General features: G+C 37.0%; 57 protein-coding genes, 1 rRNA gene, 1 pseudogene and 2 other annotated features. All 59 genes and pseudogenes read left to right on the forward strand.

All coding sequences use genetic code 11. From position 1 onward, the window contains the following. Nucleotides 1-115 precede the first annotated feature (115 nt). Nucleotides 116-231: ribosomal RNA gene (gene rrf, locus ACFWM3_RS19780) — 5S ribosomal RNA — on the forward strand. A gap of 400 nt (nt 232-631) precedes the next feature. Further along, entirely contained in the window at nt 632-1,093 is a 462-nt protein-coding gene (locus ACFWM3_RS19785) for a CtsR family transcriptional regulator (protein ID WP_056467317.1), read from the forward strand. Nucleotides 1,094-1,112: 19 nt separating this feature from the next. Next, on the forward strand, nt 1,113-1,661 hold the full coding sequence (gene mcsA / locus ACFWM3_RS19790) for a protein-arginine kinase activator protein McsA (protein WP_056467320.1): 549 nt from the start codon (nt 1,113-1,115) through the stop codon (nt 1,659-1,661). A 5-nt stretch (nt 1,662-1,666) separates the two neighbouring features. Continuing rightward, nucleotides 1,667-2,734: a protein-arginine kinase McsB gene (gene mcsB, locus ACFWM3_RS19795; protein ID WP_056467323.1), complete on the forward strand. Its 1,068-nt coding sequence runs from the start codon at nt 1,667-1,669 to the stop codon at nt 2,732-2,734. Between the two features lie 20 nt (nt 2,735-2,754). Continuing rightward, a complete protein-coding gene (clpC, locus tag ACFWM3_RS19800) occupies nt 2,755-5,196 on the forward strand; it encodes an ATP-dependent protease ATP-binding subunit ClpC (RefSeq protein ID WP_335486015.1) in 2,442 nt (813 codons plus the stop codon). Nucleotides 5,197-5,375: 179 nt separating this feature from the next. Continuing rightward, nucleotides 5,376-6,755, forward strand: coding sequence for a DNA repair protein RadA (radA, locus tag ACFWM3_RS19805; protein ID WP_056467330.1), 1,380 nt, complete (start codon nt 5,376-5,378; stop codon nt 6,753-6,755). Between the two features lie 2 nt (nt 6,756-6,757). Beyond that, entirely contained in the window at nt 6,758-7,831 is a 1,074-nt protein-coding gene (disA, locus tag ACFWM3_RS19810) for a DNA integrity scanning diadenylate cyclase DisA (RefSeq protein WP_056467333.1), read from the forward strand. 50 nt (nt 7,832-7,881) lie between these two features. Further along, entirely contained in the window at nt 7,882-8,952 is a 1,071-nt protein-coding gene (locus ACFWM3_RS19815) for a PIN/TRAM domain-containing protein (protein WP_056467336.1), read from the forward strand. Nucleotides 8,953-8,972: 20 nt separating this feature from the next. Next, on the forward strand, nt 8,973-9,659 hold the full coding sequence (ispD, locus tag ACFWM3_RS19820) for a 2-C-methyl-D-erythritol 4-phosphate cytidylyltransferase (RefSeq protein WP_056467339.1): 687 nt from the start codon (nt 8,973-8,975) through the stop codon (nt 9,657-9,659). A gap of 11 nt (nt 9,660-9,670) precedes the next feature. Next, nucleotides 9,671-10,150 (forward strand): 2-C-methyl-D-erythritol 2,4-cyclodiphosphate synthase, encoded by a 480-nt coding sequence (gene ispF, locus ACFWM3_RS19825; RefSeq protein WP_056467343.1) that lies wholly within the window; start codon nt 9,671-9,673, stop codon nt 10,148-10,150. Between the two features lie 42 nt (nt 10,151-10,192). Continuing rightward, nucleotides 10,193-11,653 carry a glutamate--tRNA ligase gene (gene gltX, locus ACFWM3_RS19830; protein ID WP_390312671.1) on the forward strand — a complete coding sequence of 487 codons (1,461 nt, stop codon included), beginning with the start codon at nt 10,193-10,195 and terminating at the stop codon, nt 11,651-11,653. Nucleotides 11,654-11,695: 42 nt separating this feature from the next. Beyond that, nucleotides 11,696-11,914: a binding site (T-box leader), on the forward strand. Between the two features lie 82 nt (nt 11,915-11,996). Beyond that, entirely contained in the window at nt 11,997-12,635 is a 639-nt protein-coding gene (cysE, locus tag ACFWM3_RS19835) for a serine O-acetyltransferase (protein ID WP_056467349.1), read from the forward strand. A 4-nt stretch (nt 12,636-12,639) separates the two neighbouring features. Continuing rightward, nucleotides 12,640-14,040 (forward strand): cysteine--tRNA ligase, encoded by a 1,401-nt coding sequence (gene cysS, locus ACFWM3_RS19840; protein WP_390312674.1) that lies wholly within the window; start codon nt 12,640-12,642, stop codon nt 14,038-14,040. 4 nt (nt 14,041-14,044) lie between these two features. Continuing rightward, nucleotides 14,045-14,461, forward strand: coding sequence for a Mini-ribonuclease 3 (locus ACFWM3_RS19845; RefSeq protein WP_056467355.1), 417 nt, complete (start codon nt 14,045-14,047; stop codon nt 14,459-14,461). Nucleotide 14,462: 1 nt separating this feature from the next. After that, the gene (gene rlmB, locus ACFWM3_RS19850; protein ID WP_056467358.1) at nt 14,463-15,206 is read left to right on the forward strand and encodes a 23S rRNA (guanosine(2251)-2'-O)-methyltransferase RlmB; all 744 of its coding nucleotides are present in this window, start codon (nt 14,463-14,465) and stop codon (nt 15,204-15,206) included. Nucleotides 15,207-15,240: 34 nt separating this feature from the next. After that, the gene (locus ACFWM3_RS19855; protein ID WP_390312709.1) at nt 15,241-15,720 is read left to right on the forward strand and encodes an NYN domain-containing protein; all 480 of its coding nucleotides are present in this window, start codon (nt 15,241-15,243) and stop codon (nt 15,718-15,720) included. Nucleotides 15,721-15,785: 65 nt separating this feature from the next. Beyond that, nucleotides 15,786-16,436: an RNA polymerase sporulation sigma factor SigH gene (gene sigH, locus ACFWM3_RS19860; RefSeq protein ID WP_390312676.1), complete on the forward strand. Its 651-nt coding sequence runs from the start codon at nt 15,786-15,788 to the stop codon at nt 16,434-16,436. 134 nt (nt 16,437-16,570) lie between these two features. After that, nucleotides 16,571-16,717: a 50S ribosomal protein L33 gene (rpmG, locus tag ACFWM3_RS19865; RefSeq protein ID WP_082459366.1), complete on the forward strand. Its 147-nt coding sequence runs from the start codon at nt 16,571-16,573 to the stop codon at nt 16,715-16,717. A 112-nt stretch (nt 16,718-16,829) separates the two neighbouring features. Further along, nucleotides 16,830-17,027, forward strand: coding sequence for a preprotein translocase subunit SecE (secE, locus tag ACFWM3_RS19870; protein ID WP_235832964.1), 198 nt, complete (start codon nt 16,830-16,832; stop codon nt 17,025-17,027). A 113-nt stretch (nt 17,028-17,140) separates the two neighbouring features. Further along, entirely contained in the window at nt 17,141-17,674 is a 534-nt protein-coding gene (gene nusG, locus ACFWM3_RS19875; protein WP_056467370.1) for a transcription termination/antitermination protein NusG, read from the forward strand. Nucleotides 17,675-17,843: 169 nt separating this feature from the next. Then, the gene (rplK, locus tag ACFWM3_RS19880) at nt 17,844-18,269 is read left to right on the forward strand and encodes a 50S ribosomal protein L11 (protein WP_056467373.1); all 426 of its coding nucleotides are present in this window, start codon (nt 17,844-17,846) and stop codon (nt 18,267-18,269) included. Nucleotides 18,270-18,384: 115 nt separating this feature from the next. Further along, the gene (rplA, locus tag ACFWM3_RS19885; protein WP_056467376.1) at nt 18,385-19,074 is read left to right on the forward strand and encodes a 50S ribosomal protein L1; all 690 of its coding nucleotides are present in this window, start codon (nt 18,385-18,387) and stop codon (nt 19,072-19,074) included. Nucleotides 19,075-19,128: 54 nt separating this feature from the next. Further along, nucleotides 19,129-19,264 (forward strand) — a sequence feature (ribosomal protein L10 leader region). A 43-nt stretch (nt 19,265-19,307) separates the two neighbouring features. Then, nucleotides 19,308-19,808, forward strand: coding sequence for a 50S ribosomal protein L10 (rplJ, locus tag ACFWM3_RS19890; RefSeq protein WP_056467377.1), 501 nt, complete (start codon nt 19,308-19,310; stop codon nt 19,806-19,808). 56 nt (nt 19,809-19,864) lie between these two features. Next, nucleotides 19,865-20,224, forward strand: coding sequence for a 50S ribosomal protein L7/L12 (rplL, locus tag ACFWM3_RS19895; RefSeq protein ID WP_056467380.1), 360 nt, complete (start codon nt 19,865-19,867; stop codon nt 20,222-20,224). Nucleotides 20,225-20,332: 108 nt separating this feature from the next. Next, nucleotides 20,333-20,932: a class I SAM-dependent methyltransferase gene (locus ACFWM3_RS19900; protein WP_390312680.1), complete on the forward strand. Its 600-nt coding sequence runs from the start codon at nt 20,333-20,335 to the stop codon at nt 20,930-20,932. 245 nt (nt 20,933-21,177) lie between these two features. Next, nucleotides 21,178-24,708: a DNA-directed RNA polymerase subunit beta gene (gene rpoB / locus ACFWM3_RS19905; RefSeq protein WP_056467386.1), complete on the forward strand. Its 3,531-nt coding sequence runs from the start codon at nt 21,178-21,180 to the stop codon at nt 24,706-24,708. Nucleotides 24,709-24,754: 46 nt separating this feature from the next. Then, nucleotides 24,755-28,363 (forward strand): DNA-directed RNA polymerase subunit beta', encoded by a 3,609-nt coding sequence (rpoC, locus tag ACFWM3_RS19910; RefSeq protein ID WP_056467390.1) that lies wholly within the window; start codon nt 24,755-24,757, stop codon nt 28,361-28,363. Nucleotides 28,364-28,609: 246 nt separating this feature from the next. Next, on the forward strand, nt 28,610-29,032 hold the full coding sequence (gene rpsL, locus ACFWM3_RS19915; protein WP_056467392.1) for a 30S ribosomal protein S12: 423 nt from the start codon (nt 28,610-28,612) through the stop codon (nt 29,030-29,032). 32 nt (nt 29,033-29,064) lie between these two features. Then, nucleotides 29,065-29,535: a 30S ribosomal protein S7 gene (gene rpsG, locus ACFWM3_RS19920; protein WP_056467395.1), complete on the forward strand. Its 471-nt coding sequence runs from the start codon at nt 29,065-29,067 to the stop codon at nt 29,533-29,535. Nucleotides 29,536-29,770: 235 nt separating this feature from the next. Next, nucleotides 29,771-31,849 (forward strand): elongation factor G, encoded by a 2,079-nt coding sequence (gene fusA, locus ACFWM3_RS19925; protein ID WP_056467398.1) that lies wholly within the window; start codon nt 29,771-29,773, stop codon nt 31,847-31,849. Between the two features lie 130 nt (nt 31,850-31,979). Further along, entirely contained in the window at nt 31,980-33,167 is a 1,188-nt protein-coding gene (gene tuf, locus ACFWM3_RS19930) for an elongation factor Tu (protein ID WP_097978201.1), read from the forward strand. 337 nt (nt 33,168-33,504) lie between these two features. Continuing rightward, nucleotides 33,505-33,813 (forward strand): 30S ribosomal protein S10, encoded by a 309-nt coding sequence (rpsJ, locus tag ACFWM3_RS19935; protein ID WP_056467407.1) that lies wholly within the window; start codon nt 33,505-33,507, stop codon nt 33,811-33,813. Between the two features lie 34 nt (nt 33,814-33,847). Beyond that, entirely contained in the window at nt 33,848-34,477 is a 630-nt protein-coding gene (gene rplC, locus ACFWM3_RS19940; RefSeq protein ID WP_056467410.1) for a 50S ribosomal protein L3, read from the forward strand. 27 nt (nt 34,478-34,504) lie between these two features. Then, complete coding sequence (rplD, locus tag ACFWM3_RS19945) at nt 34,505-35,128, forward strand: 50S ribosomal protein L4 (RefSeq protein ID WP_056467413.1); 624 nt, start codon at nt 34,505-34,507, stop codon at nt 35,126-35,128. Continuing rightward, nucleotides 35,128-35,418 carry a 50S ribosomal protein L23 gene (gene rplW / locus ACFWM3_RS19950; RefSeq protein WP_056467416.1) on the forward strand — a complete coding sequence of 97 codons (291 nt, stop codon included), beginning with the start codon at nt 35,128-35,130 and terminating at the stop codon, nt 35,416-35,418. The genes rplD and rplW overlap by 1 nt, the downstream gene beginning before the upstream one ends. Nucleotides 35,419-35,449: 31 nt before the next feature. Beyond that, entirely contained in the window at nt 35,450-36,280 is an 831-nt protein-coding gene (gene rplB, locus ACFWM3_RS19955; RefSeq protein ID WP_056467419.1) for a 50S ribosomal protein L2, read from the forward strand. Nucleotides 36,281-36,337: 57 nt separating this feature from the next. Continuing rightward, complete coding sequence (gene rpsS / locus ACFWM3_RS19960) at nt 36,338-36,616, forward strand: 30S ribosomal protein S19 (RefSeq protein ID WP_056467422.1); 279 nt, start codon at nt 36,338-36,340, stop codon at nt 36,614-36,616. 17 nt (nt 36,617-36,633) lie between these two features. Then, nucleotides 36,634-36,975: a 50S ribosomal protein L22 gene (gene rplV, locus ACFWM3_RS19965; protein ID WP_056467425.1), complete on the forward strand. Its 342-nt coding sequence runs from the start codon at nt 36,634-36,636 to the stop codon at nt 36,973-36,975. A gap of 3 nt (nt 36,976-36,978) precedes the next feature. Beyond that, on the forward strand, nt 36,979-37,638 hold the full coding sequence (gene rpsC, locus ACFWM3_RS19970) for a 30S ribosomal protein S3 (protein WP_056467428.1): 660 nt from the start codon (nt 36,979-36,981) through the stop codon (nt 37,636-37,638). 2 nt (nt 37,639-37,640) lie between these two features. Beyond that, complete coding sequence (gene rplP, locus ACFWM3_RS19975) at nt 37,641-38,075, forward strand: 50S ribosomal protein L16 (RefSeq protein ID WP_390312684.1); 435 nt, start codon at nt 37,641-37,643, stop codon at nt 38,073-38,075. Next, nucleotides 38,065-38,265 carry a 50S ribosomal protein L29 gene (gene rpmC / locus ACFWM3_RS19980; RefSeq protein ID WP_056467434.1) on the forward strand — a complete coding sequence of 67 codons (201 nt, stop codon included), beginning with the start codon at nt 38,065-38,067 and terminating at the stop codon, nt 38,263-38,265. Before rplP ends, rpmC begins: the two co-directional genes overlap by 11 nt. A gap of 21 nt (nt 38,266-38,286) precedes the next feature. Continuing rightward, nucleotides 38,287-38,550 (forward strand): 30S ribosomal protein S17, encoded by a 264-nt coding sequence (gene rpsQ, locus ACFWM3_RS19985; protein ID WP_098862514.1) that lies wholly within the window; start codon nt 38,287-38,289, stop codon nt 38,548-38,550. Nucleotides 38,551-38,596: 46 nt separating this feature from the next. Next, on the forward strand, nt 38,597-38,965 hold the full coding sequence (rplN, locus tag ACFWM3_RS19990; RefSeq protein WP_056467440.1) for a 50S ribosomal protein L14: 369 nt from the start codon (nt 38,597-38,599) through the stop codon (nt 38,963-38,965). 56 nt (nt 38,966-39,021) lie between these two features. Then, a complete protein-coding gene (rplX, locus tag ACFWM3_RS19995) occupies nt 39,022-39,333 on the forward strand; it encodes a 50S ribosomal protein L24 (RefSeq protein ID WP_056467443.1) in 312 nt (103 codons plus the stop codon). 28 nt (nt 39,334-39,361) lie between these two features. Continuing rightward, nucleotides 39,362-39,901, forward strand: a complete 540-nt coding sequence (gene rplE, locus ACFWM3_RS20000; RefSeq protein WP_056467447.1) for a 50S ribosomal protein L5 — start codon at nt 39,362-39,364, stop codon at nt 39,899-39,901. A gap of 34 nt (nt 39,902-39,935) precedes the next feature. Then, nucleotides 39,936-40,121 (forward strand): type Z 30S ribosomal protein S14, encoded by a 186-nt coding sequence (locus ACFWM3_RS20005; protein ID WP_056467450.1) that lies wholly within the window; start codon nt 39,936-39,938, stop codon nt 40,119-40,121. 33 nt (nt 40,122-40,154) lie between these two features. Further along, a complete protein-coding gene (gene rpsH, locus ACFWM3_RS20010; RefSeq protein WP_056467453.1) occupies nt 40,155-40,553 on the forward strand; it encodes a 30S ribosomal protein S8 in 399 nt (132 codons plus the stop codon). A gap of 30 nt (nt 40,554-40,583) precedes the next feature. Continuing rightward, nucleotides 40,584-41,120 carry a 50S ribosomal protein L6 gene (gene rplF, locus ACFWM3_RS20015; protein ID WP_056467456.1) on the forward strand — a complete coding sequence of 179 codons (537 nt, stop codon included), beginning with the start codon at nt 40,584-40,586 and terminating at the stop codon, nt 41,118-41,120. A 33-nt stretch (nt 41,121-41,153) separates the two neighbouring features. Beyond that, complete coding sequence (rplR, locus tag ACFWM3_RS20020) at nt 41,154-41,516, forward strand: 50S ribosomal protein L18 (protein ID WP_056467459.1); 363 nt, start codon at nt 41,154-41,156, stop codon at nt 41,514-41,516. Nucleotides 41,517-41,536: 20 nt separating this feature from the next. Further along, nucleotides 41,537-42,037 carry a 30S ribosomal protein S5 gene (rpsE, locus tag ACFWM3_RS20025; protein WP_056467462.1) on the forward strand — a complete coding sequence of 167 codons (501 nt, stop codon included), beginning with the start codon at nt 41,537-41,539 and terminating at the stop codon, nt 42,035-42,037. 15 nt (nt 42,038-42,052) lie between these two features. Further along, nucleotides 42,053-42,235 (forward strand): 50S ribosomal protein L30, encoded by a 183-nt coding sequence (gene rpmD, locus ACFWM3_RS20030; protein ID WP_056467464.1) that lies wholly within the window; start codon nt 42,053-42,055, stop codon nt 42,233-42,235. Nucleotides 42,236-42,265: 30 nt separating this feature from the next. Next, nucleotides 42,266-42,706: a 50S ribosomal protein L15 gene (gene rplO, locus ACFWM3_RS20035; RefSeq protein ID WP_056467467.1), complete on the forward strand. Its 441-nt coding sequence runs from the start codon at nt 42,266-42,268 to the stop codon at nt 42,704-42,706. A gap of 1 nt (nt 42,707) precedes the next feature. Next, nucleotides 42,708-44,012 (forward strand): preprotein translocase subunit SecY, encoded by a 1,305-nt coding sequence (secY, locus tag ACFWM3_RS20040; RefSeq protein WP_056467470.1) that lies wholly within the window; start codon nt 42,708-42,710, stop codon nt 44,010-44,012. A gap of 49 nt (nt 44,013-44,061) precedes the next feature. Then, nucleotides 44,062-44,712 (forward strand): adenylate kinase, encoded by a 651-nt coding sequence (locus ACFWM3_RS20045; protein WP_129692074.1) that lies wholly within the window; start codon nt 44,062-44,064, stop codon nt 44,710-44,712. 227 nt (nt 44,713-44,939) lie between these two features. After that, nucleotides 44,940-45,158 (forward strand): translation initiation factor IF-1, encoded by a 219-nt coding sequence (infA, locus tag ACFWM3_RS20050; protein WP_056467475.1) that lies wholly within the window; start codon nt 44,940-44,942, stop codon nt 45,156-45,158. Between the two features lie 38 nt (nt 45,159-45,196). Beyond that, a complete protein-coding gene (gene rpmJ, locus ACFWM3_RS20055; protein WP_000868344.1) occupies nt 45,197-45,310 on the forward strand; it encodes a 50S ribosomal protein L36 in 114 nt (37 codons plus the stop codon). 21 nt (nt 45,311-45,331) lie between these two features. Beyond that, on the forward strand, nt 45,332-45,697 hold the full coding sequence (gene rpsM, locus ACFWM3_RS20060) for a 30S ribosomal protein S13 (RefSeq protein WP_056467478.1): 366 nt from the start codon (nt 45,332-45,334) through the stop codon (nt 45,695-45,697). A 29-nt stretch (nt 45,698-45,726) separates the two neighbouring features. Further along, entirely contained in the window at nt 45,727-46,116 is a 390-nt protein-coding gene (rpsK, locus tag ACFWM3_RS20065) for a 30S ribosomal protein S11 (protein ID WP_056467481.1), read from the forward strand. Nucleotides 46,117-46,282: 166 nt separating this feature from the next. Next, nucleotides 46,283-46,404, forward strand: a pseudogene (locus tag ACFWM3_RS20070) (DNA-directed RNA polymerase subunit alpha); the annotation flags it as partial.

The following is a 46,404-nucleotide window of genomic DNA, read 5'->3' on the forward strand; positions in this document are numbered from 1 at the left end:
AGGTGGAAGCGTGGTGACACGTGGAGCTGACTGATACTAATCGGTCGAGGACTTAACTAACAAGTTTGATAATGACATTATCTAGTTTTGAGGGTACGAAGTACAACTCTATAAATCAGGTGATTATGGCAAAGAGGTCACACCCGTTCCCATACCGAACACGGCAGTTAAGCTCTTTTGCGTCGATGGTAGTTGGGGGTTTCCCCCTGTGAGAGTAGAACGTCGCCTGGTAACCGAAAACATCAGCTTTTAGGCTGATGTTTTTTTTGTTATCTTAAAATGCTCAAAGGATCAAACGAAATAGTTCAAGTTAATAATTTTTTTAATAAAAGTATAAAGGAAAAAAAAGCTTCTTAAAAGAATTGTATAACATATATATTTATATACTGATAAAGAAAAATCGCCAATTGACGAGCCTTTAGGCAAAGATAGCACTTATACTTAATACCCAAAACTGGAAAATATGTCAATTTTTCTCCTAGGCTACCAATTTATACTTTCTTAATGTACAAAAAAAGATTAAGAGCTGTATCGTTTGGAAAAAATGGTAAAGAGATAATAGTTGAAATTTTTCATGAAAGGAATATAATAATAGTCAAAGATAGTCAAAGTCAGTAAAGGTGGTAAATAGATGAAGAATATATCAGATATTATTGAACAATATCTAATGCACTACTTTGACATATCCGATAAAGATTATGTCGAGATAAAAAGAAGTGAAATAGCAAATAAATTTGATTGTGTACCTTCTCAAATAAATTATGTAATAAATACTAGATTTACACTAGAAAGAGGATATGTAGTAGAAAGTAAACGCGGCGGTGGAGGGTATATTCGAATTATTAAAGTGCAATTTCATGATAAAGCGAGCGTAATTGATCAAATATTAAGTAGCTTTACTAATAATATTGCACAGTCTAGCTCGGAGGACTATATTCGTCTACTACTTGAAAAGAGTGTAATTACAGGGCGAGAAGCAAAAATGATGTTAAGTGTATTAGATCGTTCAGTAATAATGGTTAATTTACCTTATCGAGACGAGTTAAGAGCAAGAATGTTCAAGGCAATGCTAAGAAGTTTAAAGTATAAATAGAATATGGAGGTTGCCCATTATGATTTGTCAAGAATGTCAAGAGCGTCCGGCAACATTACACTATTCTAAAATTATTAATGGTGAGAAAACAGATATTCACTTATGTGAGAAATGCGCAAATGAATCGAACAATAAATATATTTTTTCTGAAATAGGTGGTTATTCTGTAAATGATTTGTTAGCTGGATTGTTTAAAGGTAATACTGGTATTTATGAAATGAAGAAAAATAAATTTCATCAAGATTCCCATATTGAATGTCCTAGATGTAAGATGACTTTTCAAAAGTTTACTAAAATTGGTCGTTTAGGTTGTTCAACTTGTTATGAAACATTTATGGATCAGATGAAACCAATTGTTAAAAGAATTCATAGCGGTAATGTATCTCATACAGGGAAAATACCTCAAAAGATTAATGGTGAGATCTCCTTAAAAAGAAAGCTACAAGACTTGAAATCTCAAATGAAAAATTTTATTGAAAAGGAAGATTTTGAGCAAGCAATTAAAATTCGGGATGAAATTCGTGAAATTGAAAAAGATTTACAAGCCCTTCAAAAGGAGGTGGAGTAAGTTACATGTCTATTAATCGAATTATAAATGAAGCCATCAGTCCTTGGATGAAACAAGAAGGTCCGGACGATGATATCGTTTTAAGTAGTCGTATTAGGCTCGCTAGAAATTTTAGTGCATATTTGTATCCAACTTTACTTAGTCAAGACAAGGCTAAAGAAATTTGTCATTTAGTTAAACATTATTTTGAAGGTAGTACAGCTTTACCAAACGGACCTTTTGAATATATTGAAATTAATAAGTTAGAACCAGTAGAGAAAAGAGTATTAATTGAAAAACACTTAATAAGTCCTAATTTAGTTCAAGAGTCGGTACATGGTGCATGTATATTATCTCAGGACGAACAAATTAGCATTATGATTAATGAAGAAGACCATTTAAGAATTCAAGCTCTATTTCCAGGTTTACAACTTAGAGAGGCACTTACTCAAGCGAATCATATTGATAATTATATAGAGAGTCAGCTTGAATATGCTTTTGATGAAACAATTGGTTATTTAACCAGCTGTCCTACTAATGTTGGTACCGGATTAAGGGCCTCAGTGATGATGCATCTTCCAGCACTGGTCATCACGAAACAATTTGACCGCCTCATTCCTACTATTAATCAACTTGGTTTAGTAGTAAGAGGAATTTATGGCGAAGGTAGCGAAGCATTAGGTAATATCTTTCAGATTTCGAATCAAATAACACTAGGGAAATCGGAAGAAGAAATTATAGAAGATTTAACCACAATTGTACAACAACTGATCAAACACGAGAAATCAGCAAGGGATGCACTTGCAAGAACTTCTTTAATTCTTTTAGAAGATCGAGTTTTTCGTTCTCTAGGTACATTGAAATACGGAAGAATAATAGAAACAAAGGAAAGTGCTAAGTGTTTATCAGATGTACAATTAGGGATTGATTTAGGTTTAATTGATGGTTTATCTAAAAACTTTTTACATGAATTAATGATATTAACTCAACCAGGTATTTTACAACAGCATGTAGGTGATCAGCTTACTCCCGAAGAAAGGGATATTAAAAGAGCGTCACTAATACGCGAAAGACTATCTAACAAAAATAACTAATTATATGGGAGGAACCAATTATGATGTTTGGTCGATTTACAGAACGTGCTCAAAAAGTATTAGCTCTTTCTCAAGAAGAGGCAATCCGAATTGGACACTCAAATATAGGTACAGAACATATTTTACTAGGACTTGTTCGAGAGGGAGAAGGCATTGCTGCTAAGGCATTACTTGCACTTGGATTAAGCCCAGAGAAAGTTCAACAAGAAGTGGAAACATTAATAGGACGTGGTCAAGGAGTTGCTCAAACTGTACACTACACTCCTAGAGCTAAAAAAGTGATTGAATTATCAATGGATGAGGCTCGCAAATTAGGGCATTCATATGTAGGAACAGAGCACATCCTTTTAGGACTAATTCGAGAAGGTGAAGGTGTAGCAGCAAGAGTATTAAATAATCTTGGTGTTAGCTTAAATAAAGCTCGTCAACAAGTTCTCCAATTATTAGGTAGCAATGAAAGCTCGTCTAATCATCAAAATGGCTCTGCTAATCAAGCAAACACACCGACATTAGACAGCTTAGCTCGTGATTTAACAGTATCGGCTAGAGAGGGTCGCTTAGATCCTGTAATCGGACGTGGTAAAGAAATTCAGCGAGTAATTGAAGTGTTAAGCCGACGAACTAAGAATAATCCAGTATTAATTGGTGAGCCTGGTGTAGGTAAAACGGCTATTGCAGAAGGGTTAGCTCAACAAATTGTTAATAATGAAGTACCAGAGATTTTAAGAGATAAACGAGTAATGACACTTGATATGGGTACTGTTGTAGCTGGAACTAAGTACCGTGGTGAATTTGAAGATCGTCTGAAAAAGGTAATGGACGAAATTCGTCAAGCTGGTAATATTATTCTTTTCATTGATGAACTTCATACACTAATCGGTGCAGGTGGAGCGGAAGGTGCAATTGATGCATCTAACATCTTAAAGCCATCATTAGCACGTGGTGAGCTACAATGTATCGGTGCAACAACAATTGATGAATACCGTAAATATATCGAAAAAGATGCTGCGTTAGAGCGTCGATTCCAACCAATTCAAGTTGATCAGCCGAGTGTAGAGGAGTCAATTCAAATTCTTCAAGGCTTACGTGACCGTTATGAGGCACATCATAGAGTATCAATTTCTGACCAGTCAATTATTGAGGCTGTAAAACTATCTGATCGATACATTACAGACCGTTTCTTACCGGATAAAGCAATCGATGTTATTGACGAGGCAGGTTCTAAAGTACGACTACGTAGCTTTACTACACCGCCAAATTTAAAAGAATTAGAATTAAAATTAGAGGAAGTTCGTAAAGAGAAAGATGCAGCTGTTCAAAGTCAAGAATTTGAAAAAGCAGCATCATTAAGAGACTCAGAACAAAGATTACGTGAACAATTAGAAGATACGAAACGCCAATGGAAAGAGAAACAAGGTAAAGAAAATTCTGAAGTAACTGTAGAGGATATAGCGAATGTTGTATCATCATGGACGAATATTCCAGTTACAAAACTTGCTCAAACAGAGGCAGATAAATTGTTAAATATGGAAAGTGTTCTTCATAAACGAGTAATTGGTCAAGAAGAAGCAGTAGTAGCAGTTTCTAAAGCTGTACGACGTGCAAGAGCTGGATTAAAAGATCCAAAACGCCCAATTGGTTCATTTATTTTCTTAGGTCCTACAGGGGTAGGTAAAACAGAGTTGGCTCGAGCATTAGCTGAAACAATTTTCGGCGATGAAGATGCGATGATTCGTATTGATATGTCAGAGTATATGGAAAAACACGCAACATCTCGTTTAGTAGGGGCACCTCCAGGTTATGTAGGATATGATGAAGGTGGTCAATTAACTGAGAAAGTTAGACGTAAACCTTACTCAGTAATTCTATTAGATGAAATTGAGAAAGCTCATCCAGATGTATTTAATATCCTACTTCAAGTATTAGAAGACGGTCGATTAACTGATTCAAAAGGCCGCACAGTTGACTTTAGAAACACACTTGTTATCATGACATCCAACGTTGGAGCAAGTGCTTTAAAAACAAATAAGTATGTTGGATTTAATATTAACGATGGCGAAAAAGATTACAAAGATATGAAAGGAAAAGTATTAGAGGAACTGAAAAAAGCATTCCGTCCTGAATTCCTAAACCGTATCGATGAAACAATCGTTTTCCATTCATTAGAGAAGAAACATATTAAAGAAATTGTTCACTTAATGGTTAATAGCTTAACTAAGCGTTTAAAAGAACAAGAAATTGAACTAGAATTATCAGATGCAGCAATTGATAAAATTTCAGATGAAGGATTCGATGCTGAGTATGGTGCTCGTCCATTAAGAAGAGCAATTCAAAAACAAGTAGAGGATCGTTTATCCGAAGAATTATTAAAAGGTAATGTTGAAAAAGGCCGAAAAGTTATTCTTGATGTAAAGGATAATGAATATTTGATAATATCGGCAGCTGAAACTGTAAATCAATAAACAATTACAAAGTTCATACCTTTTATGAAGGATAATTGAACAAATTAATTGTAAAGTTATCTAATTTGTGAAAAAGGGCGTGAAGCCCTTTTTCTTATATCAAAAAAGCGTTAGGATAGACTTAGAATACATACTCTATTAATATAGAAAATCATAGTAACAAAAGAGGTACTATACATATGGCTAAAAAAAGTAAAACTAAATTCGTTTGTCAATCTTGTGGATATGAGTCAGTTAAGTGGATTGGAAAGTGTCCTGCATGTAACGAGTGGAATACAATGGTTGAGTTCATAGAACAGCCTGCTAGTTCAAGAAGGCTAACATTTAATACAAATGCTTCAGCAGAAGGAACGAAACCAATTTCAATCATGGAAGTGGAAATAGGTACTGAAACTCGTATCGAAACTTCCTTCGATGAGTTTAATCGGGTTTTAGGTGGCGGAATCGTTTTAGGTTCATTAGTATTAATTGGTGGTGACCCGGGGATAGGTAAGTCGACGATGCTCTTACAGGTTTCCTCACAATTGGCTAAAAAAGATCATAAAGTTTTATATGTTTCAGGTGAAGAATCTCAAAAGCAAATAAAATTAAGAGCAGAACGACTAGGTGTCGCTACACAAAACTTATATGTTCTATCCGAGACAGATTTGTCTTATATTGCTCGGTATATGGATGAGATGTCTCCTGATTTTGTTGTAATTGATTCAATTCAAACAATCTATTTACAAGAAGTAACATCTGCTCCTGGTAGTGTTTCTCAAGTTCGAGAGTGTACTTCAGAATTAATGAAAATCGCGAAGACAAAAGGCATCCCAATCTTTATAGTAGGGCATGTAACAAAAGAGGGATCAATTGCTGGCCCACGTTTACTGGAACATATGGTAGATGCAGTGTTATATTTTGAGGGTGAAAGACATCATACATATCGAATATTAAGGGCAGTTAAAAATCGTTTTGGATCTACTAATGAAACAGGTATTTTTGAGATGAAAGAGTTGGGATTAGTGGAAGTGCTGAACCCATCAGAAATATTCTTAGAAGAGCGACCTTTTGGAGTAGCAGGTTCAACTGTTGTTGCTTCTATGGAAGGTACTAGACCTGTACTTGTTGAATTACAAGCACTTGTCTCTCCAACGAGCTTTGGAAATGCAAGGCGAATGGCAACAGGTATTGATCACAATAGGGTATCATTAATTATGGCTGTATTAGAAAAGAGAATGGGCCTTTTATTACAAAATCAAGATGCTTATTTAAAGGTTGCCGGAGGACTGAAGTTAGATGAGCCAGCTGTAGACTTAGCTGTTGCAGTAAGTATAGCATCAAGCTTTCAAGATAAACCTACTAATCCAACAGATGTAGTAATTGGCGAGATCGGTTTAACAGGAGAAGTTCGTAGGGTATCTAGAATAGAGCAAAGAGTACAAGAAGCAGCTAAACTTGGATTTAAAAGAGCAATAATTCCATCAAAAAATATTGGAGGATGGAGTTTTCCTGAAGGAATGGAAATAATAGGTATTAATACAGTACATGAAGCATTAAAATACGTGTTAGGAGGGTAGAGATGGAGGATCAAAAACAAAAAGCTAAATCAATGTTGCCAGTTTTAGAAATGATCGCTCCAGGTACACCATTGCGTGATGGCATTGATAATGTACTTAGAGCACAGACTGGTGGATTAATTGTACTTGGCTTTAATGATGAAACAAAAGAAATGGTCGATGGCGGTTTTCATATTAATGACCCTTTCTCTCCAGCTAGCTTATATGAATTAGCAAAAATGGATGGAGCTCTCATTTTAAATGAAACAGGTTCAAAAATCCTGTTGGCAAATGCACAATTGATACCAGATCAATCAATCTTTACAAAAGAAACTGGGATGCGTCACCGAACAGCAGAACGAGTATCAAGACAAACAGGAAACTTAGTAATTGCTATATCACAAAGACGTAATGTAATTACCTTATATAAAGGTAATTTACGCTATACACTGCGAGATATTGGCGTAATTTTAACAAAGGCTAATCAAGCGATTCAGACTCTTGAAAAATACAAAATTGTTTGGAATCAAGGGATTACTTCACTTAGTATTTTAGAATTTGAAGAGCTGGTTACATTATTTGAAGTTGTAAATGTTTTACATAGCGTTGAAATGGTTCTTCGAATTAAAAATGAAATTAATAACTATGTAATTGAGCTTGGTGATGAAGGAAGACTGATTGAATTACAGTTAATTGAGATCATTTCGGACCTTGAGGAGGAGGCATTACTTTTAATAAAGGATTATCATTATAATAAGGAACAAGATCCTAAAAGTATTTTGCAAAAACTTCAAGAACTAGCAAATGAAGAATTGTTAGAGGATCATGCCATCATTAAATTGCTAGGTTATCCGAATAACACTAATCTAGAAGAAATGGTAGAGCCTAGAGGGTATCGTATGTTGATGAAAATTTCTAGACTACCGCCGTTAGTTATTGAAAATTTAACACAAAGATTTAAGCACCTTAAAGGTATATACAAAGCTACTCTTGCTGAGTTAGATGATGTTGATGGAATCGGTGAAATTCGTGCGAAAAAAATCAAAGAAGGATTAAAACGAATTCAGGAGCAACTGTATATCAATAGACATAACTAAGTTATTTCGTCTAAGATAGAGTTAATTATTTATTTAAAGGAGGTGGCGAATTGATAAAGAGGATCGTTCAAGTTATTTATATTTTTGTCGGAAGTACTTTAGGTTTAGTACTTTTTCCACTATTAGATAAACTGTTGAAAACAGAGTTACCTAATATATTGCATAATTCTTATGTGCAAGCTTTAAGTGGGGCAGTGATCTTTTTTATTTTATCGCTTTGGTTAGTTGATCCAACAGTAACGTTTATCAAGTATATTGAGGAGAAATTATTAAAAGCTCCTATTTCAATGATTTTGTTTGGTAGTTTAGGACTTGTTTTTGGACTTATTCTGGCATTTCTTATTTCATTGCCAATTGACTCAATTAGATTACAGTATGTTTCATCAATTATTCAAATAGTAGTTACGATTTTATTAGGATATTTAGGTTTTCAAGTTGGGATTAAAAAGAGAGAAGAATTATTGAGTTTATTTACTTTATCTTCAAAGGCTAAGAAAAAGGCTGCTGAAGAGCAAGATACACCATTCGATATTCCAGTTAAAATTTTAGATACTAGTGTAATCATTGATGGTCGTATTGCTGATATTTGTCAAACTGGATTCATAGAAGGAACAATTGTGATTCCACAATTTGTATTAGCAGAATTACAATATATAGCTGATTCCTCGGATACGTTAAAACGAAATAGAGGACGAAGAGGATTAGATATTCTTAATAGAATCCAAAAAGAGCTAGCTATGAAAGTTGAAATCTACGAAGGGGATTTTGAAGATGTTCCCGAAGTAGATGCAAAATTAGTAAAGCTTACTAAATTAAAAAATGGTATTTTAGTGACAAATGACTTTAATTTAAACAAAGTAAGTGAACTTCAGCAAATTAAAGTTTGGAATATTAACGATCTAGCAAATGCAATAAAACCTGTAGTATTACCAGGGGAAGTATTAACTGCTTTTGTAGTTAAAGAAGGTAAAGAAAAATTACAAGGTGTTGCATATTTAGACGATGGTACAATGATCGTTGTAGAAGACGGTAAAGAATCAATTGGTAAACGAGTGGATACAGTCGTTACGAGCGTACTACAAACTTCTGCAGGTCGCATGATTTTTGCAAAAGTAAAGTAAGTTAGAGAGGTATACGTAAAATGCAATATAAGGTCATCATCCCAGCAGCGGGTTCTGGCTCACGAATGGGTGCAGGCTATAATAAATTATTTCTAAAAATAATTAGCTCGCCAATTATTGAATTAACTTTAAAAGTATTTGGCGAAGATCAGCGTTGCAATGAGATTATCTTACCGATTAAAGAATCTGAAAAACAGTTCTTTGAAACTTTAAATTTGCCAAGCAGTATACAAAATAAAATAACCTATGTAAAAGGTGGAGCAGAGAGGCAAGAAAGTGTCTATAATGGTTTAGCTTCAATTAAGGATACTGAAAGTTTTATTTTAGTACACGATGGGGCGAGACCTTTTGTAACAAATGCAGTGATTGAGCGGATTCTTGAAAAAATGAATGAACATGAGGCAGTCATCTGTGCAGTTCCAATGAAAGATACAATAAAAAAAGTTGTTGATCAAGAAGTCGTTGAAACAATCGATCGTTCTACACTTTGGGGAGTACAGACTCCCCAAGCTTTTACATACAAATGCTTAATAGAAGCGCATCAAAAAGCAATTGAAAATGGTTATTTGGGAACTGATGATGCAAGCTTAGTTGAATGGAACGGAAGTAAAGTTTTTGTAGTAAATGGAGATTATAACAATATTAAAGTAACAACGAAAGAAGATATGTTTTTTGCTGAAACAATCTATGAACAATATAGAGGTTAGAAGGTGTTTACATGTTTAGAATTGGACAAGGGTTTGATGTTCACGCTTTTGCAGAAAATCGCCCATTAATTATTGGTGGAATTGAGATCCCATACGAATTAGGTTTATTAGGTCATTCTGATGCCGATGTTCTTCTTCATACAATATCGGATGCATTGCTTGGGGCTATTGGTGAAGGAGATATAGGTAGACATTTCCCAGATACGGATCCAGCTTTTAAAGATGCTGATTCAGCCAAACTACTTCAGCACGTATTTCATATTGTTAAGGATAAAGGTTATGAGTTAGTTAATGCAGATTGTACGATTATTGCTCAAGCGCCTAAAATGGCACCGTATATCCAATTAATGAGAGAGAGAATTGCAGAACTGCTTGAAACGACATCTGATTGTATTAATGTAAAAGCAACAACAACTGAAAAATTAGGTTTTACAGGAAGAAAAGAAGGAATTGCATCGCAAGCGGTTGTATTGTTACAAAAGAAGGCTTAAACTAATAAAGTATATTAATTATTCAGTGGAGAGTGTCTATAAATGTCAAATAGAGTAAGAGTTCGTTATGCACCTAGTCCGACAGGTCATTTACATATTGGAAATGCACGTACAGCATTATACGTATACTTATTTGCTAAGCATTTTAATGGTGATATGGTATTACGTATTGAAGATACAGATATAGAACGTAATGTTGAAGGTGGCGAAGAAAGCCAAGCGAAATTTTTACACTGGTTAGGTATTGATTGGGATGAAGGTCCGGATAAAGATGGCGAGTACGGTCCTTATCGTCAGCTAGAAAGACTAGACTTATACAAACAATATGCTAATGAATTAATTGAGAATGGTCATGCATATAAGTGCTATTGTACAGAGGAAGAGCTTGCAGCGGAACGTGAAGCACAATTAGCTGCTGGTCATCCAACTACACGTTATAGCGGAAAATGCCGTCATTTAACAGCTGAAGAAAGAGCTGTAAAAGAAGCAGCAGGTGCAGAGCACACTATTCGTTTTGCAGTACCAGCAAACGATACGTATGAGTGGGAAGATATCGTTCGTGGTAATATTAAATTTGAATCAAAAGATATCGGTGACTGGGTTCTTGTTAAAAAGAACGGAATCGCTACTTATAACTACGCGGTAGTAGTTGATGATGCATTAATGAAAATTAGTCACGTACTGCGTGGAGAAGAGCATATTTCAAATACGCCTAAACAATTAATGGTATATCGTGCATTAAATTGGGTTGCTCCAGATTTTGGTCATATGGCAGTAATTGTGAACGAAAACCGTAAAAAGCTTTCAAAACGTGACGAATCTGTATTACAATTTATTGAACAATATCAAAATCTTGGTTACTTACCAGAAGCATTATTTAACTTTATTGCTCTTCTTGGTTGGTCACCAGTTGGTGAAGAAGAAATTTTCAGCAAGGATGAATTTATTAAAATTTTCGATCCAAGCCGTTTAAGTTCTGCTCCAGCTATGTTTGATAAGCAAAAATTAACTTGGATTAACAATCGTTATATTAAAGAGCAACCATTAGAAAAAGTGGTGGAAATTTCATTACCACATCTAATTAAAGCTGGTTTTGTAAATGAGGAACGTACTGCAGATGAAAACCTATGGGTTACAAATCTAGTAGCTTTATATCAAGACCAAATGAGCTTTGGTGCTGAAATTGTAGAATTATCAAGCTTATTCTTTAAAGACGTGTTAACATTCGGTGAAGAAGAGCAAGCTGTTATTTCTGAAGAGCAAGTGAAGGAAGTACTTTCAGCATTAGTTGAAGAACTTAAAGCTTCTGAAGAATTTACAGTTGATTCGATTAAAGCTTCAATGAAATCAGTTCAAAAGTCAACTGGACAAAAAGGCAAAAAATTATTTATGCCAATTCGTGTTGCAACAACTGGTCAATGTCATGGTCCAGAATTACCAGCAGCGATGACTTTATTAGGAAAAGAAAAAGTTATTGCTCGTTTACAACAAATTATTGGTTAACATTTTGATTAATTTGTAATATATATAAGTAATATTTATATAGGTAAAATGTTGATAGGGAAAAGTAAATGGTTACTCGTTACCCAGAGAGAATCACATTGGTGAAAGTGATTTTAACAGTAGTCATGGAAGTGCCCCCTTGAGTCCTTAGCCGAAAAACACGTTTTAGTAGGCTAGGGCGGTGGAAACCGTTACATTACATGAGTTGAGATAATTTATTTTATCTAAACAGAGTGGAACCGCGCATAAAGCGTCTCTGTGTATTTTAAGTACACAGGGACGCTTTTTATATTTTAGAGAGAAAAAATAAAATTCTTAATAAATTCTTTAAGGGGAAATGAAGATGCTAAAGTACATGAAGGAAGATGTTGCGACGATATTTGAACGCGATCCAGCCGCTACTAGCTATTTAGAAGTTATTCTTACGTATGCTGGTTTACATGCATTATGGCTTTATCGATTTGCTCATTATTTCTATCGGAAAAAATGGCACTTTATTGCAAGGAGTATTTCACAGTTTGCTCGTTTTTTAACAGGAATCGAGATTCACCCAGGGGCGACAATTGGTAGACGATTTTTTATCGATCATGGAGCTGGAGTTGTAATTGGAGAAACATGTGAAATAGGCGATGATGTTACGATTTATCAAGGAGTAACATTAGGCGGAACCGGGAAGGAAAAAGGTAAGCGTCATCCAACCTTATTGAGTGGGGTACTGGTAGCTACGGGTGCAAAAGTTCTAGGGTCAATCACAATCGGAGAAAATGCAAAAATCGGTGCAAATTCAGTTGTACTAAAGGATGTTCCAAATAATACTACGGTTGTTGGTATACCTGGTAAGATAGTTGTTCAAGATGGAATTAGAGTAAATAATCAATTTGATCACTGTGATCTACCTGACCCAGTAGCAGATCGATTACTGCAACTAGAAGCGGAATTAGAAGAGCTAAGAGGTTTAATGAGAATATCTGAAAGGAAGTAAAACTATGGCAATTCAAATTTATAATACATTAACAAGGAATAAAGAAGATTTTAAGCCTATAGAAGAAGGTAAGGTCAAAATGTATGTATGTGGACCTACTGTATATAACTATATTCACATTGGTAATGCAAGACCTGCTATTGTTTTTGATACAGTAAGACGTTATTTTGAATATCGTGGATATGAAGTAAACTTTGTTTCAAACTTCACTGATGTTGATGATAAGTTAATTAAAGCAGCTAATGAATTAGGTTCAGATGTCCCAACTATAGCAGATCGTTTTATTAATGCATATTTTGAAGATGTTCAAGCGCTCGGTTGCAAAACAGCAACGAATCATCCTCGTGTAATGGATAATATGGATATTATTATTGAGTTTATCGATGAGCTTGTAAAAAAAGGCTATGCATATGAATCTGAAGGTGACGTATACTTCAAAACAAAAGAATTTAACGGTTACGGTAAACTTTCACACCAATCAATTGAAGACCTTCGAATTGGTGAAAGAATTGAAATTGGTGAAAAGAAAGAAGATCCATTAGACTTCGCTCTATGGAAAGCAGCTAAACCAGGTGAAATATTCTGGGAAAGTCCATGGGGAAAAGGTAGACCAGGATGGCATATTGAGTGCTCAGCAATGGCAAAGAAATATCTTGGCGAAACAATTGATATTCATGCAGGTGGTCAAGACTTATCATTCCCACACCATGAGAATGAGATCGCTCAGTCAGAAGCCTTAAGCGGGAAAACTTTTTCAAATTATTGGATGCATAATGGATATATCAATATCGACAACGAAAAAATGTCTAAGTCATTAGGTAACTTTGTCTTAGTACATGACATTATTAAGATCGTTGATCCTATGTTATTACGTTTCTTTATGTTATCAGTGCATTATCGTCACCCAATTAACTATAGCGAGGAACTTTTACAAGAAGCTAAAAATGGTTTTGAACGTATTAAAACGGCTTACCAAAATAGTAAGCACCGTATAGAAAGTAGTACTAATTTAACAGAAGATGACAATAAGTGGTTAAAAGAAATAGCAGATGAAAAAGCCGTCTTCACAAAAGTAATGGATGATGACTTTAATACGGCTAATGCGATTTCAGTTTTATATCAATTAGCTAAATTGGCAAATCAATATTTACTAGAGACACATACTTCTACGAATGTATTAAATCAATTAGTAGCAACTTTTGATGAATTATCAAGTGTACTAGGCATTACACTAGTTAGTGAAGAAGCACTGTTAGATGATGAAATCGAAGCATTAATTCAAAAACGTACAGATGCACGTAAAAATCGTGATTTTGCATTAGCGGACCAAATTCGTGACCAATTAAAAGAAATGAATATAATCATTGAAGATACTCCGCAAGGTATTCGCTGGAAAAGAGGATAACTTCATGATTGAAAGTAACCAAAAAATTGATGTTAAACAACTAAACAGTTTAGCACTTGCTTATATAGGTGATGCTGTATATGAAATTTATGTACGTCATCACCTCCTTGAAAAAGGAACTGTGAGACCTAATCAACTTCACCGAGCAGCAACAAGATTTGTTTCTGCTAAAGGACAAGCTAAAGTAATTAGAGAAATGCTTTCTACTGAGATATTGTCAGATGAAGAAGTTGCAGTTGTTAAAAGAGGCCGTAATGCAAAATCAGGAACCGTGCCAAAAAATACTGATGTACAAACATATCGATACGCAACCGCAATGGAAGCGTTAATTGGATACCATTATTTATTAAAAAATGAAGATAGACTCAATATAATTGTACGTTTTGCGATTCAGTTTATTGAGAATGATAAAGGAGCATAATATGTCTGAGGAATTTATTATTGGACGTAATCCAGTTATGGAAGCAATACGTTCAGGTCGTGATATAAATAAAATATGGGTTAGCGAAGGGGCAAATAAAGGTCAAATTCATAAACTTTTAGAATTAGCTAACCAAAACAAAGTGATTGTTCAAACAGCACCAAACAAGAAATTAGATGGAATGGTTAAAGGAAACCATCAAGGTGTAGTAGCGCAAGTAGCTGCATATGAATATGTGGAACTTGATGATTTATTTGAAGTTGCTAGTAGTCGAGATGAACAACCGTTTTTCTTAATTCTTGATGAAATTGAAGATCCTCATAATTTAGGCTCAATTATGCGAACTGCAGATGCAGTTGGTGCTCATGGAATCATTATTCCAAAGAGAAGAGCGGTAGGGTTAACATCAGCGGTTGCTAAAGCTTCTACTGGAGCAATTGAATATATTCCAGTAGCTCGAGTAACGAACTTAGCAAGAACTATAGATGAATTAAAAGAAAGAGGAGTTTGGATTTTTGGTACAGATGCAAAAGGTGCTGATGACTATCGAAACATGGATGGCCAAATTTCCCTTGGTTTAATTATTGGTAGCGAAGGTAAAGGCATGAGCAGGATCTTAAAGGAAAAATGTGATTTCCTAATTAAGTTACCAATGGTCGGTAAAGTTACATCGTTAAATGCGTCTGTTGCGGCTAGTTTATTAATGTATGAAATACATCGTAAGAGACACCCGCTTGGATCATAAAAAGAAAGAGATTCTTATTGTAGATGGTTATAACATGATTGGAGCTTGGCCGAATCTTAGAAAACTTCGAGAAATTGACTTTGATAAATCACGTGATTATCTAATTACTCAGCTTGCTGAGTATAAGGCATACACAGGGATGTCTATAATTGTTGTATTTGATGCTCATTTTGTAAATGGCATCGAAAAGGTCGACAAGAATTCAAAGGTCGAAGTGATCTTTACTCGAAAAAACCAGACGGCTGATGAAAAAATTGAAAAACTTGCAATTGAGCTTCGTCATGTTAACCATCATATTTATGTTGCGACTTCTGACTTTACTGAGCAATGGCAAATATTTGGACAAGGTGCACTTCGTATACCTGCAATGGAACTATATCGATCGGTTACTCAAAATAAAAAAATGATAAGTAGTCGAATTAGTGAAATACCTGATCAAAGACTGACAATTAGTAAGACTTTAAATTCGAAACAAACAGAAATTTTAGAAAAATGGCGAAGAGGGGAACGATGACTTATTGTTTCCTTCTTCTTTGTGCTGTATAATTTAATTAAATTGTTTGGTCGGAGGTGCTAATTTTGAACGTTGAACAGGAATTGAAGCTAATGATAGAGTATGGCCCTTTAGAAGATGAGGTAATTCTCGAATATGTTCGAGATGGTGATCAAGAGGCACTAACATTTTTAATTCAAAAGTACCGAAATTTCGTTAAAGCAAAATCTAGGTCTTATTTCCTAATAGGAGCTGACCGTGAAGACATCATTCAAGAAGGTATGATTGGATTATACAAAGCAATTCGTGATTACAAAGAAGACAAACTTTCGTCTTTCAAGGCGTTTGCAGAATTATGCATTACAAGACAAATTATTACAGCAATTAAAACAGCAACTAGACAAAAGCACATCCCATTAAATTCTTATGTTTCATTGGACAAGCCTATTTATGATGAGGAATCTGATCGTACATTACTGGATGTTTTAACAGAAACAAAAAACATGGATCCAGAGGAACTTGTTATCAATCAAGAAGAAAATGTGGACATAGAGCTAAAAATGTCTGAATTATTAAGCGATTTAGAAAGAAAAGTATTATCACTCTATTTAGATGGTCGATCATACCAAGAAATATCAGAAGAGTTAAATAGACATGTGAAATCGATTGATAATGCTTTACAAAGAGTGAAAAGAAAGCTTGAAAGATATATGGAAATAAGAGAACTGTCAGTTTAATCAGATCAAAGAAACTCCCTTGTAGTTCGTGATAATGTATAGAAGTACAAGGGTAAACAAATGAGTTTGACAGTTTATAATTCGCATGGTACATTCTAAATGGATAATTATAGATGATATAGGTTGGTGTCACCATGAGAAAAAAAGTTGTTCTGTCGTGCGCTAATTGCAATAATAGAAATTACTCCACGATGAAGAATTCCTCTTCTGTAGAACGTTTGGAGATGAAAAAGTTTTGTAAAACATGCAATGAGCATACAACACATAAAGAAACAAAATAAATGAAGTAAGATAAATGATAATTGCGAATGTCCTTATTCATTATATAAACTAAAGATTATGCACTATTTTTTGGACAAGACGGACGTTTCGTAAATCTCTAAACTAGTATATATGGGGGTTGCATCTGTGGGTCGTATCGGTAAGTTTTTTCGCGAAGTAAAAAGTGAAATGAAAAAAGTTTCATGGCCTAAACGTAAAGAATTAGTTAATTCAACAGTTACAGTATTAGCTACAGTTTTATTCTTTGTAGTATTCTTCGCTGTAATTGATACAGGACTTTCTAAACTAATTCGACTTATTCTTGAATAAGTTAAAACTAATTGTGCTATAATGAGTGATAATGTTTAAAAAAAAGCCCGGTGACGGGTTTTTTAATTTGCAAAGAAAGTTGACCGGGGAGGGAAGGACAGTAGTCCTCTAACATGGAAAAAAGATGGTATGTAGTTCATACTTACTCAGGATATGAGAATAAAGTAAAAGCAAATTTAGAAAAACGTGTAGAAACAATGGGAATGCAGGATAAAATTTTCCGTGTAATAGTTCCAGAAGAATCAGAAGTAGAAATGAAGAACGGTAAAGAGAAAGTAACGAAACGTAAAGTGTTTCCTGGTTATGTGCTAGTTGAACTAGTAATGACTGACGATTCTTGGTATGTAGTTCGAAATACACCGGGAGTAACTGGTTTCGTTGGCTCAGCTGGATCAGGTTCAAAACCAACCCCACTTTTAGAAGAAGAAATTACACATATTCTAAAACATATGGGTCTAGATGAACAAACAATTGATATTGATTTAGATGTAAATGAAGTTGTTCGATTAAAAGAAGGTCCATTTGCGAATTATACTGGATCAATTAAAGAAATTGACTTCGAAAAGAAAAAAGTGACTGTGTTAGTAGAATTCTTTAATAAAGAAACGCCGGTAGAACTGGATTTACATCTTGTTGAAAAATTATAATACAAGACCTTGCATTTTTAATTTGAAAATGTTAGACTTTTAAAGGTCAATATGCATCGAAAAGATGATATTAACTTCTGTATAAGAATATGCATGCAAATGCAAAACGATATGAGTGGGAGGGTGTAAAAACCCGTTACCACATCACGGACTTAAGGAGGTGTGTCTCGTGGCTAAAAAAGTAATTAAAATGGTAAAATTGCAAATTCCTGCAGGGAAAGCAAACCCAGCACCACCAGTTGGTCCTGCACTAGGACAAGCAGGTGTTAACATCATGGGATTCTGTAAAGAGTTCAACGCTCGTACAGCTGACCAAGCTGGTCTAATTATTCCTGTTGAAATCACTGTATTCGAAGATCGTTCGTTTACATTTATTACGAAAACTCCTCCTGCTGCTGTGCTTCTTAAAGTAGCGGCTGGTATCGAGTCTGGTTCAGGTGAACCAAATCGTAAAAAAGTAGCAACAGTTAAACGCGATAAAGTGCGTGAGATTGCTGAACAAAAAATGCCTGACTTAAATGCTGCTTCTGTTGAAGCTGCTATGCGTATGGTAGAAGGTACTGCACGTAGTATGGGTATCGTTATTGAAGACTAATCCCATCTTCAATAAGGTGTGATTGAGGAGGTTGCGAACATCATTTGATGTGTTTTATCGCAACCTTTATTCGTGGGAGGAAAATCCGTTAAAACCACATTAGGAGGAATAAAACATGGCTAACAAAGGTAAAAAATACCAAGAAGCTATTAAATTAGTAGATCGTACAGCTGTTTACGCAGTAAACGAAGCTGTTGAACTTGTTAAAAAGACTACAACTGTTAACTTTGATGCAACAGTTGAAGTAGCATTCCGTTTAGGAGTAGATCCAAAGAAAGCTGACCAACAAATTCGTGGTGCAGTAGTTCTTCCACACGGTACTGGTAAAGTACAACGTGTATTAGTATTCGCTAAAGGTGAAAAAGCTAAAGAAGCTGAAGCTGCTGGTGCTGATTTCGTAGGCGATGCTGACATGATTAACAAAATCCAACAAGGTTGGTTCGATTTTGATGTAGTAGTAGCAACTCCAGACATGATGGCTGAAGTTGGTAAATTAGGACGTGTATTAGGACCTAAAGGTTTAATGCCAAACCCGAAAACAGGTACAGTTACATTTGACGTAACAAAAGCTGTTAACGAAATCAAAGCTGGTAAAGTTGAATACCGTGTTGATAAAGCTGGTAACATTCACGTGCCAATCGGTAAAGTATCTTTCGAAAACGAAAAGTTAGTAGAAAACTTTACTACAATCTTTGAAACTATGGTAAAAGTTAAACCTGCTGCTGCTAAAGGAACATACATGAAGAACGTAGCAATCACTTCAACTATGGGCCCTGGTATCAAAGTAGATCCAGCTAGTTTCTAAGATAAAAAACAAAGTTGACAATTCGACAAGAACTCTCTATAATGGAGATTGTCTTGCTAATTAAATAGACTACCGTAGACAGTAGGTGCTTACGCTTAATATCCTACCGAGGTGTATAACTGATAAATTCGTGCATATACAACCTCCATGTCTTTTTTTAAAAAGTTCGTGGAGGTTTTGCTATGGTTACACTTTTGCGGTATACACACTAAAATCCACAGGAGGTGTAATAAATGAGCGCAGTATTAGAAGCTAAAAAACAAGTTGTATCTGAAGTAGCTGCTAAATTACGTGATAGTAAATCAACAGTTGTTGTTGACTACCGTGGTTTAAATGTTGCTGAAGTAACTGAATTACGTAAGCAATTACGTGAAGCTGGCGTTGAGTTCAAAGTTTACAAAAACACTTTAACTCGTCGTGCTGCTGAAGAGGCTGGCTTAGCTGGTTTAAATGAATCATTAACTGGTCCAAACGCAATCGCGTTTAGTACGGAGGATGTAATTGCTCCTGCTAAAGTAATCAACGACTTCGCTAAAAAACATGAAGCTTTAGAAATTAAAGCTGGTGTAATCGAAGGAAATGTTGCTACTGTTGAAGAAGTAAAAGCTCTTGCTGAACTTCCATCTCGCGAAGGTTTACTTTCTATGTTGCTTAGCGTGCTACAAGCACCAATCCGCAACTTCGCTCTTGCAACTAAAGCAGTTGCAGAACAAAAAGAAGAACAAGGCGCTTAATGCCAAGATCGCTTAAAATATATAATTTAAAGGTATAAACAAGGAGGAAATTAACAATGACTAAAGAACAAATCATTGAAGCAGTTAAAAACATGACTGTATTAGAATTAAATGACTTAGTAAAAGCAATCGAAGAAGAGTTTGGCGTAACTGCTGCTGCTCCTATGGCTATGATGGCTCCAGGTGCTGAAGCTGCTGCTGAGCAAACTGAATTTGATTTAGTATTAGCTAGCCCTGGCGACCAAAAAATCAAAGTAATCAAAGTTGTTCGTGAATTAACTGGTTTAGGATTAAAAGAAGCTAAAGAATTAGTTGACAACACTCCTAAAGCAATTAAAGAAGGAATCAGCAAAGAAGAAGCTGAAGAAATGAAAGCTAAACTTGAAGAAGTTGGCGCTAACGTAGAAGTTAAGTAATTTCTAAAAGTTTTTAGAAAAGCTCGCATTTATGCGAGCTTTTTTTGTACATATGGGATTACTTTTGGGAAGACTGTTGATAAGTATATATGGAAGAAGGATTTTTTTATGGCAGATCATTATTTTACAAATCAACCGAATAGTAAAACTGATAAAAAGGTATTTTCATTTTCTTTAAGAGGTAATGATTTGAAGTTCCAATCTGATTCGGGTGTTTTTTCTAGGAATGAAGTTGACTTTGGGTCCCGTGTTTTAATTAACGCGTTCACATTTCCAGAAGTTGATGGGGATATTTTAGATGTTGGTTGTGGGTACGGTCCAATAGGATTATCAATCGCGAAAGATGATCCTAGTCGAATGGTGGAAATGGTTGATGTAAATTTAAGGGCAATTGAATTAGCGAAAGAAAATGCAAATGTAAATAAAATAGAAAATGCGAAAATCTATGAAAGTAGCATCTATGAAAATGTAACTGGTGTATATGCGGCTATTTTAACAAATCCGCCAATTCGTGCTGGAAAAAGTGTTGTTCATGAAATTTTAAAAGGTGCTCATGGTAAATTACTCCCTGGTGGAGAGCTTTGGGTAGTTATAAAAAAGAAGCAAGGTGCACCATCTGCTCTTGATTTATTAAAAGAAACTTTCAACGAGGTTGAGGTAGTAAAAAAAGATAAAGGATATTATATCATAAAAAGTAAAAAAGATTGACTGTAATTTTTGCTTGTGATAGTATTATTAAATGCCAATATATATTTATTTTCAAAAATGATTTTTTTGAAAGTGGGTATATTTCTATATTCTTTGGAAATGATAGTAAAATGACTGTCGTTGAGTTTAATAAATGGTTTTCATTTTGAAACCATTTTATTTTTTGTTTAACAAGTAAGGGATATTTTCTGCTTATTTGTTACTATTTTTTTGTTTTAAATACTCTTATTTAAGGGGTGAATATGTTGACAGGTCAACTAGTTCAATATGGACGACACCGCCAACGCAGAAGTTATGCTCGTATCAGTGAAGTTTTAGAGTTACCTAACTTAATTGAAATACAAACAGCATCTTACCAATGGTTCTTAGATGAAGGTTTGAGAGAGATGTTCCAAGACATTTCACCAATTGAGGATTTCACAGGTAATCTATCATTAGAATTCATTGATTACAGTTTAGGTGAGCCGAAGTATGTTGTAGAAGAATCGAAAGAGCGTGACGTAAACTACGCTGCTCCACTTCGAGTGAAAGTTCGCCTATTAAATAAGGAAACTGGCGAAGTTAAGGAGCAAGACGTTTTCATGGGGGATTTCCCACTGATGACGGACACAGGCACATTCATTATTAATGGTGCTGAACGTGTAATCGTTTCACAATTAGTACGTTCTCCAAGTGTGTACTATAGTGGAAAGATTGACAAAAATGGTAAAAAAGGTTATACGGCTACAGTTATTCCGAACCGCGGTGCTTGGTTAGAGTACGAAACGGACGCGAAGGATGTAGTTTATGTACGTATTGACCGTACAAGAAAATTACCGGTAACGGTACTACTACGTTCGCTTGGGTTTGGTACAGACCAAGAGATTCTAGACTTATTAGGCGAAAATGAATACCTACGTAATACTCTTGAAAAAGATAACACAGATAGCACTGAAAAGGCGCTTCTTGAAATCTATGAAAGATTACGTCCAGGTGAACCACCTACAGTAGAAAACGCTAAAAACCTATTAATTACTCGCTTCTTTGATCCGAAGCGTTATGACTTAGCTAGCGTTGGACGCTACAAAATAAATAAAAAATTACACATTAAAAATAGACTATTTAACCAACGTATTGCAGAAACATTAGTGGATCCAGAAACTGGTGAAATTATTGTAGAAAAAGGGACAACTCTTGATCGCCGTACGTTAGACCGTATTATTCCATTCTTAGAAAAGAATATCGGTGAAAAAGTTGCTCACCCTGCTGCTGGCGTATTAGAAGATGAGATTACTCTACAATCTATTAAAATTTACGCACCTGTAGAAGATGGTGAACAAGTTATTCAAGTTATTGGAAATGCGAATGTGAGCAAAAGTGTGAAAAACATTTCACCTGCGGACATCATCGCTTCAATATCTTACTTCTTTAACCTGCTACATAACGTAGGTGACACTGACGATATTGACCATTTAGGAAATCGTCGTTTACGTTCAGTTGGTGAATTACTTCAAAACCAATTCCGTATCGGTTTATCTCGTATGGAACGTGTAGTACGTGAACGTATGTCAATTCAAGATACAAACGCAGTTACTCCACAGGCGTTAATTAATATTCGCCCTGTAATTGCTTCAATTAAAGAATTCTTTGGTAGTTCACAGCTATCTCAATTCATGGACCAAACAAATCCTCTTGCTGAATTAACTCATAAAAGAAGACTATCAGCTCTAGGACCAGGTGGTTTAACACGTGAACGCGCAGGATTTGAAGTGCGTGACGTTCATTACTCTCACTATGGTCGTATGTGTCCGATTGAAACGCCTGAGGGACCAAACATCGGATTAATTAACTCGCTTTCTTCTTATGCAAAAGTAAATCAATTTGGTTTCATTGAAACTCCATATCGTCGTGTAGACCCTGAAACAGGTCGTCTATCAGATAAAATTGACTATTTAACTGCTGATGAAGAGGATCTATACGTAGTTGCCCAAGCGAATGCTCGTTTAGGTGAAGATGGTAGTTTCTTAGATGAAGATGTAGTTGCTCGTTTCCGTGGAGACAACACTGTTGTTAAACGTGAGCGTATTGACTACATGGATGTATCTCCTAAACAAGTAGTATCAGCTGCGACAGCATGTATTCCTTTCTTAGAGAACGATGACTCGAACCGTGCCCTAATGGGAGCGAACATGCAACGTCAAGCAGTGCCATTATTAAACCCTGAATCTCCAATCGTAGGTACGGGTATGGAATACGTTTCAGCAAAAGACTCTGGTGCTGCAGTAATTTGTAAACACCCAGGTATCGTTGAACGTGTTGAAGCAAAAGAGGTTTGGGTACGTCGCTACTTAGAAGTAGATGGACAAAAAGTTAAAGGTGACCTTGATAAATATCGTATGTTAAAATTCGTGCGTTCTAACCAAGGTACTTGTTATAACCAACGCCCAATCGTAAGTGTTGGTGACGAAGTAGTAAGAGGCGAAATTCTTGCAGATGGACCTTCAATGGAAAAAGGTGAATTAGCACTAGGACGTAACGTATTAGTAGCATTCATGACATGGGATGGTTACAACTACGAGGATGCGATCATTATGAGTCGTCGTCTTGTTAAAGAAGATGTTTACACTTCAGTTCATATTGAAGAATATGAATCAGAAGCTCGTGATACAAAATTAGGACCTGAAGAAATCACTCGTGATATTCCAAACGTTGGTGAAGATGCACTTAAAAATCTTGATGAGCGTGGAATTATCCGAATTGGTGCAGAAGTTAAAGATGGAGATTTATTAGTTGGTAAAGTAACGCCTAAAGGTGTAACTGAATTAACTGCTGAAGAACGTCTTCTACATGCAATCTTCGGTGAAAAAGCTCGTGAAGTTCGTGATACATCTTTACGTGTTCCACACGGTGGTGGCGGGATTATTCTTGATGTGAAAGTATTCACTCGTGAAAACGGTGATGAATTACCACCAGGAGTAAACCAACTTGTTCGTGTTTATATCGTTCAGAAACGTAAAATCTCTGAAGGGGATAAAATGGCTGGACGACATGGTAACAAAGGGGTTATCTCTCGTATTTTACCAGAAGAAGATATGCCATTCTTACCTGATGGAACGCCAGTTGATATCATGTTAAATCCTTTAGGGGTACCTTCTCGTATGAACATCGGTCAAGTATTAGAGCTACACTTAGGTATGGCTGCAAGATATCTTGGCATTCATGTTGCTTCTCCAGTATTTGACGGAGCACGTGAGGAAGATGTTTGGGGAACAATTGAAGAAGCTGGTATGGCACGTGATGCAAAAACTGTACTTTATGATGGACGTAGTGGTGAGCCTTTCGATAACCGCGTTTCTGTAGGTGTCATGTATATGATCAAACTTGCACACATGGTTGACGATAAGTTACATGCTCGTTCAACAGGACCATACTCACTTGTTACGCAACAACCACTTGGTGGTAAAGCTCAATTTGGTGGACAGCGTTTTGGTGAGATGGAGGTTTGGGCACTTGAAGCATACGGTGCTGCTTATACATTACAAGAGATCTTAACAGTTAAATCTGATGACGTTGTTGGCCGTGTGAAAACATATGAAGCAATCGTTAAAGGTGAAAATGTACCAGAACCAGGTGTTCCAGAATCATTCAAAGTATTGATTAAGGAATTACAATCTCTAGGTATGGATGTTAAAATGATGTCTGCTACAGATCAAGAAATCGAAATGCGTGATACTGAAGATGATGATGATCAAGCTTCAGAACATTTAGCGATGGATATGGAATACGTAAAAGAATAAGTATTATATAGGGTAAAACCTTAGGACAGAAAGGGAGGTAGGCCCCTTGATAGATGTAAATAATTTCGAGTATATGAAGATCGGACTTGCATCGCCTGACAAAATTCGCTCGTGGTCATACGGGGAAATTAAAAAACCTGAAACAATTAACTACCGTACATTAAAACCTGAAAAAGATGGTCTTTTCTGTGAACGCATTTTCGGTCCTACGAAAGATTGGGAATGTCACTGCGGAAAATATAAACGTGTACGTTATAAAGGTGTAGTTTGTGATCGTTGTGGAGTTGAAGTAACTCGTGCAAAAGTACGTCGTGAGCGTATGGGTCACATCGAATTAGCTGCACCAGTATCACATATTTGGTATTTCAAAGGTATTCCAAGCCGAATGGGACTTGTTTTAGACATGTCCCCTCGTGCTCTGGAAGAAGTAATCTACTTTGCTTCATACGTAGTAACAGAAGCTGGAGATACTCCTTTAGAAAAGAAACAATTGCTTTCTGAGAAAGAGTTCCGTGCTTATCGTGAGCGTTACGGTCAAACTTTCCAAGCATCTATGGGTGCTGAAGCAATTAAAAAACTATTAAGCGATATTAATCTTGAAAAAGATGTTGATTCATTAAAAGAAGAGTTAAAAACTGCTCAAGGTCAACGTCGTACAAGAGCAATTAAACGTTTAGAAGTTTTAGAAGCATTCCGTAACTCTGGTAATGAGCCTTCTTGGATGATCTTAGATGTGCTACCAGTAATCCCACCTGAATTACGACCTATGGTTCAATTAGATGGTGGACGTTTTGCAACTTCAGATCTAAACGATTTATATCGTCGTGTAATTAACCGTAACAACCGTTTAAAACGTTTATTAGACCTTGGTGCACCAAGCATCATCGTACAAAACGAAAAACGTATGCTTCAAGAAGCAGTTGATGCGTTAATTGACAATGGTCGTCGTGGCCGTCCAGTTACTGGACCAGGTAACCGTCCATTAAAATCACTTTCTCACATGCTTAAAGGTAAGCAAGGACGTTTCCGTCAAAACTTACTTGGTAAACGTGTTGACTACTCTGGTCGTTCGGTTATCGTTGTAGGACCAAACTTACAAATGTATCAATGTGGATTACCAAAAGAAATGGCAATTGAATTATTTAAGCCATTCGTGATGAAAGAATTAGTAGAGCGTGGATTAGCACATAACATTAAGTCTGCGAAACGTAAAATTGAGCGTTTACACCCTGAGATTTGGGATGTATTAGAATCGGTTATTCGTGAGCATCCGGTGTTACTAAACCGTGCCCCAACTCTGCACAGACTTGGTATCCAAGCGTTCGAACCTACATTAGTAGAAGGTCGTGCAATCCGTCTACATCCACTTGTATGTACTGCATACAATGCCGATTTTGATGGTGACCAAATGGCTGTTCACGTACCGTTATCAAGTGAAGCACAAGCAGAAGCACGTATCCTAATGCTTGCAGCACAAAACATCCTGAACCCGAAAGATGGTAAACCAGTAGTTACACCATCTCAAGATATGGTATTAGGTAACTATTACTTAACTCTTGAGCGTGCAGGCGCTGTCGGTGAAGGTATGGTATTTAAAGATATTAATGAAGCGTTAATTGCATACCAAAATGGTTATGTACATTTACATTCTCGTGTTGCTGTTGCAGCAAATTCTTTAAATAACGAAACATTTACTGAAGAACAAAGAAATTCATTATTAATCACAACAGTTGGTAAGTTAATCTTCAATGAAATCTTACCTACTTCGTTCCCATATATTAATGAACCTACTCAGAGTAACCTTGAGAAGGAAACTCCTCAGATGTATTTTGTAGCTAAAGGTTCAAATATTAAAGAAATCATTGAAAGTAGAGAAGAAATTGCTCCTTTCAAAAAGAAAATACTTGGAAATATCATTGCAGAAGTATTTAAACGTTTCAAAATTACTGAAACGTCAAAAATGCTAGACCGCATGAAGGATCTTGGATTTAGACACTCTACTAAAGCTGGTATTACAGTTGGTGTATCTGATATCATCGTATTACCAGAAAAGCAATTAATTATTGCTGAAGCTCAAGAAAAAGTAGATAAAGTTCTAAAACAATTCCGACGCGGTTTAATCACAGAAGATGAGCGTTACGATCGTGTAATCGCAATTTGGAGTGATGCGAAGGATGTTATTCAAGGAAAACTGATGGCTTCCCTAAATAAACGTAACCCTATCTTTATGATGAGTGACTCTGGTGCCCGTGGTAACGCATCAAACTTTACTCAGCTTGCAGGTATGCGTGGTCTGATGGCCAACCCGGCTGGTCGTATTATCGAGTTACCAATCAAATCTTCATTCCGTGAAGGTCTAACGGTACTTGAATACTTCATCTCTACACACGGTGCACGTAAAGGTCTTGCCGATACAGCACTAAAAACAGCCGATTCAGGTTACTTAACTCGTCGTCTAGTTGACGTTGCACAAGATGTAATCGTTCGCCAAGATGATTGTGGTACTGACCGTGGATTACATGTTAAGGCAATTAAAGAAGGTAACGAAATTATTGAAGGATTATACGATCGTTTAGTTGGTCGTCATTTACGTTCAACTATACGCCACCCAGAAACAGGTGTATTACTTGGTCAAGAGAACGATTTAATTACAGAAGACTTAGCTCGTGAAATTATCGATGCTGGTATTGAAGAAGTTAATATCCGTTCTGCGTTCACATGTAATACTAACCATGGAGTATGTAAAAAATGTTATGGTCGTAACTTAGCTACAGGTGCTGAGGTTGAAGTTGGTGAAGCAGTAGGTATTATCGCTGCACAATCAATTGGTGAACCAGGTACACAGTTAACGATGCGTACATTCCATACAGGTGGGGTAGCAGGAGACGATATTACTCAAGGTTTACCTCGTATTCAAGAGCTATTTGAAGCACGTAATCCTAAAGGTCAAGCGGTTATTTCTGAAATTGATGGTATTATTTCAATTTCTACTGACGCTAAAGATAAGCAAGAAATTATTGTTCAAGGCTCAGTAGAATCTAGAAACTACCCAGTTCCTTATGGCGCTAGACTAAAAGTTCAAGAAGGTGAATCTATTGAACGCGGTCAGGTAATGACAGAAGGTTCAATTGATCCTAAAGAACTTCTAAAAGTAAAAGGTACAAATGCTGTTCAAGAATACTTACTACGCGAAGTACAAAAAGTATACCGTATGCAAGGGGTAGAAATTGGTGATAAGCACGTAGAGGTAATGGTACGTCAAATGCTGAAGAAAGTTCGTGTAATGGATGCAGGTGAGACTACTTTACTACCTGGTACATTATTAGAACTTCACCAGTTTACTGAAGCGAATAAAGAAGCTTTATTTGCAGGTAAACAACCAGCTACTGCACGCCCATTATTACTAGGTATTACAAAAGCATCATTAGAAACAGACTCATTCCTTTCTGCTGCATCATTCCAAGAAACAACGCGTGTATTAACAGACGCTGCGATAAAAGGAAAACGTGATGAGTTGCTAGGATTAAAAGAGAATGTTATTATAGGTAAGTTGGTTCCAGCTGGTACGGGTATGAACAGATACCGTAAAGTAGATCTTGTAAAGGATTTAACTGAATCAGTTGAAATGAACGAAGAAGTATTAGTTGAAAAATAATCTTAAAATATTTTATAACTTGAGTTGACATCATTTGATGAAAAATGATATTATATTCAAGGTTGCTCCTAGACAATAGCACTGCTAATCTAAGCAGGTTAGATCCGGGGCTAATTTAGGAATATACAGGTTAAAACTGTTTTTGTGAGAAGGAGGACTTCTTCCTTCTTGCAAAAACTTTGTTTTCAACTTATTATGAACCACCTGGATGTGTGGTCTTATAAATATTTGAAGGGAGGAAAACTCATGCCTACTATTAACCAGTTAGTGCGTAATGGACGTACTTCTAAAGTATGGAAATCAAAATCACCAGCATTAAATAAAGGTTTCAACTCATTAAAGAAAAAATCAACTGATTTATCAGCTCCACAAAAACGTGGTGTTTGTACTCGTGTTGGTACAATGACTCCGAAGAAACCGAACTCAGCATTACGTAAATATGCTCGTGTACGTTTAACTAACCAAATCGAGGTAACTGCTTATATCCCAGGTATCGGACACAACTTACAAGAGCACAGTGTTGTTCTTATCCGTGGTGGACGTGTAAAAGATTTACCAGGGGTACGTTACCATATCGTTCGTGGTGCTTTAGATACTGCAGGTGTTGACAAACGTATGCAAGGTCGTTCTAAATATGGAACTAAGAGACCAAAAGCAGCTAAGAAGTAATAAATAACAACTAGCCGAAAGGAGGAAATAACATGCCACGTAAAGGTCCTGTTGCAAAAAGAGATGTATTGCCAGATCCACTTTATAATTCAAAATTAGTTTCTCGTTTAATCAACAAAATGATGATTGACGGAAAAAGAGGAAAGTCTCAAGCTATCTTATACGGAGCATTTGAATTAATCCAAGAACGTTCTGGTAAAGAACCAATGGAAGTATTCGAAGCAGCTCTTAAAAATATCATGCCAGTTCTAGAAGTTAGAGCTCGTCGTGTTGGTGGTTCAAACTACCAAGTACCAGTTGAGGTTCGCCCTGAGCGCCGTACAACTTTAGGTCTTCGCTGGTTAGTTAACTATGCTCGTCTTCGTGGAGAAAAAACGATGGAAGAGCGTTTAGCTAATGAAATTCTTGATGCAGCTAACAACTCAGGTTCTGCAGTTAAGAAACGTGAAGATACACACAAAATGGCAGAAGCGAACAAAGCGTTTGCTCACTACCGTTGGTAAGATTAAAAGCAATTTAGTTATTTCTGCACATAATGAATGTTGGTTAAGTCGTTCACCTATTTCTAATTTAGCTTGCTAGATTAAATAGGTGAACGTCGGATTACATAATTTAGGATGACATAATAGTTCCTTGCTTGTAGTGCTTGCTTAACTTAATAACATGAAGTATGTATAGGAATAACTTTTTCTTGTACTAAAAAATCCTAACTAATACTGGAAGGGAGAAAGAACCCTGATGACTAGAGAGTTCTCCTTAAATAACACTCGTAATATCGGGATCATGGCTCACATTGATGCTGGTAAAACAACAACAACAGAGCGTATCCTTTATTACACAGGTCGTATTCACAAAATTGGTGAAACTCATGAAGGAGCTTCACAAATGGACTGGATGGAGCAAGAGCAAGAGCGTGGTATCACTATCACATCTGCTGCTACAACAGCTCAGTGGAATAACCACCGTGTAAATATCATTGATACTCCAGGTCACGTAGACTTCACTGTAGAAGTTGAACGTTCACTACGTGTACTTGATGGCGCAGTAGCAGTACTTGATGCTCAATCAGGTGTTGAGCCTCAAACTGAAACAGTTTGGCGCCAAGCAACTACTTACGGAGTTCCACGTGTAGTATTCGTTAACAAAATGGATAAAATCGGCGCGGATTTCTTATACTCTGTAGGTACGTTACATGACCGTTTACAAGCTAACGCACACCCAATCCAATTAGCGATGGGTGCTGAAGATAACTTCTGGGGAATCGTTGACCTAGTTGAAATGAAAGCAATTAAGTACAATAATGACTTAGGAACTGACATTGAAACGATCGAAATTCCAGAAGAATATCAAGAACTAGCTGAAGAGTACCGTGGTCGTTTAATCGAAGCGGTAGCTGAGCTAGATGAAGAATTAATGATGAAATATCTTGAAGGTGAAGAAATCACACTTGCTGAATTAAAAGCTGCTATTCGTACAGCTACATGTTCAGTACAATTCTACCCAGTAGTATGTGGTTCTGCTTTCAAAAACAAAGGTGTTCAATTAATGCTTGATGCAGTAATTGATTACCTACCATCTCCATTAGATGTACCAGCTATCAAAGGAACATTACCTGATACTGATGAAGAGAAAATCGTTCCATCAAGTGATGAAGAGCCTTTCGCTGCATTAGCATTCAAAATCATGACTGATCCTTATGTTGGTAAATTAACGTTCTTCCGAGTATACTCAGGTACGTTAGAATCTGGTTCATACGTTCAAAACTCTACAAAAGGTAAGCGTGAGCGTGTAGGACGTATCCTACAAATGCATGCTAACTCTCGTCAAGAGATTTCGAAAGTATACGCTGGAGATATCGCTGCTGCTGTAGGTCTTAAAGATACTACAACTGGTGATACTTTATGTGATGAAAAGAATTTAGTAATTCTTGAGTCTATGGAGTTCCCTGATCCAGTTATCTCAATTGCGATCGAACCAAAATCTAAAGCTGACCAAGATAAAATGGGTCAAGCGTTAGTTAAATTAACTGAAGAAGATCCAACTTTCCGTGCACATACTGACCAAGAAACTGGTCAAGTAATCATCGCTGGTATGGGTGAACTTCACCTTGATATCATCGTTGACCGTATGCGTCGTGAATTCAAAGTAGAAGCTAACGTTGGTGCTCCTCAAGTAGCATACCGTGAAACTTTCCGTTCTTCTGCACAAGTAGAAGGTAAATTCGTTCGTCAATCAGGTGGACGTGGACAATTCGGACACGTTTGGATTGAATTCTCACCAAACGAAGAAGGAAAAGGCTTCGAATTTGAAAATGCAATCGTTGGTGGTGTTGTTCCTCGTGAATACATCCCAGCAGTAGCTGCAGGTCTTGAAGATTCTCTTAAAAATGGTGTATTAGCTGGATTCCCACTAATCGACATTAAAGCGAAATTATTCGATGGATCTTACCATGATGTTGACTCGAATGAGATGGCGTTTAAAGTAGCTGCTTCATTAGCTCTTAAAAATGCTGTTAAGAAATGTAACCCAGTTCTACTTGAACCATTAATGAAAGTAGAAGTTGTTATCCCTGAGGAATACTTAGGAGATATCATGGGTGATATTACATCTCGTCGTGGACGCGTTGAAGGTATGGAAGCACGCGGTAACGCTCAAGTTGTTCGTGCTATGGTACCACTTTCAGAAATGTTTGGTTATGCAACTTCATTACGTTCTAACACTCAAGGTCGTGGAACGTTCTCAATGGTATTTGACCATTACGAAGATGTACCAAAATCAATTTCTGAAGAAATTATCAAAAAATATAAAGGTGAGTAATTGATTATTTAGTTCTCATCATGTATAACTATTTATGTTAGATGTTAGCTATAAGGGGTACAAGTTACCCTTTATAGCATAATAATAAAACTAAAAATTAATTTTCTTAATTATAAGGAGGATTTTTACAATGGGTAAAGCTAAATTCGAACGTGTAAAACCACACGTTAACATTGGTACAATCGGACACGTTGACCATGGTAAAACTACATTAACTGCTGCTATTACAACTGTATTAGCTAAAGTAGGTGGAGCTGAAGCTCGCGCTTACGATCAAATCGACGGAGCTCCAGAAGAAAGAGAACGTGGAATCACAATCTCTACTGCACACGTTGAGTACGAAACAGAAACTCGTCACTATGCACACGTTGACTGCCCAGGTCACGCTGACTATGTTAAAAACATGATCACTGGTGCTGCTCAAATGGACGGTGGTATCTTAGTAGTATCTGCTGCTGATGGTCCAATGCCTCAAACTCGTGAGCACATTCTTTTATCTCGTCAAGTAGGTGTACCTTACATCGTAGTATTCATGAACAAATGTGACATGGTTGACGACGAAGAATTACTTGAATTAGTTGAAATGGAAATCCGTGATCTATTATCAGAATACGATTTCCCAGGCGATGACATTCCAGTAATCAAAGGTTCTGCTCTTAAAGCTCTTGAAGGAGATGCTGAGTGGGAAGCTAAAATTCATGAATTAATGGCTGAAGTTGATACTTACATCCCAACACCAGCTCGTGAAACTGACAAACCTTTCTTAATGCCAGTTGAGGACGTATTCTCAATCACTGGTCGTGGAACAGTTGCTACTGGACGTGTTGAGCGTGGTATCGTTAAAGTTGGTGACGTAGTAGAGATCGTTGGTCTTGTTGAAGAGCCAAAATCAACTACTGTAACAGGTGTTGAAATGTTCCGTAAACTTCTTGATCAAGCAGAAGCTGGAGATAACATCGGTGCACTTCTTCGTGGGGTTGCTCGTGACGATATCCAACGTGGTCAAGTTTTAGCTAAACCAGGTTCAGTTAAACAACACACTAAGTTCAAAGCTGAAGTTTACGTTTTATCTAAAGAAGAAGGTGGACGTCACACTCCATTCTTCGCTAACTACCGTCCACAATTCTATTTCCGTACAACTGACGTAACTGGAATCATCCAATTACCAGAAGGCGTTGAAATGGTTATGCCTGGCGACAACATCGAAATGACTGTTGAGTTAATCAACGCAATCGCTGTTGAAGAAGGAACTAAGTTCTCTATCCGTGAGGGTGGACGTACTGTAGGCGCAGGCGTAGTTGCTACAATCGTTGAATAATTAAACTTAAAAGCTTAGAAGATCTATTCTTCTAAGCTTTTTTTTATAAGTAAATTGGAAATATTTAAAATATGCATTATAACCGATTCTTGCTTGATTTTAATAATCGAAGATAATATAATAACTAAGTACTGAAGACGACGAGAACATTATTTATCTAAACTTATAACAAATGCTTGCAATAGCATTATTTTTTATGTATAATAGATGATGTTGGTCTTTGACTGCGTAGAAGTGGAAGGTTGCTGATACACCCGGCCGCTTTGCCATGGCGAGTGTAAGGAAATTTCCACGGAGTATGTCTATTATTTAAATAGGCGAAAAAGGAGGGAAAATTATGGCAAAAGAAAAAATTCGTATTCGTTTAAAAGCTTATGATCACCGTATTTTAGATCAATCTGCAGAGAAAATCGTTGAAACAGCGAAACGTTCTGGTGCTTCTGTATCTGGTCCGATTCCGTTACCAACTGAGAAATCAGTTTACACGATCCTTCGTGCGGTTCATAAATACAAAGATTCTCGTGAGCAATTCGAAATGCGCACTCACAAACGTTTAATCGATATCGTGAATCCAACTCCACAAACAGTTGATTCATTAATGAGACTAGATTTACCATCTGGCGTTGATATTGAAATCAAACTTTAATAAAAATTATATATAAATTCAGGAGGTGTGACTTATGACTAAAGGAATCTTAGGGAAAAAGATCGGTATGACACAAGTATTTGCTGAAAACGGCGAGTTAATTCCAGTAACTGTAATCGAAGCTACTCCAAACGTGGTTTTACAAAAGAAAACTACTGAAACTGATGGCTACGAAGCTATCCAAATCGGTTTCGCTGACAAACGCGAAAAATTAGCTAACAAACCAGAAAAAGGGCACTCTGCTAAAGCAAACACTGCACCTAAGCGCTTCGTTCGTGAACTTCGCAACGCTGACGTATCAGCTTATGAAGTTGGTCAAGAAGTCAAAGTAGATATTTTTGCAAATGGTGACATCGTTGATGTAACTGGAACTTCAAAAGGTAAAGGATTCCAAGGTAGCATTAAGCGCCACGGACAATCTCGTGGACCAATGTCTCACGGTTCTCGTTACCACCGTCGTCCAGGTTCAATGGGTCCTGTTGCTCCGAACCGTGTATTCAAAAACAAAGCTTTACCTGGTCAAATGGGTGGAGAAAAAGTAACTGTACAAAACCTACAAATCGTTAAAGTTGACGTTGAGCGTAACTTACTTTTAGTAAAAGGTAATGTACCAGGTTCTAAAAAATCTTACGTAACAATCCGTACTGCGGTTAAATCTAAATAATTAATTTAGAAGAAAGGAGGAAATAAAATGCCTAAAGTTACTATGTTTAATCAAACAGGTGCTCAAGTAGGAGAAATTGAATTAGCTGATGCTGTATTCGGAATCGCTCCAAACGAACACGCTCTATTTGATGCTGTAATGATGCAACGTGCATCTTTACGTCAAGGTACTCACAAAGTTAAAACACGTTCTGAAGTACGTGGTGGTGGTCGTAAACCATGGAGACAAAAAGGGACTGGCCGTGCTCGTCAAGGTTCAATCCGTTCTCCACAATGGCGTGGTGGTGGTATCGTATTCGGTCCAGCTCCAAGATCATACTCTTATAAATTACCTAAAAAGGTACGTCGCTTAGCGATTAAATCTGCTTTATCTACTAAAGTATTAGAACAAAGCATGCTAGTTCTTGAAGATTTAGCGTTAAACGCACCAAAAACAAAAGATATGGTTACTGTTTTAACTGGCTTATCAGTTGCTAAGAAAGTTTTAATCGTAACAGCTGACCTAAATGAAAACGTAGCTTTATCTGCTCGCAATATCCCTGGAATCACAGTTCTTGCAGCAAATGAAGTAAACGTAATCGACGTTTTACATCATGATACATTAATCATGACTAAAGCTGCGGTGGAAAAAGTAGAGGAGGTGCTTGCGTAATGAAGGATCCTCGTGATATTATCAAACGCCCAGTTATCACTGAAGCTTCTATGGAAGCAATCGCTGAAAAAAAATACACTTTTGAAGTAGATGTAAGAGCTAATAAAACTGAAGTTAAAGATGCTGTTGAAGCAATCTTCGGTGTTAAAGTAGAAAAAGTTAACGTAATGAACTACAAAGGTAAGTTTAAACGTATGGGTAAACATGCTGGTTACACAAACCGTCGTAGAAAAGCAATCGTTAAATTAACTGCTGATAGCCAAGAAATTACATTATTCGAAGGCGTTTAATACTAACTACTAGAAAAGGAGGGAAATTACGATGGGAATCAAAAAGTATAAACCAACCACTAACGGTCGCCGTGGTATGACTACTAATGATTTTGCTGAGATCACTACTGACAAGCCAGAAAAATCATTATTAGCTCCACTTAGCAAAAAAGCTGGCCGTAATAACCAAGGTAAAATTACTGTTCGTCACCAAGGTGGTGGACACAAACGTCAATACCGTATCATCGATTTCAAACGAGATAAAGATGGTATACCAGGACGCGTTGCTACAATCGAGTACGATCCAAACCGTTCTGCAAACATTGCGTTAATTAACTACGCTGATGGAGAAAAACGTTACATCCTAGCTCCTAAAAACTTAGTAGTAGGAATGGAAATCGTTTCAGGTCCTGAAGCAGATATTAAAGTAGGTAACGCTTTACCACTTGTAAACATTCCAGTAGGTACTACAATCCACAACATCGAGTTAAAACCTGGTCGTGGAGGACAATTAGTACGTTCAGCTGGTACGTCTGCTCAAGTATTAGGTAAAGAAGATCGTTATGTACTAGTTCGTTTAAACTCTGGTGAAGTACGTATGATTTTAGCAACTTGCCGCGCGACAGTAGGTCAAGTTGGTAACGAACATCACGAACTTATTAACATCGGTAAAGCAGGTCGTTCTCGTTGGATGGGTAAACGCCCAACTGTACGTGGATCTGTAATGAACCCAGTTGATCACCCACACGGTGGTGGTGAAGGACGCTCTCCAATCGGACGTAAATCACCAATGTCTCCATGGGGTAAACCAACTCTTGGTTACAAAACTCGTAAGAAAAACAAAGCGTCAGACAAGTTTATCGTTCGTCGCCGTAAAAAATAACGCGATTGTGCTACGGTTCACTAGAACCGTAGGTCAATCACGAAGGGAGGTACCACAATGGGACGCAGCCTGAAAAAAGGTCCATTTATTGATGATCACTTATTAACTAAAGTTGAGAAATTAAACGAGACTGACTCTAAGCAAGTTGTTAAAACTTGGTCACGTCGTTCGACTATTTTCCCACAATTTATCGGACATACTATTGCAGTATACGATGGTCGTAAACACGTACCTGTATATGTATCGGAAGATATGGTAGGTCACAAACTTGGTGAATTTGCTCCAACTCGTACTTATAAAGGTCACGATGCGGATGACAAGAAAACTAGAAGATAATGAGAGGAGGCACTCCAATGCAAGCTAAAGCTGTACTGAGAACAGTTCGTATCGCTCCTCGTAAAGTTCGTCTAGTAGTCGATTTAATCCGAGGTAAACAAGTTGGCGAAGCGATCGCAATCCTTCGACACACACCAAAAACTGCTTCTCCTGTTGTAGAAAAATTATTAAAATCTGCTATTGCTAACGCAGAGCATAATTATGATATGGATGTTAATAACTTATACATCGAAAAAGTATTCGTTGATGAAGGTGCTACTTTAAAACGTTTCCGCCCTCGTGCACAAGGACGTGCTAGCGCAATCAACAAACGCACAAGCCACATTACAATCGTGGTATCAGAGAAGAAGGAGGGATAATCGATGGGACAAAAGGTAAATCCAGTCGGACTTCGTGTTGGTATTATTAAAGATTGGGAATCTAAATGGTACGCTGAAAAAGATTACGCTGATCTTTTACATGAAGACATCAAAATTCGTGAGTACATTAGCACTCGTTTAAAAGATTCTGCTGTATCTAAAGTAGAAATCGAAAGAGCTGCTAACCGTGTAAACATTACAGTTCACACTGCAAAACCAGGTATGGTAATCGGTAAAGGTGGTTCGGAAGTTGAAGCTCTTCGTAAAGCTTTAAACAACCTTACTGGCAAACGTGTTCATATCAACATCATCGAAATTAAAAGAGCAGATCTTGATGCTAAATTAGTAGCTGAAAACATCGCTCGTCAATTAGAAAACCGTGTTTCTTTCCGTCGTGCTCAAAAGCAAGTACTTCAACGTGCTATGCGTGCTGGTGCATTAGGTATTAAAACACAAGTTTCTGGTCGTCTTGGCGGAGCAGATATTGCTCGTTCAGAATCATATAGTGAAGGTACAGTGCCACTTCATACATTACGTGCGGATATCGATTATGCAACTGCAGAAGCAGATACAACATACGGTAAACTAGGCGTAAAAGTATGGATTTACAAAGGTGAAGTTCTTCCTACAAAAAAGAAAGCTTCTGAGGAAGGAGGAAATTAATTATGTTAATGCCTAAACGTGTTAAATATAGAAGAGAGCATCGTGGAAAAATGCGTGGACGTGCCAAAGGTGGTACTGAAATTGCATTCGGTGAATTCGGTTTACAATCTACTGAAGCTTCTTGGATTACTAACCGTCAAATTGAAGCAGCGCGTCGTGCTATGACTCGTTACATGAAACGTGGCGGTAAAGTATGGATTAAAATCTTCCCTTCTAAGCCTTACACAGCTAAACCTCTTGAGGTTCGTATGGGTAGCGGTAAAGGTGCTCCAGAAGGTTGGGTAGCAGTCGTTAAACCAGGAAAAATTATGTTCGAAATCGCTGGTGTATCTGAAGAAGTAGCTCGTGAAGCACTACGCTTAGCAGCTCACAAATTACCAGTTAAATGTAAGTTTGTAAAACGTGAAGAAAATGGTGGTGATTCTAATGAAAACTAATGAGATTCGCGATCTTACCACTGCTGAAATTGAATTAAAAGTGAAATCTCTTAAGGAAGAGTTATTCAATCTTCGTTTCCAATTAGCTACAGGACAATTAGAGAACACTGCTCGTATCCGCGAGGTTCGTAAAGCAATTGCTCGTATGAAAACTGTAGTTCGTGAAAGAGAAATTAACTCTAATAATTAATAATGAGGGGAGGTTTGCACAGTGAGCGAACGTAACCAACGTAAAGTTTACACAGGACGTGTAGTTTCTGATAAGATGGATAAGACAATTACTGTTGTAGTTGAAACTTATAAAACACATAAACTATACGGAAAACGCGTTAAATATTCTAAGAAATATAAAACGCACGATGAGCTAAACACTGCAAAAGTTGGCGATATCGTAAAAATCATGGAGACTCGTCCATTATCAGCTACAAAACGTTTCCGTTTAGTTGAAATCGTAGAAGAAGCTGTTATTATCTAATAGATGATCGGATATCATTCTTAATCCGAAAGGAGGTCAATTTGACATGATCCAACAAGAAACTCGTTTAAAAGTTGCTGACAATTCAGGTGCACGTGAATTACTTACTATTAAAGTATTAGGTGGTTCAGGCCGTAAAACTGCTAACATCGGTGATATCATCGTATGTACAGTAAAACAAGCAACACCAGGTGGCGTTGTTAAAAAAGGTGATGTAGTTAAAGCTGTTATCGTTCGTACGAAACGCGGTGTTCGTCGTCCAGACGGTACTTACATCAAATTTGATGAAAACGCAGCTGTTATCATTAAAGATGATAAGAGCCCACGTGGTACTCGTATTTTCGGACCAGTTGCACGTGAATTACGTGATAGCAACTTCATGAAAATCGTATCATTAGCTCCAGAAGTACTTTAATTAATGTACTTTAATAAATACTTCAGAAAGCCTTATTAAGGAGGTGCACGAAGAAGATGCATGTAAAAAAAGGTGATAAAGTTCAAGTTATCTCTGGTAAAGACAAAGGAAAACAAGGTGTTATCCTTGCTGCTTTTCCAAAGAATAACCGCGTACTAGTTGAAGGTGTTAACATCATTAAAAAACACTCAAAACCTACTCAAGCTAACCCACAAGGTGGCATCATCGAGAAAGAAGCACCAATCCATGTTTCTAATGTTATGGCATTAGATCCAAAAACTGGAGTACCTACACGCGTAGGTTACCAATTAGTGGATGGTAAAAAAGTACGTATTGCAAAAAAATCAGGCGAATTACTTGATAAATAATAGAAATTTATGAAAGGAGGTCAACTGAATGAACCGCCTAGTCGAGAAATATCAAAATGAAATCACTCCTGCTCTAGTGAGCAAGTTTAACTATAAATCAGTTATGCAAGTGCCAAAAATTGAAAAGATCGTCATCAACATGGGTGTTGGTGAGGCTGTTTCAAATTCAAAAGCATTAGATACTGCTGTTGAGGAATTAACTTTAATCGCAGGTCAAAAACCTGTTGTAACTAGAGCTAAAAAATCAATCGCTCAATTCCGTCTTCGTGAAGGAATGCCTATCGGTGCTAAAGTTACATTACGCGGTGAGCGTATGTACGAATTCTTTGAGAAATTAGTTTCTGTAACATTACCTCGTGTACGTGACTTCCGTGGAATCTCTAAAAAGTCATTCGATGGCCGTGGAAACTACACTTTAGGTGTTAAAGAGCAATTAATCTTCCCAGAGATCGATTATGATAAAGTAAACAAAGTACGTGGTATGGACATCGTTATTGTAACTACTGCAAATACTGATGAAGAAGCTCGTGAAATGCTAACATTATTCGGAATGCCTTTTCAAAAATAATGAAAGCCAGCGCTAAAGAAGAGGAGGCGAAAACGTGGCTAAAAAATCAATGATTGCGAAACAAAAACGTGCTCAGAAATTTAAAGTACAAGAGTATACACGTTGCGAACGTTGCGGACGTCCACACTCAGTATTACGTAAATTTAAACTTTGCCGTATTTGTTTCCGTGAACTTGCTTATAAAGGACAAATCCCTGGCGTTAAAAAAGCTAGTTGGTAATTCTATAGATATTAGGAAGGAGGTTATCTGAACATGGTCATGACAGATCCTATTGCAGATATGCTTACTCGCATTCGTAATGCGAACATGGTACGTCACGAGAAATTAGAATTCCCAGGTTCTAACCTAAAGAAAGAAGTTGCTGAAATTCTAAAACGTGAAGGTTTCATCCGTGACGTTGAGTACATTGAAGATGATAAACAAGGTATCATCCGTATTTTCTTAAAATATGGTGTGAACAACGAACGTGTTATCACTGGATTAAAAAGAATTTCTAAGCCTGGCTTACGCGTATACGCTAAAGCTGACGAAGTACCTCGCGTACTTAACGGTTTAGGTGTTGCTATTGTATCAACATCTAAAGGTGTAATGACAGATAAAGAAGCTCGTCAAGCAAAAACTGGTGGCGAAATCTTAGCATACGTTTGGTAATAAAACACAGAGAGAATGGAGGTGTAGTGAATGTCTCGTGTTGGTAAAAAAGAACTTGTAATTCCTGCTGGAGTTACTCTTACTAATAACAACAATACTATTACAGTAAAAGGACCTAAAGGTGAGTTAACTCGTACTTTTAGCCCTGATATGACAATCGAAGTTAACGAGAACGTATTAACAGTTGCACGTCCAACTGATAACAAAGAGCACCGTGCTCTTCATGGTACAACTCGTGCTATCTTAGGTAACATGGTTGAAGGTGTAACTAATGGTTATACTCGTAACCTTGAATTAGTTGGGGTAGGTTACCGTGCGACTAAAACAGGTGACAAACTTGTTCTAGCTGTTGGTTATTCTCACCCAGTTGAGATCACTCCTGAAAATGGTGTTGAAATCGAAGTACCTTCAAATACTAAAATCAGTATTAAAGGTATCGACAAAGAACGTGTAGGAGCTCTTGCTGCTTACATCCGTCAAGTACGTCCACCAGAGCCTTATAAAGGTAAAGGTATTCGTTACGAAGGCGAAATGGTTCGTCGTAAAGAAGGTAAAACTGCGAAGTAATCTATAACTAGATAAGAGAAAGGAGTGACCAAGATGATCTTTAAGGCTGATAAAAATGCAGTACGTAAAAAAAGACATGCTCGTGTTCGTACTAAATTATCTGGTACTCAAGAACGTCCACGTTTAAACGTTTATCGTTCAAACAACCATATCTATGCTCAAATCATTGATGATGTTAATGGCGTTACATTAGCAAGTGCATCAACTTTAGATAAAGAATTAACTTTAAATGGTACTGGTAATATCGATGCAGCAACATTAGTTGGTAGCTTAGTTGCAAAACGTGCTACTGAAAAAGGTGTTACTGAAGTTGTATTCGACCGCGGTGGTTACTTATATCATGGTCGCGTAAAAGCTTTAGCTGAAGCTGCTCGTGAAGCTGGTTTACAATTTTAATAAAAGAAGGAGGGACATACATGCGTCGCATTGATCCTAATAAATTAGAGCTTGAAGAACGCTTAGTTACGATCAACCGTGTTGCTAAAGTTGTAAAAGGTGGACGTCGTTTCCGCTTTGCAGCATTAGTAGTTGTTGGTGACAAAAACGGTCATGTAGGTTTTGGTACTGGTAAAGCTCAAGAAGTACCTGATGCTATTCGTAAAGCTGTTGAAGATGCTAAGAAAAATCTAATTAACGTACCAATCGTTGGAACTACAATTCCTCACGTAATTACTGGTCGTTTTGGAGCTGGTGAAGTATTCTTAAAACCTGCTTCTGAAGGTACTGGAGTTATCGCAGGAGGTCCTGTTCGTGCGGTATTAGAACTTGCTGGGGTACATGATATCTTATCTAAATCTCTTGGTTCTAACACACCAGTAAACATTGTACGTGCTACTATTGAAGGTTTAAGTAACTTAAAACGTGCGGATGAAGTTGCAAAATTACGTGGTAAATCTGTAGAAGAATTACTAGGTTAATAAGGAGGGATAACGATGGCTAAACAGTTAGAAATTACCCTTACTCGCAGTGTAATTGGTCGTAAACAAGACCAAATCGCAACAGTTCGTGCTTTAGGTATTACTAAAACGAACCAAACTGTTGTTAAACAAGATAACGCTGCAATGCGTGGGATGATTAACAAAGTTTCTCACCTTGTATCTGTAAAAGAAATTTAATTGAACATGAATAAGTAAGGAGGTGCCCTAATGAAACTTCATGAATTAAAACCTACAGAAGGTTCTCGTAAAGTATCTAAACGTATCGGTCGTGGTATCGGTTCAGGTACTGGTAAAACTGCAGGTAAAGGTCATAAAGGACAAAACGCTCGTTCAGGTGGCGGTGTTCGTCTTGGATTTGAAGGTGGTCAAACTCCTTTATTCCGTCGTTTACCAAAACGTGGTTTCACTAACATCAACCGTAAAGATTACGCAATCGTTAATGTTGAAACGTTAAATCGCTTCGAAAACGGAACTGAAGTAACTCCTGAGTTACTGATCGAAACTGGTATCGTTCGTAAAGAATTAGCTGGTATTAAGATTTTAGGTAAAGGTAAGTTAGAAGTTAAACTTACTGTTAAAGCTCATAAGTTCTCATCTTCTGCGGTAGAGGCAATCGAAGCAGCTGGTGGAAATGCTGAGGTGATCTAAAATGTTCCGGACAATCTCCAACTTTATGCGCATTGCAGATATTAGAAAAAAAATATTTTTTACGTTATTAATGTTAATTGTATTTCGTATTGGAACGTTTATACCTGTTCCAAACGTCAACGCCGATGTATTAGCATCACAAGATAGCTCAAGCATCTTTGGTGTTCTAAACACATTCGGTGGAGGAGCTCTTAAACAGTTCTCGATTTTTGCAATGGGTATAATGCCGTACATTACTGCTTCAATCATTATTCAGTTACTTCAAATGGACGTTGTTCCGAAGTTAACTGAATGGTCGAAGCAAGGCGAGATTGGTCGACGTAAATTGACTCAACTGACTAGATACATCACAATTATTCTAGGTTTTGTAGAAGCAATTGGATTATCAATCAGTATGAACAATATTACTGGCGGAATGTTAATTGAAAATCCAGGTTGGTCAACCTATCTTTATATAGCAATTGTACTAACAGCTGGAACATCTTTCTTATTGTGGTTAGGTGAGCAGATTACTGCTAAAGGTGTAGGGAACGGTATATCAGTTATCATCTTTGGCGGTATAGTTGCTGCTATACCTAATACAATGAGCCAAGTCTATCAGCAACAATTTAAAGGTGCTGGTGACGCGCTATTCTTAAACATCGTAAAAGTTGGCCTAGTGGTTTTAATTTTACTATTAGTAATCGTAGCTGTAATTTACATTCAACAAGCTAATCGTAAAATTCCAATTCAATATGCTAAACGAAACAATGGTAATAATAGCTATGTCGGAGGACAATCTACTCACTTGCCATTAAAAGTAAATGGCGCTGGGGTTATTCCGGTAATCTTCGCTGTTTCATTTTTAATTACTCCTTCAACAATTGCATCGTTCTTACCAAGTAACAATGTGACTGAATGGATTAAAACGCATTTTACGTATAACAATCCATGGGGAATGGCATTTTATTTAGTCTTGATCATTGCTTTCACATATTTTTATACTTTTGTTCAGGCTAATCCAGAGCAAATGGCTGAAAATCTTCAGAAGCAAGGTGGCTACATCCCGGGTATTCGCCCAGGTAAGAGCACTCAAGAATATATCATTAAAGTCTTATATCGTTTAACTTTCGTAGGAGCAATTTTCTTAGCTGTCATCGCTTTATTACCAATTGTATTTGGTAAATTTGCGAACTTACCACCTTCAGCTCAAATTGGAGGAACAAGTTTACTAATCGTAGTCGGAGTTGCGCTTGAAACAATGAAACAATTAGAAAGTCAGCTTGTTAAGAGAAACTACAAAGGCTTTATTAAAGAACGAGCATAGGGAAATATATAATTCCCTATTGCTCACCTAATTTTGAGGAGGATTAACCATGAATTTAATTCTTATGGGGCTTCCTGGTGCAGGCAAAGGCACACAAGCTGAGAAAATTGTCGAAAAATACGGCATTCCTCATATATCTACTGGCGATATGTTCCGTGCAGCGATTAAAGACGGCACTGAACTAGGTCTTCAAGCAAAATCGTTTATGGATCAAGGTCATCTTGTTCCTGATGAGGTAACAATTGGTATTGTACGTGAACGATTAGCTAAAGATGATTGCCAAAACGGTTTTTTATTGGATGGTTTTCCTAGAACAGTTGCGCAGGCTGAAGCACTAGAAGAGACTCTGAAAGTAATGAATCGTAAAATTGACTTCGTGTTAAACATTCATGTAGACCAACAACTTTTAATTGAACGTTTAACAGGTCGTCGTATTTGCAAAGAGTGTGGAGCAACTTATCATTTAATTTTCAATCCACCTGTTGAAGAGGGTGTTTGCCCAAAATGTGGCGGAGAACTTTATCAACGTGCGGATGATAATGAAGAAACAGTTGCAAATCGCCTTGAAGTAAATATCAAACAAACTCAACCTTTACTTGATTTCTACAATAATCTTGGTTATGTAAAAACAATTGAAGGTCAACAAGAGATTAACAAAGTTTTCAATGACATTGATAATCTTTTAAAAGAGTTAGTTTAATAATTGAACGATAAGATCGTCGTTCCTTGTGTATGACGTATTGTTGTTTCGTCAAAACTGATACTGTTATTAAAGCTTAAACATAGCTTTGCTTGGAACGATTGATATAATATAGGTCTTTAATAGGCCAAAATATCTCCAACATATCAGAGCACTTTGGCTTAATGTTCCTAAGCGTATGTTTGCCTACAAGCAAGCTACTGATTTGAAGAAAGGAGAATGCCCTAATGGCGAAAGATGATGTAATTGAAATTGAAGGTACCGTTACGGAAACACTTCCGAATGCGATGTTCAAAGTTGAATTGGAAAATGGTCATGTCGTTCTTGCACACGTTTCTGGTAAAATTCGTATGAACTTCATTCGTATTCTTCCAGGTGACAAGGTTACTGTAGAACTATCTCCATATGATTTAACTCGTGGCCGTATTACGTACCGTTTTAAATAATAAATATGCACTCCGTAATCTACAAGGAGGTTGAAATCATGAAAGTGAGACCATCAGTAAAACCAATCTGTGAAAAATGTAAAGTTATCCGCAGACGTGGTAAAGTAATGGTAATTTGTGAAAATCCAAAACATAAACAAAAACAAGGTTAATATAGAAGGAGGTGCACTAGAATGGCTCGTATTGCTGGTGTAGATATTCCTCGCGACAAACGCGTGGTTGTTTCTTTAACTTATGTATACGGAATCGGTCGTGCAACTTCTGAAAAAATCTTAGCTGAAGCTGGTATTTCAGAAGACACTCGTGTACGTGATTTAACAGAAGAAGAATTAGGTAAAATTCGTGAATTAATCGATAAGTTGAAAGTTGAAGGGGATCTTCGTCGTGAAGTTTCTTTAAACATTAAACGTCTAATCGAAATCGGTTCATATCGTGGTATTCGCCACCGTCGTAGCTTACCTGTTCGTGGTCAAAACACTAAAAACAATGCTCGTACTCGTAAAGGCCCACGCCGTACAGTAGCGAACAAGAAGAAATAATATTTTTTAAGTAAAGGAGGGTATTCAACATGGCACGTAAAACAAATGTACGTAAACGTCGTGTGAAAAAGAATATTGAAGCTGGTACAGCTCATATTCGTTCAACTTTCAATAACACAATCGTAACAATCACTGATGTTCATGGTAACGCAATTTCTTGGTCAAGCGCTGGATCATTAGGTTTCAAAGGATCTCGTAAATCTACTCCATTCGCTGCACAAATGGCTGCTGAAACTGCTGCTAAAGCTTCTATGGAACACGGTTTAAAAACTCTTGACGTAACTGTTAAAGGTCCGGGTGCTGGTCGTGAGGCTGCTATCCGTGCTCTTCAAGCTGCTGGTCTTGAAGTAACTGCTATCAGAGACGTTACTCCAGTTCCACATAACGGATGCCGTCCACCAAAACGTCGTCGTGTATAATTTGTCTGTATAAATTTTCAAAAATTGTCTATAATGGATTATGATATATGTTTGGCAAATATTAACAGACATCTCTTGTTGTGCACAATTAGGAACTGCCTAATAGGGACTTTCGGTTAGCATGGTCTAACCGAGGGTTTCGACGTTTTGAAGGAGGGTTTAAAAAATGATTGAAATCGAAAAGCCGAAAATCGAAACGGTTGAGATCAGTGACGATTCCAAATATGGTAAATTCGTTATTGAACCACTTGAGCGTGGATATGGTACAACGCTAGGTAACTCCTTACG

Source organism: Gottfriedia sp. NPDC058432 (genome assembly GCF_042721555.1).
Classification (GTDB): domain Bacteria; phylum Bacillota; class Bacilli; order Bacillales; family Bacillaceae_G; genus Gottfriedia.

Excerpts from the sequence above, each read along its gene's own strand:
- disA (WP_056467333.1), top strand. The coding sequence starts at position 6,758 with ATGGAGGATCAAAAACAAAAAGCTAAATCAATGTTGCCAGTTTTAGAA.
- rpmC (WP_056467434.1), top strand. The coding sequence starts at position 38,065 with ATGAAAACTAATGAGATTCGCGATCTTACCACTGCTGAAATTGAATTA.
- rplE (WP_056467447.1), top strand. The coding sequence starts at position 39,362 with ATGAACCGCCTAGTCGAGAAATATCAAAATGAAATCACTCCTGCTCTA.
- clpC (WP_335486015.1), top strand. The coding sequence starts at position 2,755 with ATGATGTTTGGTCGATTTACAGAACGTGCTCAAAAAGTATTAGCTCTT.
- mcsB (WP_056467323.1), top strand. The coding sequence starts at position 1,667 with ATGTCTATTAATCGAATTATAAATGAAGCCATCAGTCCTTGGATGAAA.
- rpsK (WP_056467481.1), top strand. The coding sequence starts at position 45,727 with ATGGCACGTAAAACAAATGTACGTAAACGTCGTGTGAAAAAGAATATT.
- rpsH (WP_056467453.1), top strand. The coding sequence starts at position 40,155 with ATGGTCATGACAGATCCTATTGCAGATATGCTTACTCGCATTCGTAAT.
- cysS (WP_390312674.1), top strand. The coding sequence starts at position 12,640 with ATGGCAATTCAAATTTATAATACATTAACAAGGAATAAAGAAGATTTT.
- rplN (WP_056467440.1), top strand. The coding sequence starts at position 38,597 with ATGATCCAACAAGAAACTCGTTTAAAAGTTGCTGACAATTCAGGTGCA.
- rpsJ (WP_056467407.1), top strand. The coding sequence starts at position 33,505 with ATGGCAAAAGAAAAAATTCGTATTCGTTTAAAAGCTTATGATCACCGT.
- gltX (WP_390312671.1), top strand. The coding sequence starts at position 10,193 with ATGTCAAATAGAGTAAGAGTTCGTTATGCACCTAGTCCGACAGGTCAT.
- rplF (WP_056467456.1), top strand. The coding sequence starts at position 40,584 with ATGTCTCGTGTTGGTAAAAAAGAACTTGTAATTCCTGCTGGAGTTACT.
- nusG (WP_056467370.1), top strand. The coding sequence starts at position 17,141 with ATGGAAAAAAGATGGTATGTAGTTCATACTTACTCAGGATATGAGAAT.
- tuf (WP_097978201.1), top strand. The coding sequence starts at position 31,980 with ATGGGTAAAGCTAAATTCGAACGTGTAAAACCACACGTTAACATTGGT.
- infA (WP_056467475.1), top strand. The coding sequence starts at position 44,940 with ATGGCGAAAGATGATGTAATTGAAATTGAAGGTACCGTTACGGAAACA.
- rplA (WP_056467376.1), top strand. The coding sequence starts at position 18,385 with ATGGCTAACAAAGGTAAAAAATACCAAGAAGCTATTAAATTAGTAGAT.
- rplD (WP_056467413.1), top strand. The coding sequence starts at position 34,505 with ATGCCTAAAGTTACTATGTTTAATCAAACAGGTGCTCAAGTAGGAGAA.
- rpsM (WP_056467478.1), top strand. The coding sequence starts at position 45,332 with ATGGCTCGTATTGCTGGTGTAGATATTCCTCGCGACAAACGCGTGGTT.
- radA (WP_056467330.1), top strand. The coding sequence starts at position 5,376 with ATGGCTAAAAAAAGTAAAACTAAATTCGTTTGTCAATCTTGTGGATAT.
- rpsS (WP_056467422.1), top strand. The coding sequence starts at position 36,338 with ATGGGACGCAGCCTGAAAAAAGGTCCATTTATTGATGATCACTTATTA.
- rpsG (WP_056467395.1), top strand. The coding sequence starts at position 29,065 with ATGCCACGTAAAGGTCCTGTTGCAAAAAGAGATGTATTGCCAGATCCA.
- rplR (WP_056467459.1), top strand. The coding sequence starts at position 41,154 with ATGATCTTTAAGGCTGATAAAAATGCAGTACGTAAAAAAAGACATGCT.
- rpsE (WP_056467462.1), top strand. The coding sequence starts at position 41,537 with ATGCGTCGCATTGATCCTAATAAATTAGAGCTTGAAGAACGCTTAGTT.
- rplB (WP_056467419.1), top strand. The coding sequence starts at position 35,450 with ATGGGAATCAAAAAGTATAAACCAACCACTAACGGTCGCCGTGGTATG.
- rplW (WP_056467416.1), top strand. The coding sequence starts at position 35,128 with ATGAAGGATCCTCGTGATATTATCAAACGCCCAGTTATCACTGAAGCT.
- ACFWM3_RS19785 (WP_056467317.1), top strand. The coding sequence starts at position 632 with ATGAAGAATATATCAGATATTATTGAACAATATCTAATGCACTACTTT.
- cysE (WP_056467349.1), top strand. The coding sequence starts at position 11,997 with ATGCTAAAGTACATGAAGGAAGATGTTGCGACGATATTTGAACGCGAT.
- ACFWM3_RS20045 (WP_129692074.1), top strand. The coding sequence starts at position 44,062 with ATGAATTTAATTCTTATGGGGCTTCCTGGTGCAGGCAAAGGCACACAA.
- ispD (WP_056467339.1), top strand. The coding sequence starts at position 8,973 with ATGCAATATAAGGTCATCATCCCAGCAGCGGGTTCTGGCTCACGAATG.
- rplX (WP_056467443.1), top strand. The coding sequence starts at position 39,022 with ATGCATGTAAAAAAAGGTGATAAAGTTCAAGTTATCTCTGGTAAAGAC.
- fusA (WP_056467398.1), top strand. The coding sequence starts at position 29,771 with ATGACTAGAGAGTTCTCCTTAAATAACACTCGTAATATCGGGATCATG.
- ACFWM3_RS19900 (WP_390312680.1), top strand. The coding sequence starts at position 20,333 with ATGGCAGATCATTATTTTACAAATCAACCGAATAGTAAAACTGATAAA.
- rpmG (WP_082459366.1), top strand. The coding sequence starts at position 16,571 with ATGAGAAAAAAAGTTGTTCTGTCGTGCGCTAATTGCAATAATAGAAAT.
- rpmJ (WP_000868344.1), top strand. The coding sequence starts at position 45,197 with ATGAAAGTGAGACCATCAGTAAAACCAATCTGTGAAAAATGTAAAGTT.
- rpmD (WP_056467464.1), top strand. The coding sequence starts at position 42,053 with ATGGCTAAACAGTTAGAAATTACCCTTACTCGCAGTGTAATTGGTCGT.
- rplL (WP_056467380.1), top strand. The coding sequence starts at position 19,865 with ATGACTAAAGAACAAATCATTGAAGCAGTTAAAAACATGACTGTATTA.
- rplP (WP_390312684.1), top strand. The coding sequence starts at position 37,641 with ATGTTAATGCCTAAACGTGTTAAATATAGAAGAGAGCATCGTGGAAAA.
- rplJ (WP_056467377.1), top strand. The coding sequence starts at position 19,308 with ATGAGCGCAGTATTAGAAGCTAAAAAACAAGTTGTATCTGAAGTAGCT.
- ACFWM3_RS19845 (WP_056467355.1), top strand. The coding sequence starts at position 14,045 with ATGATTGAAAGTAACCAAAAAATTGATGTTAAACAACTAAACAGTTTA.
- rplC (WP_056467410.1), top strand. The coding sequence starts at position 33,848 with ATGACTAAAGGAATCTTAGGGAAAAAGATCGGTATGACACAAGTATTT.
- secY (WP_056467470.1), top strand. The coding sequence starts at position 42,708 with ATGTTCCGGACAATCTCCAACTTTATGCGCATTGCAGATATTAGAAAA.
- rplO (WP_056467467.1), top strand. The coding sequence starts at position 42,266 with ATGAAACTTCATGAATTAAAACCTACAGAAGGTTCTCGTAAAGTATCT.
- rpsL (WP_056467392.1), top strand. The coding sequence starts at position 28,610 with ATGCCTACTATTAACCAGTTAGTGCGTAATGGACGTACTTCTAAAGTA.
- ACFWM3_RS19855 (WP_390312709.1), top strand. The coding sequence starts at position 15,241 with ATGATTGGAGCTTGGCCGAATCTTAGAAAACTTCGAGAAATTGACTTT.
- ispF (WP_056467343.1), top strand. The coding sequence starts at position 9,671 with ATGTTTAGAATTGGACAAGGGTTTGATGTTCACGCTTTTGCAGAAAAT.
- rplV (WP_056467425.1), top strand. The coding sequence starts at position 36,634 with ATGCAAGCTAAAGCTGTACTGAGAACAGTTCGTATCGCTCCTCGTAAA.
- mcsA (WP_056467320.1), top strand. The coding sequence starts at position 1,113 with ATGATTTGTCAAGAATGTCAAGAGCGTCCGGCAACATTACACTATTCT.
- secE (WP_235832964.1), top strand. The coding sequence starts at position 16,830 with ATGGGGGTTGCATCTGTGGGTCGTATCGGTAAGTTTTTTCGCGAAGTA.
- rpsC (WP_056467428.1), top strand. The coding sequence starts at position 36,979 with ATGGGACAAAAGGTAAATCCAGTCGGACTTCGTGTTGGTATTATTAAA.
- rlmB (WP_056467358.1), top strand. The coding sequence starts at position 14,463 with ATGTCTGAGGAATTTATTATTGGACGTAATCCAGTTATGGAAGCAATA.